The organism is Thermanaerosceptrum fracticalcis (assembly GCF_000746025.2).
Classification (GTDB): Bacteria; Bacillota; Peptococcia; order DRI-13; family DRI-13; genus Thermanaerosceptrum; species Thermanaerosceptrum fracticalcis.
The window spans coordinates 3,358,634-3,416,122 of record NZ_CP045798.1 but is presented as its reverse complement, the minus strand read 5'-3'; the positions used below and the strand labels follow the sequence as shown (position 1 = coordinate 3,416,122).

Here is a 57,489-nt window from a genome sequence, read left to right as displayed (position 1 = left end):
ATGTCAAACACATCTTTATCTTTTCTTATTACGTAATCCTTGGTAAGAACCTCGATAAATGCTATATAATGCTTACCATGGGGTGTTCAATGCTTCCCACTTTTATTACAATGCCTCCGTCCAAACTCTCAACCACCGGAACATGTTTTTTTTCCCAAATCTTCGGTATTAGCAATCAGCTTTTTCACTAGTTTATTGCAGCAAACCAGTGCTGGAGCACCAACATAAACTGCTTCCAAAATATTGCCACAAACATCACAACAGAATAGCTCCTTCAATCCAATCACAAAATCGCCTCTAAACGCTATAAACGCATGTATATTCTGCATAATTTTCTAAAATCCTTCTTTTTCTATATTTTTTAAAATTCATCTCACTACCATACTCAAATTTATAACATTTCTCCTATCTCTACCCCCGCCTTCAAGACAAACACCACCTCTACCAGTGACTTGACCCTAATACACTCCACCAGTTCCATAAACACTGAAAACAAAGTTATCTGGGACAGTTCAGCATCTCCGGCCATGACACGTATATCTTCAAATATCCATTCTAACGCGACACGGGGACGGTTCTCCTGTCGCATTTTATGCCGCTATAAATTACATCCTTACTTGACTGTGCATTTCTGTTAATTCTCTTTCCAGAGCATTTATAGTGTTTTTTTAACTCCCCAATATCCTATTTCTATCTATTTCGCTACTTTCCTTGAATCTACACAACTTAATTGGCAGTGTTTCCAGAATAAATTCTTCTGATATTTTTTCTATCACTGTCGTATTTATTGCTTGTCTGCGGCAAAATTTGCATCTCTGGCACTTACCTGATACACCAAAAGTGCGACAGAAAGAAGAACAAAAAAACAAAAATTTAAACGCGAAATGGGTGTCGTCTACATAAAGGACAACGCCCATTTCGCGTTCTCTTTTCAGCAAAGTATTATGCCCAGACACTTTTCTAGAGAAAATCCCCTGCTGTCACTCCCGGATGACCATAACCGGAATCTTGGAATAGCTTACAACTTTTTGCGCTACACTGCCCATAAGCAGCTTTTTGAATCCCCCTAAGCCGCGGGTCCCGATGACTATTAGATCCACCTGGTTATCCTCAGCATATTGGAGCAACCGTTCTGTCGGATGGCCCTTCAGGATCACCGTAGTAATGTCACACCCGAGCGTTGAACCATAAGCCTGTACCTCCTGCAGCAAAGGCTGATAGTATTTCTCTGCCTGCTCAAGTTCCTTCACTTCGCCTCCGCCTGGGCTGAAATCCGGCAAATGCACAACCGTCAACGTTGTGACCTTGGCATTGAGTTTCCGGCTTAAATCCACGGCAGCTTGCAAGGCTTTTCTGCTGCTTTTTGAACCGTCAAGACCAACAAGAATGCTGCGAATATCCATTAAGAAAAACCCCCTTTTATTTTCATGTTACAGTATCTAAAGCCACGTCGATTCTGTCAAAAACACCTACCCGTGTCAGCGCTGAACTAAGTAAGCACATTTCTCTTTCACACCTGCGGGATGAGCGACGAACATTTATGAGTATCCAACCTGCCATGGACGGCAATGGATTCCACAGGAGAAACAAACGCGGCAAAAAGAACTTTTTTAGCAGGCGCTACGTACAGGTTACTGTTCAGAACTGCAAAATAAAGTAAGAAACGACGGACACCACGAGCGAAGCGGCAAACATAGCCGTTAAGGGACGCAAGGCCCGCGTTCTCAGGTTAGCAAGATGTACATTCAATCCTAAACCGACCATAGCTGCAGCCAGGAAAAAGGAGGCCACGGTGGAAATGGTATTCAAAACGGCTTGCGGGATCGGCAAGTATGTTCCCATGAGGCTGGTCAGCATGAACCCGACAAGAAACCAAGGGAACGGTGTGCTTTGTTTTACTTCTGCATTTCCTTTCCGGCGCATCCAGGAAGCCAGAATAAAGCTCAAGGGAAGCATGAGGAAGACACGCCCCAACTTTGCAAGCAGTCCTTCTGCCAAAGCCTCCGTGCCGGCAGGTGCCGCCGCAGCGGCGACATGAGCAATCTCATGCAGACTGACACCGCTCCATACTCCGTATTCCACAGGACTCAAGGGAAGGTAGCCGCGCAAGAAAGTGTAAGTGAGGGTAAAAACGGTGCCCATGAGTGCAACGATGCCCACCCCGATGGCGGTCTCTTCATCATCCGTATTCAGAATCGGAGCAACCGCGGCAATGGCTGCCGCTCCGCAGACCCCTGTTCCGATCCCCAAAAGAAGGGACAGCTGTTTTTCGGCCCCTATCAACCTGGCAACCAGCATCGTTACTCCAATGGCCAAAACAATGCTCAGCGCATCATAGAGCAGTAGAGTCATCCCCTTATGCAAAACAACATCAATATTTAATTTAAAGCCGTAAAGGATGATGGCAAAACGCAGTATTTTGTGCCCCGAAAAGCGGATTCCTTCCCTCAAGGACTCGGGATATCCCTTGATATTTCGGTAAACGACAGCAAGCAGGATCGAAGTTAACATCGCCCCGACACGATTTAGCCCTGGAAGATAAGCCAAGGCAGTCCCTGCTGCGGCAATGGTCAGGGTAAACAGAATGCCTAACGTAAACGGACCCCAGTTTGTTTGTTCCGCTGCAGGTGCTGAAAAAGACACTCCTTTCCTCACTTGTCGCAACACATCCTGTTTGCGAAGTGAACTCTCTCTTTCTTGTTGTAACATTCAACGTCCTCCTTCATTGTCTTATACTCCCTGCAGGTTTGACATGAATCACTATAAATGACCCAGGACTAAGCAGTCAATATCGATATCCTATACAGACAATAAGGAAGACTTATGATACAGAAAGCGGGTTGGCTCATGATGCTTCGATGTTGGACGAAGCTTATCACGTTAGAGCCGCAAAAGGATGAATGTTGTATGCAGAGTGGTAAAGAGGGGCGAATACAAGCAAAGCCGGGGAGATTCATCCGGTTTTTCTAAAGGGGCCAAATATGGGATTGTACCGGATGCTAGAGCGCCTGGCGGCGGGCCTGCAGGCGCGCTTTGACGCTTGGGTAGCGATCGATGTCTGTGTGGGGTAGAAATTTGCTGCTTTTGAATTTGTCCATAAAGTGGTGTTAAGCTCGAAATAAGTGATCCTGGCGGCAAGTGCTTCCGCTTCCCTGCGCTTGGGCTGGGACAAAAGCACCTGCCGGGCTCCTTCGCCGGAGCTGTTGCCCAGACGGACAGGTGCCAGGGGGTTGATATGGAGCCCGATGTCCTGGGCGGTGAGGATGCCAGGGTTGTTGACGACCGGGATATACGGGGAACGGCTGAGGGACATAGGGTCAAGGCCAAGAAGAAGATGCACCATGGTCGTGTCGGCTCGTTCAGGGTTTGACATAACCGTAACCCTCAGCCTGTTTCTTGACGATCTCCGTAATACCTGCCGGGATGACGGTCACGAAGGGGTGGAGAGACTTCTCTTCCAAGGCATTCATCTTCAAGGCATTAGCGCAGGCAAGAAAAGGAATGCCCAGCTCCCGAAGCTCCTGCATGTCCCGCAGGAGCTGTTGACGGAATTCATTGTTCCAGGTTGGCGGCAGTTTTTCCCCGATCTCCGGGGAAGTAGCATAGAGAAGAACCGCAGGGCCGTTGGCGACGACCTCAGCTTGGATGTTTTCTGATCCGGTGTCTTTAATTAAGTTGCGCAGGTTAAGCAAAGCGACAGGCCAACGATTAAGCTCATTAACGTGAAACAGAATCTTGTAGGGCAACATCTAAAAACCTCCTTCCAGTAGTTTTTTCAACATTGTAACTTGAATGGGGAGACGGATACAATAAAGCAAAAATCTTCTAATTTATAAGGACTTTTCGTTCTATAGGGCGATTATTCGAGGAATTTCCCATAATTCCTGGGAATCACGTTATCATGCGACACTTGACAAACTGACTTTTAGTTCATGCAATACTAGTGTCTCCTCCTCAATATCTAATAAACCGTTCTTCATAGTTAAAACTATAAATTGTAGTGATTTGTCGAGCAATCGAAAGACCTTATTCGTAGTATTAAGAAATCGAATCTTTTCGTCGGCGTATTCTGTGCTATCCACTTAAATTTTGATTTATAATCTAAGGTAATGGTCCTTTTAAGGAAGGAGGACACCTAATGATTGTTGACACACTCAAAGTATTCGTTACCGTCATCGAACAAAAAAGTTTTTCACGTGCAGCCGACATCCTATATATATCTCAACCCAGTGTAAGCTTACACATCCGGAACCTCGAAAATGAACTGGGAACAAAACTCCTTCATCGATCATCGAAACATGTAGAGCCAACCCAGTCTGGCGATATCCTCTATCAGCACGCCAAAAAGATTCTCTTGCTTTATGAAGAAGCCAAACAGAAGATCAACCTGTTGAAAAATGAGGTCACAGGTTCTTTAAAAATTGGTGCCAGTTTTACCATCGGGGAATACATCCTTCCAGCACTCCTGGCGGAGTTGGCCGTCCAGTATCCCAAAGTTGATATAGAGGTTGCTATTGACAACACGGAGGAGATTGCCCAGAAAATCCACTCCAATCACCTTGACATTGGACTGGTGGAAGGGAACGTTAGTCATGTGGATTTGAATATCCAAACGTTCGCCAAAGATGAAATGATTTTAGTGGTGTCAAACAATCATCCCTTGGCCCGTCTGCCCGTTGTCACAACTGAAGATTTGCAAGATCAGGTATGGATTCTCAGGGAAAGCGGATCCGGTACCCGTGCTTTTTCCGATCTTCTGATTGAGGATTTGGGACTACGAGTTAAGCGGTCTTTTGTTTTTGGAAGCAATGAAGGAGTGAAACAGGCGGTTATTGCAGGCCTGGGCATCGCCCTAGTTTCCTGTTTAATCATACGCAAAGAGTTAGATGCAGAGGAACTAACCGCTCTACACATCAAAGAAAAACACCTCTTCCGCTCCCTGTCTATCTTAAGGCCAAAAGAGCCAACAACCTCCAAAGCGGTAGAGATATTCATGGAAAAACTCCTATCCTCAGAAAAATAACCGACCGGGATTTATTATCTGAGATGCCGGTCGGGCGATAAAGACGGGAAATTCCTTTTCAGTTTTCCGAATAGGTTTGCACCAGCAATTGGACAGGATGTTATTTTATGTAGATTATCGCCTTTAACTGCGTATAGCCCGTGTGATATGTTTACTCATACTATATCCTAATGGCTATACATATCTCACTCCAACCGCAGGTGATGTCCAGTTCGTCGCGGACAAATAAATTGAAGGGTAACATTAATTCCAACAGCTGTTATAATAGTCGGTTTCAGACAACGTCAGTCATCTGCTATTACAAAGCCTTTCTGTAAGCTTGGTATTGCGTCTTATACTATTGTTATTGCTTACAGCCATTCCCACTGCTTTTTTTGTTCCTACAAGAATCATCAGTTTTTTAGCCCTTGTAATGCAGGTATAAAGCAGATTTCTCTAAGCATCATGTAATTGCTGTATTGTGAATTGGGCAACCACAATCTTGATGCCTTCTTCCCGCTCCACTGCCTCTATTACGTCCTGAACATCTAATGTTTGATAAGGGCTTTTAACCACAAGGATTTCTTTAATTCTTTTGGCTGCACCCATTCACTATGATAAAAGGGGGGAAGAAAAATAGCGTTATCTTCATCGGCTATGGCTGTCTTTTCTGCAATCATTCTTTCAAGGGTCTCACCAATCAAAGGTTTTTCAAGCTCCAGCATCTTCTCTGCCTCATCTAAAAGCTGCTCCCTTGTTGCGTAGCAATGGCCTTCGTTGGCCAACTCATTTAATACATAAATAATCCCTGAGCGGCAGCGCTCAAAGGAATTCCTTTCAAATCCCATCTGCCCTGCGATTTTATCGGCAGTTTTGAAGCCAATGCCCCAAATATCATCTGCCAGCCTGTAAGGATTAGCTTTCACGATATCGATACTCTCATTGCCATAGGTTTTATATATTTTTACTGCATAAGCTGTAGAAACCCCATTACTTTGGAACAATGGACCCGACATTTACAGCAGCAAGATTCCCCACCACCGTAACAAGGTCAGAAAAACCCTTGGATTTTATTTTTATTACGCTGAAACCGTTTTCTTCGTTTTCATAGGTGATTCGTTCAACAACACCGCTTAAATATTCCATACCAAGTCCTGCCAATCTTCATAAGAATTGTTGAGTTCGATAAAGCACAGCATTTTACTCCTTCCAATCATATAGCTTTATCGGTGGAGAAACGAATCCCTAATTGTTCTCTAACCGCTTCTACTGCTTTATATCCTATGGCCAGATCCGGGCACTCATGACCATGAAACTGCACACATCTTTCCCACAAGTTCTTATCCAATACATCACGCCTCTTTATAAATATATTTCTCCAACTTTTCTTAAGTCTACCCTGCCCGCGGAGAGATCTATTAATCGCTCCTGCAAGGCTTGGCCTGTTACGTTTTAACATTTTCATATAAGCTCCCAAAATTAGTCTTCTAACCTAATTCGTCTTATTACAAGAATAAACCTTCTAAAAAAAGAAAGTCATCCTCTAAGTAGACGATGAAAGCATACCTAATGCATTCCATAGACTTTTGCCCTTCTCTCTAATGGGCCAAAGCCTTATCAAAGGAAAGAATGTTAACTCTCTTTTCCAAAACAATCAGGGTTGTATTCATTAAAAACACATTAAGGATGAAAGAGATGAGTCGGGGTAGAAAGATTACCTTATAGGGAATACCAAAAAGTATATTCAAAAAATATGGCACCAAAATCATACTGGTTATTAGGAATGTGAGACCCACAGAAAAGATAATCCGCCCAGAGTTAATGTTTTCTTTCTTCCCTATTAATAATGGGGGTAGTATGCCGTTTAAGGCGCTAGTTAAGGTGAAATGAGGCATGTAGGCGCCGCCAGGGCTTAGAGCATAACCAATAATATCAGCCAAGGCGCCGACTTTAGCTCCCTCAAATGCCCCATTTCTCAAACCAGCAATAATGATAGGCATAACACCAAGACCGATTCTTACCCCATCCACACCCAATACAGATATTTTAATACTCATATATCGTGTAAGAATGACACTGATAGCTATTAAAAGGGCACCTTCCACCAGCTTACGGTTTTTTTGCATTTTTACTCATTCCTTTACTGTCAATTGAGGTTTCATAAAACCAGGTACAGTCTCCTTAACCACGGAGGAAGCTTCGTTACAGTAGATAAACCAGTAGAAACCGCCTACTACTACGGCACCGCCCACGATGTTACCAAGGGTAACGGGTATAAGATTCTTTACAATAAAAGCTGGCCAGGTCAACCCCAAACTGGCTGCGTTACTACCGGCGGTAATCATACCTGCAGGAATGTAATACATGTTAGCGATACAGTGCTCATAACCACCTATGATAAAAACCATCACCGGAAACCAGATGGCAAAAATCTTATCAACTATTCCCGTTGCAGCATAACTCATCCAAACTGCTAAGGCTACCAGAACATTACAAAGAATACCTCGGATAAAGGCCTGAGAAAAAGTTAAGTTTAATTTTTCCTGGGCAATTTTGATATGTAATTCACCCAAAAGCCCCTGACTTGTATTAAAGATGCCACTGTTAAACAAAAGCCACGCTAACAGGAAAGCCCCAATAAAGTTTCCTAAGTACACAATAATCCAATTATTCAAGAGCGCTTTCCACGACACTTTTTTCTGTAGGGCAGCCACTGTTATCAGGTTATTTCCGGTAAAAAGCTCTCCCCCAGCAATAATAATCATCATCAAGCCCACAGGAAAGATGGTGCCGGCAATGAGCTTTTTGATACCTACTGCTGAGGCTGGCAAATTATGAATTGCCATGTTGGCGCTAGAGGCTCCGAAGGCAATGTACATCCCTCCCAGAATGGCCAGAACGAAAAGCTTTTTATTACATATGCTACATTTTTTTATACCTATATTTGTGCAAGTGTCACTAATTTCCTGAGGTGTAAGATATCTTTTATCCTGCATGGTAATACCTCCTAAAGCCCACTACCTTGTTTGCTTCTTGCAGGCTATTAATACATGTTTTAACAGGATGGTGGTGGTGACTGTACCTACACCGCCAGGTACGGGTGTTATTGCTGCTACCTTGTTAATTACTCCCTCATAGTCCACATCACCGCATATTTTGCCGTCTCCGGCATCATTAATACCTACATCAATAACCACAGACTTCTCTGTGAAATATTTCTCATCTATAGCCTTTGCTTTCCCAATAGCAGCCACTACGATATCCGCCTGCTTAGTAATGTCGGGCATGTTTTTGGTTCTGGAATGACAGATGGTTACCGTGGAGTTTTCCTTCAGGAACATCATAGCCAGGGGTTTTCCTACCACCAGGCTTCGACCGATTACGGCCACATTGGCACCCTGTAAGGGATATCCATAATATTTTAAGGTCTCAATCACAGCAGCGGGAGTACATGGTACCAGTCCTTCTGTTTCACCCTCAAATACTTTTTCTAAATTAACAGGATTCATACAGTCGATATCTTTTTCAGGATCAATTAAGTGTTTTACAATATCCTCGTCCAAATGGGCAGGAAAGGGTCTAAAGATGAGAATACCGTGGATATCCGAATCCCTGTTTGCCTGATTTATCAGGCGTACGAATTCTTCCATACTGATGGTTTCAGGCACAGCATAAACCTTTGCCTCAATGCCCACTGACTGGCAGTTCTTGATGATGCTGTTCTCGTAGTATACATCATCAGGTCGCTGACCAACCCGAATAATTCCCATGGTAGGGGTTATGCCTTTGTCTTTCAGGCCTTTTACTTCTTCCTGGATTTTTTCTTTCAGGGCCTGCACAACAGGTTTGGCCTGGAGAATAGCAGTCATTAGTTGCCCCCTCCTGTAATCATGTTTTCGACTTTCGCGAATATGACTTGGGCCTTTTTGATATATTCATCCTCTATTTGTTTCAATTCACTTTCTATTTTTTCTTTAAGTGCTAGATTTTTCATTATCTTTGTATTGATTAATACATTGAGTTTAGCTCCCTTAAGAGCCGCCTCGCAGAAGGCCACACCAACCCCTACATCACTAATGGCTATACGAGTACCCTTTTCACAAAACTCAGCCTGTAGGTCTATTGCTCTAGTACACAAGCGGGCAATATCTAAAGGCACTAAACTTGCTCCTTCTAAAGCCGTCTGCAGCTTTTCTTCTTTATATTTCTTTTCCTCATCGGTATTGCCGGGCAAACCATAAGCCCGTGAAAGTGGATAAAAGGCCTCAATATCTTTCTGAACAAGTTCTGTCAGATCAGAAATTATTGCATATCCCTTTTCTAAAAGGGCTTTAATATCTTCTTCTACGTGGACGTATTTCTTCTTACCAACGGTGAGGTTACCTACCATACAGCCTAAAGCCATGCCTAAGGCGCCGACATAAGCACAGGCCGAACCGCCGCCTGGTACAGGTTCCTTTGATGCAAGGAGTTCTAAGAATTCACGGGCGCTTTTTTCAAGCATCTTGTCTCCTCCTTTTTATCCTTCTTTTTCGAAAAAGGTTTGATAGTATGGCAACCTCCCGGCTGCCATACTATCTTATAATGGAGAGGTATTGTGATGATGTATTTTTTCATATCTTTAAAACAGCCCGGAAATCTTTCCGGTATTATCCACATCAATTTTCTCTGCGGCAGGCACTTTGGGTAAACCAGGTAAAGTCATAATATCTCCAGTTAGGGCTACGATAAAGCCCGCACCTGCTGAAACCTTAGCAGCGCGAATAGATATTCTGAATCCTTCCGGTCTCCCTAATTTCTTAGGATCATCGGATAAGGAATACTGGGTTTTGGCCATACAGATAGGGAGATTGCCATAACCGATTTTTTCAATGTTCTCTATATCTTGAGTACTTGAACCGACAAAGTCCACACCCTCGGCTCCGTAAATTTTGGTGGCAATGGCTTTGATTTTTTCCTTTACTGGCAGGTTTACATCATAGACAAACTTAAAGTTGTTGTCACCTTTGTCAATAAGCTTTAATACTTCCTCGGCAAGTTTAACACCGCCGGCTCCGCCTTTGCCCCATACTTCCGATAGAGCTACATTTACTCCTAGCTTCTTGCACTCTTCCTCTATGAACATAAGCTCGGCTTCCGTGTCGGTGGGGAATCGGTTAATGGCTACCACTGCTGGTAGACCATAGTTTTGGGTTACGTTTTCTACGTGCTTTAAGAGGTTGGGCACGCCTTTTTTCAGTGCTTCCAGATTTTCCTGGTTTAGATCAGCTTTAGCGACGCCCCCATGGGATTTTAGTGCTCTCACTGTGGCTACTATTACTACAGCATTTGGTTTGAGGCCACTTAAGCGGCACTTGATATCTACGAATTTCTCTGCACCTAAGTCTGCACCGAATCCGGCTTCTGTTACCACATAGTCACCCAGCTTCATAGCCATCTTGGTGGCCATAACACTGTTACAACCGTGAGCGATGTTGGCAAAGGGACCGCCATGAATGAAGGCGGGGGTATGCTCTAAGGTCTGAACCAAGTTAGGCTTTAAGGCATCCTTCAGAAGGGCGGCTACAGCACCCTGAGCCTTGATGTCACCGGCGGTGACTGGCTCACCCTTACGGTTGTAGCCGATTATTATTTTTTCCACTCGCTTTTTAAGATCTTCTAAGTCATTGGAGAGACAGAGTATGGCCATTATTTCTGATGCCACGGTTATATCGAAGCCATCTTCTCTGGGTACTCCGTTAGCCTTACCGCCTAGACCGTTTACAAGGAATCTTAACTGGCGATCATTCATATCCAGGCAGCGCTTCCAGGTTATTCTTCTTACATCAATATCCAGTTCATTTCCTTGGTAAATATGGTTATCAAGCATAGCGGCAATGAGGTTGTTTGCAGCCCCGATAGCATGCAGGTCACCGGTAAAATGGAGGTTTATGTCTTCCATAGGTATTACCTGGGCATAGCCACCACCTGCGGCTCCTCCCTTTACACCAAATACTGGGCCCAGGGATGGCTCCCTTAAAGCAATAACGGTCTTCTTACCTATGTAAGAAAGGGCATCACCAAGACCCACTGTTGTTGTTGTTTTGCCTTCACCTGCAGGGGTAGGGTTAATAGCAGTAACTAAGATAAGCTTGGCATCGGGTTTATCCTTCATTTGACTCAAAATATTGTAGTCTATTTTTGCTTTGTATTTGCCGTAGTTTTCAACATACTCCGGGTTAATGTTCAATTTTTCTGCAATCTCATTGATAACCTGGGGTTTTGCTTCCTGAGCAATTTCGATGTCACTTTTAAAAGTCATTAAAACTCACTCCTCTTTGTTCTTTATTACCGCACATCGTTCTGTCTTTTATCCATTATTTTGGGCCATCGCTCATTGCGGGCGATGGCCTATATAGATGGGGTGGGAAAGTCTTAAAAAGTTATTTCTGACTCTCAAGCAGTGTTAAAAATTCTTTTACTTCCTCTTCCTTCATCTTGTAGGTGTGTTCACCATCGATGGGAAACTGGCCTTGACGGACCTCATCGGCATAGGCCTTAAAGGCGTTTGTTAATATCTCGCCTACATTGGCATACTTCTTAACAAACTTGGGGGTGAAGTTATCATAAAAGCCTACCATGTCCGCATAGATCAGGAGCTGGCCGTGGGTGTAAGGTCCTGCACCAATACCAAGGATAGGTATGCCTGCCCTTTCAGTTATAGCTTTACCTACAGCGGAGGGTACGCCTTCCACCAGAATACTGAAAGCTCCCGCTTCTTCTACCAGTTTAGCTTGATTAACAAGCTTTAAAGCATCTCCAGCACTGCGGCCCTGGGCTTTATAGCCGCCAATCTGACCCATAAATTGGGGTGTTAAACCGATATGACCCATTACGAGAATACCTGCCTGCTGGATGGCCTTAATGCGGCTGGCGATCATGGGCCCGCCGCCTTCCAGCTTGATAGCATCAACCAGGGCTTCCTTTACGAAACGGCCTGCATTGGCAATGGCTTGCTCATCTGAAGCCTGGTATGACATGTAGGGCATATCCCCTACGATAAAGGTATTGGGAGCACCGCGGCGTACTGCCTGACAGTGGCGGATCATATCATCCATGGTTACAGGGAAAGTTGTGTCATAACCCAGACTTACCATACCTAAGGAGTCGCCCACTAGAATCATATCCACACCGGCTTTTTCCTGCATCTTGGCAGTTAAATAGTCGTATGCTGTTAGATATACAATTTTTTCACCATTAGCTACCATTTGATTGAAATCATGAATTGTCTTCTTTGCCATAATAGACACCCCTTTTAATTTTTCTATTTTTATAAAGCAACTGCTTTATAAGAAATTCGTTCATTATTGTCGCACGATGTTCTTGATATTTCCTAAAGAAAAATCAGCCACCCTCGGCTCTGCAAAATGTTTTCAAAATTTTCATTGTTGTTAATATTTTAATATATTTTTTAGGTCAAACAGAAGTAATATTTTGTTTTTACTCCATACTTCCTTGTCTTTTATAAACCGAAACCGCTGCTGTATCCCTGTCTACGTGCAAGATAATTAGTTTTTACTTCAATCTTTTTGATATTAATGTCATACATAGTAACGTCCATGTAATTACACATTCCCCCTTAAATCATCTAAATCTATGAAAAAATAAATGCAAGATTTATGCCAAGAGACCTAATAACATTACACAGCCGAAATACAAGGACAAATCAAGTCTTCCTGACGATTTAACTAAATATTTTGTTAGTATTTCTAACGCTTATTGTTAGAATGGTCTCGAATGTTAGAGTGTTTTAGTCTTCTCTTATAGCACCAAATATGGTATAAAAAATTTCATTCTTTTGTGCGAGATCTTGTGAGGGAGTATTAAATGCCGTAGGACTCCGCCAAAACCTCAACCATGTGTTTAACTTGCCCAGGAATACCGTAGGTTTTCAGGCCATATTTTAGTTGCATCATGCAAGCAGGACAGGAAGTGACAAGGACAGATGCCCCAGTTCCCTGGTAATTGTTCATTTTGCGCTGCAATATCTTCCTGGAGATGTCCGGATGGAAGATACCGTAAGAACCAGCACCGCCACAACACATATCCGCTTCTTTCATTTCCACGAAAGAGATTCCTGGAATATTTTTTAGGATTTCCCGGGGTGCGTCACTTACTTTTAAACCTCTTACGCTGTGACAAGGATCATGATAAGTGACTGTACAGGCAATTTCTTTCTCTCCATGGCTATAACCAAGCTGTAAAAGGTATGAACTTATGTCTGCAAGCAGGTTTTTTATCTTAATTGCCTTTTCCCTATATTCAGTTTCTTCTTCAAATAGTTCCACATATTCCTTAAGGATGGCCCCACAAGTGGCACAATCAACAATAATTGCTTCCACATCTAGCTCCGATAACTTATCCAGGTTATAACGGGCCAATTTTTTGTACTCCTCAAGATCGCCAGCACTCTGGTGAGGAGCCCCACAACAGTGCAATTCCGGTACAATTACAGAACAGTCATTGGCCTGAAGGACTTTTATTGTAGCGATTCCCACATTACTAAAAAACTGATTTATTGAACAGCCGAGAAAATAAGCCACCTTATGCTTTGCTTCAGGCATTTCCTTTAATACAAAGGGTAAATTATCCCTTACGCTAAAATTAGGCATCTCTGGCATTAAGTTATTAGATTCCTTCATAATTCCTGCCTGTTTAATTAACCACTGGGCGCCACTCTTTTGATATAACCGCGCCAACTTGCGGGCAAGGTTTAATCTTCTGGGATTAGAGAAAAATCCTCTGTATAAAAATCTCTTTGGCAGAGGTAGTCCTTTTTTAGCAGTATGACGAGCCCTAATATCACTTATTATTTGTGTTGTAGGAACGTTAGAAGGACAATTAACCTCACATGCCTTACAGAGAAGACATTCGTTTACAAACCTCTCCAGTTCTGGTTCCCCGTCCAGATTTATTTGGTTCTCCAAACCCATGCGGAGCAACCGCAGCCGCCCACGTGCTACTGAGAATTCATCACCGGAAATTTTATATGTGGGGCAAACATCGTGACAGGCCGCACAACGATTACATTTCATTATTGTTTCTACAAGTTCCATATGCTTCATAAATATCTACTCCTTCAAAAACAAGCTCTCAGGAACTAATATACCGTTAGGATCAACCTGTCTTTTAATATCAGCAAGAAGTCTTTTGTACGTAACATCATTGGCTATACCAGCAATAACATTTCCCTTATATACAAGCCTTCCCTGGAGCTCTTGTATATCCGCGGTTAACTCATTCAGCATATTTGAATTAAAGAGTAGCTCATCAAATTCTAATTCAAATACGCCGTTAGTAATAATACCATGCATATTAACTTTAATACCGTGCCTTTTTTCCCAACTATCAAGTCTCTTGATAATATCCAGAGATTTGTCGGGCATTACCATTAGATGTACTTGAGAGTTATAAGCTTTCTCAACCAATTCTGGTGATTTATCAAATCCATATTTAGCCTTTAGTTCTTTTTCCTGCATTTCTAATGCATCTTTAAAGCCTTCCAATTCCAGCTGTAATACTATTTCTGCCTCTCTTTTCTTTACAAGAAGGGACGCCAGACTTATCCGCTCATTATGCAAAGATTCCGTAATATCTTGAATTTCATGCAAATTCTGGCAGGTAAGCGACAACTTAATATTCTTCTCTGGTAGGGGTTTTAGCCTGAGTGTTACCTTTGTAATAATACCAAATAAGCCCCATGAACCCGCCAAAAGCTGACTAACATCATAACCACTAACGTTCTTAACTGTTCTTCCTCCCACTCTAACGATTTCACCTTGAGGAGAGACAAACTCCATGCCCATTACATAAAAGCGACTGCTCTTATAAAGGTATCTCTTCCTGCCATAACCGTTAGTAGCTATTAGTCCCCCAATTGTGTCCAGTCCATGATCCGACTCGGCAGGAAAAAAAATGTTGTCCTTAACTAGAAAATCTCGAAGTTCACTGATAGTTAAACCTGACTCTACCTCAACACTCATGTTGTCAGGACGATATTCCACTACCCCCTTGAGCCTATTAGTAGATAGCAGTATCCCCTCTAGGAAGCCCCTTGTTCCCTCTAAAAACCTGGTACCATTGCCGACAGGATAGACAGGTATTTTATATATATTAGCCTGTTTTACAATAGTCGAAACTTCTTCCACAGTATTGGGGTAAAGGATCAATTCGGGTCTATTTTTTTCTAATACTCTTTCGTATCTATTGCTGCCGCCTGATCCAGTATCACCAATCAGCTTTTGCAAGGCAGCAATAATTTCTAATCGTGTCATTTTTTTCCTCCTTCGCCCTAGGGAAGCAGCTTGCCTGGGTTAAAGTGAGACTCAGGGTCAAACGCATGCTTCAATTGTTTCATATAAGAAATACTTTCCTGGCTGAAAGCCAGCGGCATATACTTGACCTTTTCTAATCCGATGCCATGTTCACCTGACAAGGTCCCGCCCTGGGCAAGAGCTTCTTTGAATATTTCATCACATACGTGCTCTATTACCTCTGCCTCCTGGGGAACCCTGTGGTCATAAAGAAGATGGGGATGTAAATTACCATCTCCCGCATGGGCTAACTGGGCAATTATTATGCCGTATCTTTTTGCTAGGGCCGAAACATTTCTTAACATTGCGGCAAGCCGGTCTCTAGGAACCACTACATCTTGCACAACCATAGATGGTTTTAGTTTCCCTAAAGCTCCATTGGCTGATCTCCTTGCCTTCCACAGTGCCTGACGCTCCTGTTCATTACCGGCAATACTATAATTCTTTGCTCTGTTCTTCCGAAATGCTTCAATAATACTGGGAACTTGGCTTTCTAGCTCGGAACTGAACCCGTCTACCTCCAAAAGCAGCAGGGCTTCCGCATCTTTAGGCAAGCCCAGTTTAGCATAATCCTCAACAGCTTTGATGAGGGTATTATCCATGATTTCCATTGTTGTAGGGGTTACACCCCTGGCTATAATCTCAGCCACGCAGTCTCCTGCATCCCCCAGGTCATTAAAAACCGCCGTCATCGTCACAACTTCAGGATTGATGGGAGTCAATGCTAATAAGGCCTTAGTAACAATACCAAGAGTACCTTCAGAACCGCACAGAAAATAACTCAAATCTATCTGACTTTCTGAAATCGAGAGGAGTTGGCCCGTTTTCACAACTTCACCAGAAGGAATTACCACCTCCAAACCCAGCACATGATCCTTGGTACAACCATATTTGACCCCGCGTATTCCTCCAGCATTTTCGGCAATATTCCCACCAATTGTTGATACATTGAGACTAGCAGGGTCTGGGGCAAACATTAGGCCAAAGGGTTCCGCGGCCGCCTGGATGCTCTTGTTAATTACTCCTGCTTCAACCAGGACAGTTCTGTTTACTTGATTTATGTCTATAATACGGTTCATCTTATTCATTGATATTACAATACCACCCTCGGAGGCCACAGCTCCGCCGCTTAAACAGGTTCCTGCTCCCCGAGGTGTGACGTTTAATCCCTGTTCCGCCGCAAAGTGAAACAATGCACAAACCATCTCAGTTGTGGTGGGGAAAACCACAACATCTGGCCTGCCAGGAAACTGAGAGGCATCATACGAATACGTAAACAGCGGTATTCTGCCAGTAACTACATTTTCACTACCAACAATTTGCTTCAAACTATTCACTAGGGATTTGTTTAGCATGGGTGTCACCTACTTTTCTATTCACTTATATCCCCTCTATTTCATAAGGATAGTTGGTAAAAACATAGAAATTGCAGGAATATAGCTGATGAGCAGAACAGCAATAACCATGGCCACAATGAATGGGATCAGGGCTTTTGATAGTCGCTCAATTCTTATGTTAGTTAAACCGCATGTTACAAAGAGATTAACTCCTAATGGCGGTGTAAACATACCGATGGCTGTATTAACGACCATAATGAGACCAAAGTGTATAGGATCTACACCCATTTTTACAACTAGGGGAATAAATATTGGGGCTAATATAATGATAGCCGCATTGGTTTCCATAAAGCATCCCACAATGAGTAACATGATATTAATAAGAAGCAGGATTACTATTTTACTGTTGGTAAAGCTGACAAAAGCCTCAGCAACTGCGTCAGGAATTCTTTCGCTTGTCATTATCCAGCCAAAGACAGATGCTGTAGCAATTATCAGCATGACTACAGAAGTACTAACAGCAGAGTTTGCAAGAAGCCTTCCCATATCACTAATCTTTAACTCTTTATACACGAATACCCCTACAATAAAGCCATAGATAACGGCTACCGCAGCTGCTTCTGTGGGTGTAAACACTCCTCCGTATATTCCGCCCAGGATAATCACCGGCATCAGCAATGCCCATACTGCCTCTTTAGCGGCAATAATTACTTCCTTTAGATTAAAACTTCCTGTTCCTGTGTAACCCCTTTTCTTCGCTATAAAATAAGTGGGAATTATTAGTGATAAACCTACTAACAACCCGGAACCGAATCCTCCCAGGAACAATGCACCTATGGATACACCCCCAACCACACCATAGGTAACCATAGGTATGCTCGGCGGAATAATTACGCCAATTGAACCAGCAGCAGCCATTACAGCAGATGCGAATGCAATATCATAACCAGCACTGACCATGGCAGGAATCATAATAGACCCAATGGCTGCTACAGTTGCCGGGCTGGAGCCGGAAATAGCGGCAAAAAACATACAGGTAACTATTGCTACTAGTGCTAAACCACCAGTAATAGAACCTACCATTTTATTTGCCAGATTAATTAACCGCCGGGATATACCTCCTCCCTCCATTAAGGAACCTGCTATCATAAAGAAGGGTATAGCCATTAAGGGGAAGGATGATACGGCTGTAAACATCCGCTGGGCTACGACCAAAAGAGGTATATCACTCATTGTTGCAAGGGTAATTACTGAGGCTAAGCCTAATACGACAGCTATCGGTAATCCGCAAGCTGCTAATACAGCAAAACTCCCAAAAAGAATACCACCCATTGGTTAATTCCCCCCTACATGAAGTTCATTAGCGTTTTCCCTATTTCGCACTTTCAATTCATTGATGATTTTTTCAAAAAACCTCAGGGACATTAGGGCACTCCCTACTGGTATTGATAAATACGCATAATAAATTGGAATCCGCATGGCAGGAGATACTTGCCCTGTTGCTATCTGCTTTTGAACAATCAGAGACCCAAAGTAAATCAGCATTAGGAAAAAGATGGCTGATGCAACATACGATAATAAGGTAAAATACTTTTGAATCTTCCTTGGGAGAAAGGTGATCATCGCCTCAACACCTATGTGAGCACCACGTTTTACACCCACACTAGCTCCTAAAAAAGTAACCCAAGCCATAATATATATTGATAATTCCTCTGACCACGGGAGCGCGGCTTTTAAAATGAACCTGCAGACAACCTGCCAAAACACAACGACTGACATTATTGCAAGTAGAGCAATACAAATATACTCTTCAAAATTTGCGTATATCTTTTTGATAATCAAATATCTTCCCCCCCTTATGTAAACCGAGGCAGGCATAAAGCCTGCCTCATTTAAATAATTTACTGTGCACTTATAACCTTTTCAATCAATTCCTTGCCAATTTCTGCTTCATACTTAGCATATACAGGCTTCACTGCTTCTTTGAATGGAGTTTTATCAACTTCAAGAATATTCATTCCTTTTTCCTTTAGCTTGCCTACAAAATCCTTGTTCTGTTGTGCCAACAAATCTCTTTCAAAATCTCTTGCTTCTACAGCCGCTTCCTTTAAAGCCTTCTGTATTTCAGGGGATAATCCATCAAAGAATTTCTTTGAAACTAACAGAGGAGCCGCAGCATAGAAATGGCCTGTCAAGCTCATATGCTTCTGAACTTCATAGAATTTAGAGGTCCAGATAATGGGTACAGGGTTTTCCTGTCCATCTACAGTACCTTGCTGTAGTGCCGTGAATAGTTCACCAAATGCCATAGGGGTAGGGTCAGCTCCCATTGTTCTAAAGGTATCCATGTGAATGGGGTTCTCCATGAGACGAATCTTAAGTCCTTTTAGGTCCTCAGGTTTATTAATGGGACGTTTGCTGTTAGTAACATGTCTGAAACCATTCTCCCAGTAAGTAAGACCAACAATACCCACAGAATCAAGGGTCTTTAAAATACCTTGTCCTATCTCTCCATCAAGAACCTTATATGCTGATTGGTAATCTTTAAAAATGAAGGGCAGGTCGAAAACCAGGAATTTTTTGGTAAATCCAGCAAGAGGAGCTGTTGATACGAGAGCCATTTGTTGTGTTCCTAACTGAAGTGCCTCAATCATATCCCTCTCATTACCCAATTGGGAACTATGGAATACTTCTACTTTAACTTTACCTTGAGTTTTCTGATCAACTAATTCAGCAAACTTCTTCAAGCCAATAGTATAGGGATGGTCAGGAGCTAAAACGTGTCCTACCTTAATAGTAGTAACCTTGGGTTGTTCAGCAGCAGGTTTGTCCTTCGGTTTATCACCCCCGCCACCACAACCAGCAACAACAACAGAAACGAAAACCAACAAAAGCATCCAGGCAATTCCTTTTTTTCTGAACAAATTAACAACCTCCCTCAATTTTTTTGACACCACTTTTATTATGCAAAATTCATGCCAACAAAGAATAATGCAAAATATGCTGAATTTAATTGATTTTTAAAAATATATCCCCGTTATGCATCTAACACAGTGTTATAATTCTATAACACCGTGTTGTACTTTGTTAGAATTTATTGTTATTTTCTGCCACATCCAGCCCAATCCGGAAAAAGAATATCCTGGTTGGCTTCCACCATACCAGGATAATATGAGTTAACTATTCTTTATTAGCCCTAAGGGTAAAACTGTTTAATTTATAGTTCTTAAGCCTATACGCTATTTGATAATATTCTAGCTTTATACCTCTTCTTTTTAATTCATTGGAAATTTTCCTTGGGCCTAACCCCTCTTCATGTAGCTGCTGAATTAATCCCTCAAGTGATTCTGCAGGTTCTGACACTATTAAGTCTTTATCAGTACTATCCGTAAACATTCCAAAGGGTAAATTGGACTCATCTACAATAATTCTCAATTCCTGCTTATTCTTTTCCACGCTGCTTATTAACGGTGCAGCTGAATCAATTGAGGCATTAATCACATCCCGAAACTGTCTAATATTCCTTTCGTAAGCAGCGTTTAACAAAATCTCCCTTGCTTTGTCTGTAAAAGTTATTTCCAGGGTAATATTGTAACGATTTTTAGCCGCCATCTGGTATAGAGCAATGAAGTAATTCATTAGTCTATCTTTCTCAGTGACGCTTCTTTTTCTCAATGGAGGCAATTCAATCTGATACTGGGCCAGCCGCTGATAAAGCTCTGGAATGAATTCCTTTTTTAAATCTTTACTTGAGGCTGTAATAATGATTACATTTACCTCCCGTTCTGATCTTCCACCAATTCTTCTCACCGTGCCAGACTCAATAACCTTTAACAGCATAGTTTGATGAGCTCCCAAAGCCTGAGCCTCATCCAAAAATAATATTCCACCATTAGCAATTTCAATTAAGCCAGGTTTATCATATGCTCCGGTAAATGAACCTTTTTCTGTTCCGAAAACCTCCATTGCAGCTATATCCGAGTTGGTGAATTGGGCACAGTTTATCTCAACAAAAGGAGCTCCATGCTTTATTACTCCCATTCTCTCTGCGAAACTGTACATTGCTTTGGCTAACATGGTTTTGCCAGTCCCTGTTTCCCCCACAATTACACTATGTCGTGGCCCACCTAAGGAGGCAATGCTTCGTTGGGCTTTATCTATGGCACTTTTCAAACTGCCATCGCTACCGATAATGGCTTCAAATACATCATTCATTCTACTAAGAGCCAATTCCATCTCCAGGCTTTCCAATCGTTTGGACAGCCTCTCGATTTCTGTTATATCCCTAAAAGTAGCCACACCTCCGGCGAATTCACCTTTGATATAAAGGGGAATGGCATTTACTATAAATATTCTGTTCGTTTCATGAATAATTTTCCTGTCAAATACCGCATTCCGTGTTTCTAGTACCTCGAGAAGTGCAGCTTTAGGATAATAAACAGTTATGTGTTTGCCTATCATTTCCTCTATATGAGCTTTAGCATAATTAGCCGAACTCTGGTTAGCGTAAAGTATAATACCGTCTTTATCTACGACATTGACACCTTCGCGCAAGGCTCCTAAGATAGTATGAAAAATCTCATTGTTTTGCTTAAAAGAACTAAGATCCATTGTAAACACCTCATCAATTTTTGTTATTTTACGAGATACAAAAAAAGGTCGATATTTCTTTTTCGAAATATTCTATGTTTGCTCCTCAATTCCTTTATATTTTTTTTTCACAACCTAAATGCAAAAGCTGGCGACATCTCTGTCACCAGCTCAACTCTGATAGGCTATTGACCAGAGAACACTGGTATGAAAAGAACCTTGGAATGGATAAGCATTTTTTATTTACGAACGGCCTCATAGAACCTCTTTAGCCCTTCTTCCAAAACTGACTGGGGACAGGCAAGGTTAATGCGCACAAAACCTTCACCCTCTGGGCCAAACACCGAACCCTCGCTAAAGGCCACCCTGGCTTTATGATACATGAGCTCTTTCATTCCCTGAGCATCTAGACCCAATTTACGGCAGTCAACCCAGAGGAGGTAAGTTCCTTCTGGCACGATTGCCTCCAGTTGAGGCAAATTCTTGGCTATAAATCCTAATGCAAAATCTAGATTACCCTTCACATATTGTAGGAGCTCTTCTAACCATTCTTCCCCCTGCTCATAGCAGGCCTTCACTGCCACGGGAACAAAAAAGTTTGGTGTGGTCAAAGACAGAGTCTTAAGTTTATAGTCAAATATCCGCTTATATTCCTCGTTGGGTATCACAATAAAGGATGCCTGGATACCAGGAAGGTTGAAGGTCTTAGTGGGGGCTACACAGGTAATAGAATTCTCTGCAAATTGACTGGAAACTGAGGCAAATGGAGTATATTTGTGGTCGCGGAAAACCAGATCACAGTGGATTTCATCAGAGATTACCATAACCTTATACTTATGACAAAGCTCCCCTAGTCGCTCCAGTTCCTCCCTTGACCATACCCTGCCGCCCGGATTATGGGGGTTCGATAGGATAAGCATGGTTGCTCCGTCCTGCATTAATGTCTCGAGGTGAGTGTAATCCATAGTATAAAAATTATCTCTTAGAACCAGGGAATTAGTCACCACACTTCGTCCATTCATTTTTACAACATTAAAAAAAGGATAATACACAGGTGGCTGAATGATAATCCTGTCTCCTGGTTTAGTGAAACAGTCAACAGCAATACTTAAAGCCGTAACTACTCCCGGGCACTCTGTAATCCATTGTGGTGATATCTTCCAGCCATGTCTGCGGCTAAACCAGTTCATAAAAGCATTTATACAGGCCTTATCCATAAAGGTATATCCGTAAATACCTTCCGCCGCACGACGTTTTATAGCTTCAACCACTGCAGGAGGGCTCTGAAAATCCATATCGGCAACCCACATAGGAAGTATGTCCTTAGACCCAAAGAGTTCCTCCAGGTGATCCCATTTTTCCGAATAGGTGTTATGCCTGTTAATTATCCTGTCAAAATCGTATTTCATTACTCTCCCCCTCTTACTATATAAATTAGCGGACTTATTCATACTTGTTGTAGCTATAGATTCCTGGCAGTTCAATACGATTCTTTTTACGGATAGCCTCTGCAGAAGGGTAACCAATGGTAATCAAGAGTTCAATCCTTTTTCGTTCTGGAATACCAAGGAGTTTTTTAAGAGGAGACTCATTAAACCAGCCGACCATGCAGGTACCCAGCCCCTCCTCAACGGCCTGAAGGCAGATGTGTTCTGCTGCTATTCCTACGTCTATAAGGTGATAGGGTTTATCTTTTATTGCTCCTCCTATTTGAGGAAGCAACTTACGGTTCTCTGAAACTATTATGATTATTGCCGGTGCTTTCAAGGTAAACCTGTTAAAGGAAATAACACTGCTAAAGGTTTCCCTGGCCACTGCCTCTTTCAGGTTGGGGTCGTCCACAACTATGAATTTCCATGGTTGGGAGTTGCAGGCAGAAGGCGCTAGCCTTGCCGCTTCCAGGCATCTCTCTATCTTCTCCCTTTCAACGGGTTTCTCCAGATAATCCCGCACGCTCTGTCTCTTGCTAACAAGTTCAAGGAAAGCCATTTTTCTATCTCCCATCTGTCACTGATATACCAGCTTTATAGTTTAGTCGTGTCTTTAGGTGAACCTAAATGTTTGTATTAATTATCTAAACAATAGCTATCTAAAGCTTTTAGGATTATATTCAACATCCTTAATCCGCAGTTTTGCATAGCAATAATCGCCCTCTGGAAATTGCCAGATTGCTTCCCCATATGTGGGGAGCCTTAGCCCGTTTATTACTTTATAATCACCTACAGGGGTAGACCATCTCGCCTTACGATAAGTATCGCCTGTTGGCGAATAGTACCTATCGTCGGAAATAAAATTGATTAATTCACCTTTCTCATTGAAATATAATAATGCGGATATTTTATTGTCTTTATTCTTGAAGGTGGCTTTTACGGTCAAGGAATCTAGTTCTTCCCACTCAATTCTCTTATCAATTAATGTGGCAGGGGCCAGTATGCACATATCATTAAACACAGTTACCGTTTCAGCCGAGTTCATGATCGGCCCTTTTCCATCTGCTACCGTAAACAAACCCGCTAGTTTTATAAGCATAGTCGCCTTAGCATCCTTGTAAGAATGTAATCCCACTACAGGAACACCTGACATTTTTAAGCCTATATAATAAATCCGTGTAGGCTCAGTAAAGAAATTATATTGTTCCGTCTCCACCTTTGCCCAGTTTTTTTGGGGGGCAGGTCTAAATTCACCATCACATACTACTCTAACACTTTCTATTTTTTCCTTGCCGATGACGCCCACATATCTTAGATACTTATGTACGGGTTGGGGTAAGTGCCTGATATCATCTTCAGTAATCACTGATTGCTGTGACTTCTTTATATTTTCTAAGCCCTGTAACACTTGTGCCTTGTAAGTTCTTTTTAGTTCTTGGGATTTATAGATTGCTATGGAAATTGTAATGGCCATCAAGAGTAATAAAATTGTAAGAAAATACTTTTTCTCCATATAAAAACTCCTCCATTCCAGGTCAAAACGGTAACAAACTAAATTGAATGGGAATTAGAGACTCCACTATGCGCCTTCTCATTTAGGTTTTTTATAAGAACGCATACGGCATATATTGCTACAACATTAAAAGTAGGGAATATCTTTTATGAATTTTTCGAATTTTATTATGTTCTGTGTCTGACATCATATTTATTTGATATGATTAATCTATTTATAATTCAAAACATTTATTAGATTAACCGTACTGTCATAGCAATTGATAAATTCATGAGGAAGTTCTCCTTTAAAACGTATTGAATCACCTTCATGTAAGACAAACTCTTCACTGTCCAAAATAAGTTTTACGTTACCTTTTACTACAAATATATACTCATCGACACCATTCATATGTCGACTATTAGAAAGCTTGGAGTGTGGTGCAATTTCAAGCTTCAAAATTTCGGATTTGTGCAAATCGTAATATGGGAAAACACTGTAAATACAGTATTCTGCTTCTTTATCTATTACTTTTAATTCATAATTTCTGACTATTGAATAATCCAATTCTTCTTTGATTAGCCTTGTAAGTGGAATTTTTAAGCCAGCTGCAATTTTCCATAACACTAATATTGTGGGATTGGTACTACTTCTTTCTATTTCACCAAGCATACTTTTGCTAACACCGGAAATCGCCGATAAGTCTTCTAGGGTTAGCCCGATATCGCCGACCCATTTCTGGTTAGGCCTCTCAGCTTTAAAGTCTTTCTCTAAAAGGTTAGGGGCTACGGGGTAGCCATGGTTTGAGTTGGTAGTAGCCTTGTATTTTTTTAGGCGGCTGATTAACCCGTTTTCTTTCATCAGTCGTGCTATACGCCGGTTACTACATTTTATCCCTTTTCTTTTAAGCACTTTTTTATTCTTCGATGACCATAGGTCTGTCTGGATTCTTCGAATATCTGTTTAATGATTTCTGTCAGATCTTGGTCTTCCTGCCTCCGCATGGTTATAGGCCGGTTGAGCCAGTCATAGTAAGCGCTCCTGTGCATTTTCCTCCTCAAGATCCTTGATCTTTCTTTCTAAAGCCTTTCGTTCAGCATCATCACTCTTGAGATTACCTTTACCGGGAAAGGCCTGGTCGCCATGAGCGTTGTATTGTTGTACCCAACGCCGGATTGTTGTAGCACTGACGCCAATATCTTCTGCTACACTAACGGGTTTCTTGCCAAGGTCTGTAATAAGCTTAACGCTTTCTTTTTTGTAATCAGCGCTAAATTTGTTCTTTTCAGTCATTTGCTTAACACGCCCTTTCTTTAGGTTCTAGTTTATCAGGTGATAGCACAATAATACCTCCCTCTATTTTACTATTCAATCTTGATTTGCATAAAATATCTTTTTTATACACTCAAGGGTTACTCAAAATCAGCAAAGTACCAAAAGTGCCGCAAACCCTTTATCCATCAGCCCTTCACCCTCTCCAGGAGTACAACCGTTTCTGTATGCTTCGAGTGTATAAAAAAGATAATTTTAACTCAAAACTTTTTTACTATATTTGAGTAAACTGGAATAAGGGTAATTTCTATATTTATTTAAAATTTATTTAAACCTGTCCTTGAAGACTCTTAAGAAATTCTGACCCAAGATTTGGTGAATCTGACTTTCTTTTAAACCTGTTGCTAGGAGTGCTTCAATAAATTTATTCAAGTCCTTATGTCCCTTTAACACATCAAAGGGAGTGGGGGACATAGTTTTTATTGTTAAGGGAGAAAGATATGCCATAAGTGATTCACAAAAGTCAAAGCCTAGACCAACATGTTCCGCTCCCACCAGTTTTACCATGTGGCTTACATGTTTTACCAGATATTCTAAAGTGGCATCCTCAGGTTTATCGGCTACGATTAAATTTACGGCATTTATGCCAATAACGCCGTTTTTCTCAGCTATAGACCAGATTTGCTGGTCAGTAAGATTTCGCATGGTGCTTGCCAGTGCTCTACAGTTAGAATGGGAGGCGATAATAGCAGATTTTGAGAATTTAATGACATCCCAAAAACCCTCATCATTTAAATGGCTTACATCAACCAACATGCCGAGCTGATCTGCTTTTTCAATCAGTCTTAGCCCAAAATCAGTAAGACCCCCTTGGGTACAGGTTTTTACTGCGCTAAAATGGCACCCGTCTGCCGCAAAGTTTCTCCGACTCCAAACCAGGCCAAGGATTCTCACTCCCAGTTCATAGAAAATCTTCAACAAACTTAAATCATTATATAAAGGTTCAACTCCTTCAAAAGAAAGAAGGATTCCTAATTTATTATTCTTGATCGCCTGTTCAATATCATGAAAACTCTTGCATAATACGAACTTTCCGGAAGATTCGTCTATTTCTTCGTACAAAGCACTAATTTGTTGGAGTGCTCGTCTTAATGCCATTTCAGGTAAAAACTCATCATCAATATATAATGAGGCGACAATAATGTTGACGCCACCCTCGATCAAACTTGGCAAATAATCTGTTTCAATTACTTTTCTTTGCCCATACTGTCTTTTCCTAACAACATCAAATAGGAGATCAAAATGGGCGTCAATAATCACACAGTCTTTTTGTATTTTGCTTACTAACTCCGGCAGTTTATTTTCTGATAAAAGCATGTTTTTTCCTCCATTCCCAAAACTTATATACGGGGATATATTCATTGTCAGTTACTATTATCCTTTTTTTACTTTAAACCTTCGAAAAGTAAAAAAGGGCGCCGTTTATATAGGCACCCTTTAGTCTTTTTATTCCCCCCACCATTTTCGGTCTTTCATTCGAACTGGCATGTAGGTGAGTTTACTGGGCCTTAGACCTAAGGAAACAACTGCTTCGGTCATTCGGAGAGCGGCAGCAAAAGCGTCAACTACCGGAATATCATAACCTGCTTCTTTCAGTCTATCCATAACTTCGTTGGCAACTCCCATCATACCGGTACAACCAAGTACAATAACCTGAGCGCCGTTTTGCTTAATTGCCTCTACACTTTGTTCAAATAGAGCGTCCTTTAATTTTTGAATATCAGTAAGTTCTAGCACTGGAATATCTACGTGGCGCACGGCGACAACCCGATCCTTTAAACCTGCCTTAGCAATCAAGCCATCAATCATGGGAATAACTTCTGGCAACACGGTAACAATTGCAATTTTGTCTCCCAGACCAGATGCGATCAGCATAGGAGGTTCAAAACCCCCAAATACTACTATATTGGTGATTTCCCGGGCAGCTCGAACACCGGGATCGCCAAAACAATCTAGTATTGCACCGTCAAAACCTTCTTCCTCGGCCTTCCTTACCTTGTTTAAAATATCAGGAACTGCAATTGCTTCATCATACTCGGACTCGATTGAGGCAGGACCATAGTCCAGACTCTCTACATCATATTCTACCCCTGGGGTAGCCAAAGATGCTACTTCCCGACGCACTTCGTCGTTGAATGAGGTTCCGATTATCGGAACAATTACTTTGATTTTCATAATAAATGCCCCCTTATTTTTTTAGTTACTGGCAAGATCGCCAGCCGCTTTAGCTCGAATTCTGGTAGCGTTGCCCGGTAGGTATGCCAGTGGAACATCTTCTACTTCAACAATTTTTATGGTAGACGGATCTGCGCCAGCCTTAATCGCTTCGTTTATTGCCGCTTTTTTGGTTTCTTCTAAAGCTGCTTCCCGACTGATAGTATCCAACTTATACACTAGTTCCACTTGCCCGCTTACTTGGGCGATGGCTGAGCCCAGAGCGTTCGCAACCGCAAAGTTCTCAGGACGGATGATTTCAGAAACCCCGTCTAATTTATCGCCAATAAGAATGCTTCCTCCTCCTACCAAGATGACCGTAGCATCTTCGTTAGAAAGTTTCATTTTATCAATGTTATCACTAACTAGCAGCATCATTTTATCAAAGGCTCTTTTGGCAAAGCCTTTATCAATATGTGATACTTTTCGGGGATCCCCAACCTGGGCTATTCCTAAACGCACTGCGATATCTGTAGCAGTTAAGGTTTTCCCACCAAAAACAAGGGCTTCTTCGGTAATTCTGTATCCAACACTTTGAGGGCCAACTTGGATTTGCCCATCTTTTTCCTGAATAATAGTGCCTCCGCCTAAACCGATGGAAATCAGGTCAGGCATCCGGAAATTAGTACGGGCACCGCCGATTGTTACTGCCAGTGAAGATTCTCTGGGGAAACCATTTACGATTACCCCGATATCGCTAGTGGTACCCCCAACATCTAATACAATTGCATCGCTTTTTTTACTTAAAAAGGATGCGCCGCGAATACTATTTGTTGGGCCACAGGCAATGGTTAGGATTGGGTATTTCACGGCATAATCAACAGACATCAAAGTCCCGTCATTTTGGCACAAATAGACTTTTGCATTGTTTACGCCTTCTCGACTTAGCCCCTCTTTAAAGGACAACGCCGTGGTTTTGGCCACATCTGTTAAAGCGGAATTTAAGATAGTTGCATTTTCTCTTTCCAATAATCCCAATGAGCCAATTTCGTGGGAAAGAGATATGGGAATATCGCCTAATTCTTCTCGTAAAATTTGGGCTACCCGTTTTTCGTGGTCTGAAGAAACAAAGGAAAAAACGGAGGTAACAGCAATAGTATCAACCTTGCCCTTAAGACTTTTAGCCACGGTGCGGATTTCATCTTCATCCAGAGGGGAAATTTCCCGACCATCAAATTCATGCCCGCCAGAAACCAAGAAGTAATTATCGCTCATAGCCTCTTTTAAATCAACTGGCCAGTCAGACATAGCACTGATCGCTGCCGAGGCAGGTTTGCCGATTCGGATAATTCCCACTTTGCAAAGCCTTTTTCGCTCTACGATTGCATTGGTGCAATGGGTGGTACCCAACATAGCATAGGTTATCTTGTCTTTATCAATTCCCGACTTTTCCATAACACCACTGAGAGCGTTGAAAATTCCAGTTGTAACATCAGTTGTAGTTGGTGTTTTTATGCTTTCAACAAGATTTAAATTATCATCAACTATTACGGCGTCGGTATTTGTACCGCCTACATCAATTCCTATACGGTAGCCCATTATTTGCCATCTCCTTTCACCAGCTCTTCGATTGGTACATAGTCTACATCATATTTAAAATAACGGGGTCCGACCGTTTCTATTCCTTTGGGAGTTCTAAATTTAGGATCGCAGGGGATTCCTAATACCAAAACCCGTTGGCCATATTTAAGTGCTTCAGTTGTAAACGGAATACAAGTTTCCAGGTTTACCATACAAATCAGATCGGGAGTAGTGGCTAGAATTTTTCCTCCCTTGCGGGCAATCAAATTTTCATTTTGAAACTCGACAACTAGTGTTTCATCTTTATAACTTTCCACACCCTCAATTACCGCTTCACCCCGGTTAAAACCTCCCTCGGTTTTTCGAAGGACATCAACAACTTTTCCTCTAAATAATTCAAAACCACCCGTTAATTGTTGAAGCACCTCTATGGGATTTTGGCCATTCTTACGCGACTCTTTTATTCCCTTACCAATTTTTTCGGCAAAGGATACAATCCCGGTGACACCATGTTCTTTTACATCTTTCCCGGTCATGGGGTAGATACTAAGCGTTGCCGATCCCCCCATTAATACTACTGCGCTTCTAGCAGCATTCTCGGTAAAATAATTATTAATGGTATTAAAGATAATATCATTGCCTTTTTCGTCAGACAGAACCATAGGAGTGGCATTTAGTCCGGCTAAATGGAAGGTTAACATCTGAAGTTCCGGAAAAGCACGACCCATACCGTCTGCATCAATTACTGGGATTCCCATGCGAGCAGCAACCACAAATGGGATCATGGAGTTAACTCCCCCTGCCTCAATTGGAAAAGTGGCATATATTTTTTTGCCTAGATAATTTTCTAATCCTTTAAATGAACGAATTAGCTCTTCCCCGTTCATTAGTTTTTCCACCAAGACCGTCGGTGCCCCCATCATTGCTGAGGGTACCACTAAAGCATCTTCCGGCACCTCATCAGGACTTAATAAAGTTACCGGGCCATACTCAGCAATGGCCTGTTTGGCCATTAACTTTCCAATATAAGGGTCTCCTCCACCACCAGTACCCAAAAGGGCGGCCCCTAGGGCAATATCTTCAACCGCTTGTTCATCAATTTTTCGCATTACAATGCCTCCTTTGCTTTTTATAAATGTTGGTTATTATTTGAAGTAAAGAGTTTTTTAAGATTTATTGGATTGTTCTTCTTTGGCGACAAAGGAATGAAGTATTATATAGGCAACTAGGGAATGAAGTATTATATAGGCGACCAGGGAAACCACGATTCCGCTTAAAGGACCAACGCCAACTTTAATAACATTGCCAGCAACAACCCCTAATAGCCAAGAAATGATACCAACCCAGTTAACCCCGGGAACTTTATTCCACTTAGAAGCATCTCCTTTTTTAACAATCCAATAATCAGCAATCATTACCCCGGCTACAGCAGGAATTGCGGATGTTAGTACTAACAGATAATTAATGAAATAATCAATGATGCCGGCAATAGCTAAAAGGGTGCCTAGAGCACCGGCAATACCAGTAGCCAAAGCTCTATTGGAATCACCCAGATTGAACATATTTGTAATAGCCAAACCACCTGAATAAGCGTTAACTGTATTGGTTGTCCATGTTGCCAAAATCAAAACAATTAAACCGATTAGGGGAACACCTAGGTTAGCAAGAATGACAGTAATATCGTATGTTCCTGCTACAACTGCCATAACGCCACCCATAACCAGCATACCAACGCCAGCGGGGAGTACGCCAAGTACGGATGATAAAATAGCATCCTTTCGACCGACCGCATATCGGGAGTAATCGCCTGCAATAACGCCACCAACTGCAAAAGTACCAACTGCCAAAGCTACGCCTTGGATAAAGGGAAACGGCTGCGGTGGTTGATAACTAAATAAGATGTCAGAACCATAAGTAGAAAGAGAAATAAAAGTACCATATAACGATAAAATAATGAGAGAGGGAACCGCGATATAATTCAAATACTTCAGGGCATTAAATCCGTAAATGGCGGTTGTTAACATAATTACGCCCCAAATTAGAGATGAAATCCATACCGGCAAGTTAATTCCCAGCCAAGAAGCTAAGATATTGCTAAATGCTACCCCGCAAAGATTTGTCTGAACACCGAACCAACCCAACGTGGCAATTCCTAGAACAAATGAAATAACTACTCTGGATCCTGTTTCGCCAAAAGACGAACTAGCCAAACTTACCGTTGGCCGACCTAAGTCGGCAGCTTGCATTCCTTGAAAACTCATGTAAAACACCACGATACTGTAACCAATTACTCCGGCCCAAAACGCCTGCATAACCGTCAAACCTGTTATTAAGGCTCCTCCGATCATCAAGCCTGGAACACAAATCATGGTTCCAATCCAAATAAGCGCTATGGTAAACCACGGCTGCCGATCACTTTGGGGTACCGCTTCCAGCGCGTACCGTTCAATTGCATCAGAATTGTTTTTGCTCATAACATCAAATAACCTCCTATGTATTTTCCATCACCTAATATGCAATATTCATGCCAACCTATAAACCCCAAAACAAGTATTTGCTACTAAAAACCCTAAGACCCAGAAATTTATCAACAAAATTTTTTGAAGGGGAGAAAAATCTACTAGATTTTGCATTATCAAAAATAGTTATTCGCAAATATTTCTTATCATCCTTGAGAATTTTCACAAAGATTTCTCATCTGAATTTGACTAATAAACAATAAGATCTATTTATTTCGCATAAATTCACATAAATTCGCATATATTCTCAAACAACTTATAATTTTCGCATTTTTCTTGTTGTCGTGTTATTACCATGCTATACTGAGATTAATAAATTGATAATATCTGCGCGAATTGGAGTGACTGTCGTTGGAAAATAGGATTACCCCAAGTTCTTTTCTCAGTAATCTTGCCCAATTCTACAATTGCCAGATTACTTGGTGGGGTGAAGAAAAAATATATGGGACAGTTGTTTCAGACGATTATTCGGAAGTAAAAGGTTTGGTTCCGGATCAGATTCATTTGAAACGATTGCTTTATTACCGGCATCCCCTCGTCATAAATAAAGGACGTCACCACTTGTGCTCCGATTGCATCGAGGCTGAAGGATGTCGTTGTACTCAAGAAATTTTTATTCCTGTTGAAATTTCTCAGAAGTCAGCGGGGGTATTATGGCGATTCCTTGGTTCATCGCCGGTAGACACCGCATCATGGTTGAAATCGGCCATAGATTTTTCGCAAATAGCGGCCTTCTTGGAGTCAGAACAAAAGGAACATCTTCAGGGTGAATTTTTCCGGCAGGTTGCGGAGTTTTTTGGCGAACTTCACGGAGAAGGGGTTATATTGTTTGATGATCAAGACAAAATAATATATCAAAACGAAAAGGCTAAGGAACTCAACCTGTACCAACGTTTTTTGGAATACAAAGAAACTCCTTTGGAGCAAAATTACGGGAAAGCAACAAAGTTGAATTTGGTGCTGGATAAAAACAATCCATTGCCCGCCTATTTGCGGCACTATTATTATTCCGATAGATACTTAGGGAAAACCTTGATGACCCATCAATCGGGACTAAAAACAAAAAACGTTGATTTTTTGACACCAAGGAAATCAATAAATTTTCAAAACATCATTAGCACTAATCCACAAATGTTAAAAGCAATTTCTACCGCGCATATAGTTGCAATGACGGACTCTACGGTATTGTTAAGAGGGGAGAGCGGAACGGGGAAAGAAATGTTTGCCCGGGCCATTCACAAAGAAAGCCTGCGAAAAGATGGACCTTTTATTGCTATTAACTGTGCGGCTATTCCAGAAAATCTTTTGGAAAGTGAACTGTTTGGATATGAAGAAGGATCTTTTACTGGAGCAAAAAAAGGTGGAAAACTGGGGAAATTGGAACTTGCTAACAATGGAACCATCTTCCTAGATGAGATAGGAGATATGCCCTTGGCTTTACAGGCTAAATTATTGAGGGTACTCCAAAATAAGAACATTGAAAGAGTAGGGGGCACCAAACAAATTCCAATAAATGCCCGGATAATTACGGCTACACACCGAAATCTAGAAGAAATGATTAAAGAAAATAAGTTTCGGGAAGATTTGTTTTATCGGATTAATGTTATTCCTATAAAGATACCGCCATTAAAGGAGAGGCCGGAAGATATCGAGTTGTTGTTGAATTATTTTATTAGAAAGTACTGTATTCTTCTAAACAAAAATTTTATGACATTTACCTATGAAGCGATGGAAATGCTAAAGTCGTATTCTTGGCCTGGGAACGTGCGGGAATTGGAAAACGCGGTGGAATATAGTGTTGCTATTACAAAAACCGATGAAATAGGAATCGAAAATTTATCGAATCAGTTTCAGTCCACTATGGCTGAAAGACAATCACTACAAATTATGCCTAAACAAACGGCTCATGAAATAGATAGGGAACAATTGCGAAGTTTATTAGAACAATTTGGTCAAACAACTGATGGCAAACGGGAAATTGCCAGAAATTTAGGTATTAGTTTAGCTACTTTGTATCGGTGGATCAAAAAATATAAACTTTAGCAGATTACTGATTATTCAGATGTTACAGACTTGTTTCGTAAGAAATATTGGGATACTTAGCTTGGGGGGAATAAAGTGCAGGTTATTAATAAAGAGTGGATTCAACCCTTGATGTGGGGCAGTATGTTTTTAAGTTCTGGCGGAGGTGGCGGGGAAAGAAATATCGCCAAATTACTAGAAAAAACCTTTCGTCAGAGCCTTGAGGTAAACTTGATTGAATTAAACGAAATTGATCCTTCCGGCCAATATTTGGCGGTTGGCATTATGGGTTCTCCCGAGTTGTTAGGAGAACATTATATTACCGGTTTTGAGGGAGTAGATTTATTTGACCAACTGAATAATCTGCGAAATAATAGCATACAAGGTTTGTTTCCCTTAGAAGCAGCATCGGTGAATATACTATATCCGCTGCTCGTGGCCGGGCTATCCAAACGACCTCTCATAAACGGTGATGCCATGGGGAGGGCTTTTCCGGAATTTCAAATGACAACGTTTCATCTTAACAATCTGCCAAGTACCCCTTTCGTATTAAAAGATTGCCTTGGAAATAACTATCATTTTCATGATGAAGACACTTTTTTATTGGAATTGAATACTCGGCAAGTTGTCGATAAGGGTGGAGGGGTCGGCTTTTTTGTGGGGTATCCCACAGCAGGAAATATCTTAAAACGCATTCTAATTCCCAAAACGATTTCTTTTGCCGCAAATATAGGTAGAACGTTTCTTGAATCCAAATCATATGCAGAATTGTTAAACGATCTAATCGTTGCTTCTAAGAATTCCTTATATGCCAGTGTTATTGAATTGTTTGTTGGAACGGTGGAAAACAGCAACCATATCAGAACCAAAACTTTAGAATGGGATACCATCGCCATCAAAGGTAAGGGCTATTATGAAAAGGAAGAATTTAAGATTCTTGTAAAAAACGAAAACCTGATAGCTTATCGAAATAATCAGGTTGCCGCGATGGTGCCGGATTTAATTTCTATCATTGATTTAGAAACGCTAAAACCTGTTAGCAACAGCAATCTAACAGCTGGTGCAGAGGTAGCGGTTATTGGGATGCCAGCACCCTTGGTGCTGAAAACAAAAAAATCCCTTGAATTTATAGGACCCCAAAATTTTGGGTACAAATCAAAATATAAATCCCTAGAGGAACTATACTTTTCTTATTATTTCGGTGATTAAATAACGCTAATTAAAACTTGGTTCGTTGGGTTGAAGAGGTGGGAAAATGGGCGGAAATATCGTATTAATATGGCAACAAAAACAAGTGGATATTAACTATGGAGTAAACGAAGTTGTGGTAGCTTCCGAGAGAATTTCTTCGTTGTCAATTAGTAGTTTGGAACAATTCTTAAACCGAAATGGTATAGATCCTCGACAAATAGAAAATGTAATATTGGTTCGTGATTTAACGGAAATAATCCCGCAAGAACTGAAAAGCAACAAGAGCTTTGGGTATTTAAGAGTTACACCTACTCCACTAGAGTTTATGCCGGTTGCTAGTTTAATGCAAAAGAGTAATGTAAAAATCCATACTTTTCACTTGCCACTGCCGATTAAGTCTGACTTTGATGTGCGACTAAGAAAAACTTTAGAAACTTTGACTACGCTTTCTATAAAAGAAGTTGCCGTTAACAGTACGTTTTCTTTAATTGATAACTCTTCGGCGCCTAGGGTAATCGAAAAAATAGAGCAATTTTGCCCGGGCCAATTCTCTTGTTATTTTTCTGACATTTTTAACACTGCTAATTTTTTGTTGAGAGAAAATAACTTGTTGATTAATTTGCTGTTACGTCAAACTGTGAAAGCTTTGTTAGAAAAAATTGATAGATCGTTGAATGAAGTTGGTATTTTTGCCCCGATTTATCTGTTAAAAGGAGACGGAACCCTTGCTAGTAGCAAGATGGCTGAAATAAATCCTTTGGCCACATGGCGAGCCAAAGAAGCGATTTATTTAATTTCGGGTAGTCACTGGCAAAAAAATAAGGATACTATAGTTATTTTTGAGCAGGATCAGAGCATCAAGATGGGAGTTACCGAAGACTACCTCCCCAGAATTCCGGAAGGCGTCAATAAATTTCAGGACATAGAACTTCCAGGGCGATATCCTTTGACCATAACAATTGAAAACACCAGCAATCGAAAAAAATGGGAGGAAGCGATAGAGTTGCTAAATCCGTTTCCTGGCCCTGTTACATTAGTAAACTTTTCCAAAACATTAGATGCTTCGCCTGTTTTCAGCTATCCAATTGCCAATGCTCCCAATGAACCCCATGTTTTAGCAAGTGGAGTACTAACCGCTCCGTTTCGTTGGGAGACTCAAAAAATGATTGTGGCTAATTCTGTAGAAGAGATAGACTCTGTAAAACAAACTCTATTAGACGCAGCTTTGAATACATTAGATAAGCAGGGTGTTCGATTGAGGAAAATAAATTATAGTTTTGAAAATAATCCTTTAAAATATTTGCCCAAGAACAGGGTATTATTGAAACTTATTATTTGGGGTAATCCGATCTTAACGGATCAGAATACAGAACCCTATTGCATTTATTATATAAAATAAAAGGTTGCGATGCAGTCCACCGGTGGCTAACTCCCAAACCGTGGCTTCCTGTACATGGGGCAGATGGTTTAATTTAAACTCATCCAGACTCTTGTTGAGCGGAAAATGACCGGCTCGAATCCTTCGTTTTAATTGATTTTCTTGCCGTTGACTGATTTCGTTCGCTAGGATCTCGCAGAGAAACTGTTCATAACCCCAGCCTTGGAGTTAGGGCTCCTTTTTCGATGGCAGAGGCTTCCCGTACCGGCAGTTCCCGGCCCCGGATCTGATGCTGATCCCGATATCGCTCACAGCGCTCCTGTAGCAATTGGTTCAGTTCGTCCCAACTGTGTACTTCCGGGATCGGCACTGACACATTTCGCCGTATGTACCCGACCAGGTTTTCTACCGTCCCCTTCTTATGTAAAGCTTTAAATAAGAAGGGGACGGTGGAGAATCTGGTCAAGTATGTCTGGCAAAATGCCCTAGTACCAGTACCCGAAGTCAACTCATTAGATGAACTCAACAGTATGCTCCTGAACTGGTGCGAAAAACAACGGCAATTGCGTATTAAAGACTGGGAGCAGGAACGTCAAGAACTAAGGCCCTTACCATCAGCCCCGTTTAAATGTTCCAGCACTCATATGATTTCGGTAAGTAAGCTGCTCCTCTTCCAATTCAGCCGTAATTACTATTCTGTCCCCATAGAATATGCCCATAGAAAGTTACGTGTTGAGGCCTTCGTTGACCGATTAGAGATTTACATACGTCAACTGCTAACAGCAAAACCAATGGAAACTAAAACCAATAACTCAGGTGTAACTCCTAAGACGCTAGAAAGACTGGACATTCCCATCGATCACCCCGTCAAGTACAATTGGCTCTTAAGTGGGGTGACAGCATGACAGAATTATTAGATCCCAGAGAAGCTATGGTAGATATCTACTGTAAACAGCTTAAGCTGCCGGGGCTCAAACAATCTTTCCGGGAATTAGCCAGGGATGCCATGATGCAAAACCAGACACCGGTTTCTTTTCTGGCTGCTTGCTTGGCTAAAGAAGTAGATTTACGTCACCAAAAAAGACTAAACAGCCGCCTCAAGAAGGCCAAATTCCATGAGGTGAAAACCCTGGAATCCTTGATTTCACCAGTGCTCCTAAGCTACCAAAAACAAAGATTATCTCTTTGGCAGAATGTAAGTTCATAAAGGACCGACAAAACATCATCTGTGTAGGCCAATCGGGCGCTGGTAAAACCCACATTGCTACTGCCATTGGTGTTTCTGCCATCCAGCAAGGTTTTAATGTTAGATTTATTAAAGTTTACGATTTGATCCAGGAACTATTAAAGGCGGAAAGTGAGTACCGTTTACCCCGATTCATAAAAACGTGGCACAAATATGATCTCGTTATTTTAGATGAGTTGGGGTATGTTAACCTGGGAGCAGGTAGCCCCTTGTTATTCCAGTTTTGCTCCGAACGTTATGAACGGGGAAGTCTCATCATTACAACCAACCTTAATTTTGATCGTTGGGGGGAGGTGTTCGGAGATAATGCTATTACCATAGCTCTACTAGACCGGTTGACCCATCATGCCCATGTTATAACCTTCATTGGTGAGTCTTACCGGTTTAAAAAGAGCCGTAAAACACAAGAGTTAGTACCCTAAACAACCAATTTTACCGCCTCGGAAGGTGGTCAATTTTTAGGTTGTCACGGTGGTAAACTTTTTGGTTGACACCAACATCCGTAATAAACCCTTCTGCCAGCAGCTTCTTTAATAGGTACCTACTGATAAGATACTCGATATTGTTACCGTTCTTCTCCACAAAATCCCTCCAAACTTCAAATATGAAAATATAAAAACCACAGCTTTTTCGCTGTGGTCAGACAAACTTCATGGACCTCTAAGTCCGCTGATATTAAGTATCAGCAAGTGGATTTCCGTGGAATTGAAAACAGAAAAACCTTCCTAAGTATGACTCAAGAAGGTTTAACCGGAAACCAGTTAATTCCTGCCGCGGGGTTGATAACAATTTCTGCAATATACAGGCTTATCACCACTGGGTCTAAAAGGAACAGTTGCAGTTTTACCACAAGAAGCACATGTTGCAGTAAACATTTCGCGTTCTGAACGCACATAACCACTGTTGTTTCTAGTTTGGGCTTTTCTCGCGGAACGACACTCAGGGCATCGACCCGGTTCATTTGTAAAACCCTTTTCGTGGTAGAACTCCTGCTCAGATGTTGTGAAGGTAAACTCTACACCACAATCCCTGCAATTTAAAACCTTGTCACTATACATAAAAACCTCCAAAAATATATTTACCCGTTGCCAAATGAATTCAAATGCTTCCTAGGCCACGGGCAATAAAGAAGGTTTGTATTCGATGACAATTTCCGAGCAAGTTAATTATAACAGCATTTAAAATATTTAGCAAGAAAAATAATTTATTTGATAGTGTCAAGTCACTGTAGGATTTTTTTAGAAATAAGTTCACCTTTACGCACTAGCCGCCAGGGCCCTGAAAGCTTACCCAAATTCTATTCCCACCGCCCATCTTCCCGGGCGGTTTTTGTAATATAAAAAATAATCAAATAACCACAGGGTCTTATAATGCTTTTTTAACGAAAATGTTGTGGCGTTTTTAATATAGCCTGTAAACTGATAGTTTCATAACTGTTTCATTTGAAATAAATTAGAACAATAAATTTTTTTTACTTATGAAGGATATTTGACTCTATTTGAAGAAAATTTAGAACAAATATCTTTTTTTAACAAAATAATAAAAAAGGAGGAATTATAAACATGCTTGTGGGAAAAAAAGCTCCTGATTTTACTGCCAAGGCCTTTCATAAGGGCAAGATAACTGATGTTTCACTGGAAAAGCTTAAGGGCCAGTGGGTTGTGCTTTGTTTTTACCCCGGCGACTTTACTTTTGTCTGACCCACTGAGATCTCGCACATAGCTGTATGCTATGAAGAACTAAAAAAATTGAATGTAGAAGTACTCTCAATCAGTGTTGACAGTGTTTTCTCTCACAAAATCTGGAATGACACCGAATTGTCAAAGATGGTTGAAGGCGGTGTCCCCTTCCCGATGCTGTCCGACCAAAACGGCAGTATTGGTAAGCTCTATGATGTATACGATGAAAATGCCGGTGTAAATATCAGAGGAAGATTCCTTATCGATCAAGAAGGCATTGTTCAGGCTGCGGAAATTCTTGCCCCGCCGGTTGGAAGAAACCCACAAGAATTGGTACGCCAGATTAAGGCATTCCAGCATCACCAGAAAACAGGCGAAGTAATGCCTTCCGGATGGCAAGAAGGAGGTAAAACCCTCAAGCCTTCTATTGCACTCGCCGGTAACGTCTGGAAAGAATGGCAGCCAAAATAAGTATGTTTCTTTTCGCTTAATGAAATCTGAATTGATGCTCATCGCGAGGTGATTAAAATGCTTCTTTTCTACTGCATCACCACATGACAGACCTGTCGCAAAACGAAAGCGTGGCTTTCGCAACATAACGTCAATTTTACTTTCCGGAATATTTCTAAAGAACCTCTTACAGAAGAAGAATTACAAAAATTAGCCCAAATTGGAAACCTTACTACCCTCAAGCAGCTTGTAAATATCAAAGGACAGACTTACAAAAAGCTTAAACCAGATTTGAAATCATTAAGTGAACAAGATGTCATCCTCCTCATTCAGGATAATCCTTCGATTATGGTTCGCCCTATCTTGACTGATGGCCATAACCTAATTATTGGTTTTAAGGAAACTGACTACCAGGCTTTTCTTGATAAATATAGTAATGTATCAACCTAAATTCCAGTTTCAATTTTCACCTATCCATGTCGCTATTCTTTGCACATGCTTATTAATTCAGCTGGCAGTAAAATACTTCCGGCCTCCTGGGCAGTCTATCCCTGTCACAACTTTGCCGCTAATACCTACTTTTTTCAGGATATCTTTGGCAAGAGGCACAAAAGTAGATTTAGGCATGGCATATTTTTAATCTGTTCCTACCACTCAATCTCTTCAGGAAAATCCAAATCCAATCTCAAATCGTCTACACTGCAGTTATATTTCTTTGCCTCTTCCATTAATTCCATTTATAATTCGCGGTATTCACGTCCACGCTCTGCAATTCGCTTGGCGATATTTGATAAATTTTTCACGCGATTTTCCTTTTTCATCTTTAAAAATTGGTTGTTGAGGATATCTAAATACTGGGCAATGTATCCGTTTACATATACATACCTTCCATTCATTATGTTTAGCATTCTTGCATAAACGTTTTCTGATACAGTTTGTTTCAGACATCCTGCTACAGCGGCTTGTAGCATACGAACTTGCGCTATGGAACTATTGTAAAGTTCCAAAAATTCATTTAGCGCTATAGTAATAAACAGCATCTCCGACCATAAAACATATATCTTCAAGTATACGTTCTTATCCGGAGCAAGAATCGACAAACGCCTCTTTTTTTCTTCATCCATACCATTGTCTATAAATTCGATCTCCCTATCTCCCATCAAGGCGTGGCGGATATTGTAGCAAAGGGCTAACACCCTTTTGCGGGCGGCTTCACATTCAACAAATTCATCTTCGTTTCCCATATACGCTCTTTGTACAATTCTTTCCATTTCTTACTACCACGGGCGGGGCAGTATATATACATGGTATGCAGACAAGGCACATCAAAACCTGTCAGCCACATATCACGCACAATCACAATCTTTAACGGTCATTTTCATCTTTCATGCGGTCCGCCAGCATTTTCCTTTGAGCCGTCTGCCTTGCTTCAAAATGCTCAACTATATCCCTGGCTAAGTTGGAAATACGCTTAGGATGATCGACAATGGCCTCCAGTTTTGCCCACTTGGCCTTGCCTTCTGGGCTTCGGTCAATTCGTCGGTTTCCTCCAATTCGGCGTCTAATTCCTCGATCAGGCGCCTCCCTTCTTCGTCCAGGTTGACTTTGGCTAGCCTGCTTTCGTAGTATATACGCACGGTTGCCCCATCTTCCACCGCCTGGGCAATATCATAAACAGGTAGAAACTTTTGGATGATAGTAAAGATAATCCCGCCTGAGGCTACCCGCAGGAGTTCCTTTAAGTGCTCCCTGCTCTCCGCCTGGACCAGGGGCTGTTTTAGTATTTGCGCTGAGGCGGCAAAGGTATCAAAGAGCTGGTCGTCCAGATCGTTTCTATCGGTAATCACTACTACTGTCGGGTTATTTAGCAATTGCACCAGTTTTCCTGTATTCATTTTATAACAATAAGCTGTTTTCTCTCCCCGCCCACGGAAACATATCCAATTCCCCCCAAAAGCCCATAAAGCCTTGCGGCGCAAGGCTTTATAAACTGTGTTTTCTTTTGAGCGATACTACACACTCCACGTGCCTTGATTGTACAAAAATAATGCCGCTCGAAGCTGGTACCCCCTTGGCGGCAGGGTATTATTTGATAGATCTCAACGTGCCGTGAAATATCTGTTTCTTATATTCCTGCAATCTCCATGATCCTTTTTCTTATTTTATAACTATATTGCCTCTTGCCAAGCAATTCCAAAAGCAACTCCCGTACTATCTCCACAGGACACATGCTTAAACGCTTTAGTACTAAAGAATACAATTGCCTGGTCGTGTTATTGGATGGAGTCCTGGCAAGCTCGTTCACATACGCTTCTATTGTATTTCTTTCTAATTCCTTTGTAGAAAGAATATCAACTATTTTTATTCTCATGCAAACATCCTCAAGGCTTTCTGCCGGACCTAAGCCCATATAATAGTTGATCAAACCTTCATATGCACCTCTATTTCCAATAAATACATATGTTGAAATCGACGATATCGCTTTATTGACAATTTCTTTATCGGAGTTGTTAAAGTATTTGATAATTTCATCAACATTTTGATGCTTCAGTTTTTCATGAAGGATATAGGCATTAATATCCTCATCATCTGGGATTTCAATAATTTCAGGTTCTTCATATTGATCGCAGGCTTCCTTTTCGCCATCAAACCGCTTTTTCAGGTATATATCATAGCAGTTTGAAAAATCAGCATTTTCCATAATTTCATCCAGAAAAGGTTCAAATACCTCATCATTCAAGCATATTCCCAAATCTGTATCTCTGCTGTCCTGAAAAAAGCTGCTGCAATTCTGGCAAATCCTATCTAGTTCCATATTAATTATCCTCCTATCAATCAAGCATATTTTTAAATTGCTCCACTACATTCCTTCCCAATTTTTTATCTGGAGGAATTGGTATAACATTCCCATCACATTCATCATCAAATCCATATTTTCGCCATACGGCGAACAATACCCTGTAATCCCTGTCAATGATCTGCTGACGCATCCGTATAAGCAGGTTTTACACCCCATTGTTTATATGCAGTCCATGAGGACTTCAGATGATTCTGCCTCGCATATGTCCTAAGCTCCCTCATTATAAAGGACAGCTTGCTCAAGTTGCATTTACATACCTTTTCTAGATACGGTACATGTCCAAACCGCCAGCTTTCATAATCCTTGACTGATAATATGCCTACGCCCATTAACACATCTACAGGAGATATATAAATCTTTTCTTTCAATATGTTGTTCACGACTGAGTATACCTTCCGCTTCAATTCAACATTATTCATAGGCTGTTTTTCCTTCCGATACTTTTCAATATGCTGCTTACTTGCATTATAAATTCAATATTTCATCAAGCGTACCTATTAATTCATTTGCAATATTCAGGCTATCCAACCTCATGATACTCTCCTCAGAATTTCCGAAGCTCAAAAGATTTATGCTGCCATACCAAACAATCCTTTGATCAATTACTGCAAACTTTTGATGTATATTTGATTTAAAAATAATACTGGCTCCTGTATTCTTTATGGAACTAATCATCTCCTCAAACGTAAGCCTGTCCCTTTCTTTATAATCTGTTTCAGGCCGGGTAATGACGGTAAGCTTTGCACCATTGTTAATCCCGGTCATAAGAATACTTAACATCTGGCTTAAACGCTTTTTAGTGACATAAGGACTGACAATGATAATGTCTGATTTAGCAAACGAAATATCATTACTGAAAACTGTCAGGAAGTTGCTATTGTCAAAAATCGTATTAATAGATTCAAAAGGCCTGCTGTCACCCCTGGCCGAATATCCGATAGAGGCATATCCCTTCAATCTTTTTTGATACATTCTTTCAAGTACACCTACATGAACATCCACATAATCATAAATCTGAACTTCACTCTTATTCTGATATAATCTGTGGAGCCTGCCCGCATACTGTTGAACTGTACCCTTCCAAGCTACAGGCATTGCAAGAAACAAAGTATCAAGTCTTGGTTCATCAAAACCCTCGCCAACAAATTTGCCGGTTGCAACTATGGCAATATTACTCTCTGCCGGTATACTTGAAAGTCTTTCAAGTGCAGCTTTTCTTTCCTTTGCAGACATACCTCCGGTTAATGTAATAACATTCGGAAGTACTTCCTTTAAAGCGTTTGCAATCACTTCAACATGTGCAGTTCTTTCAGTTAGAACAATGGGATTACGGCCCTCATTTACGCTTTTAATAACATCATCTATGATTAATTTGTTGCGGATTTGACTGGTGCTGATTTCAGCATAAATTTGTCCAATAGACCATTCCTTTTCATCCTGGCTGACAGGCTTTCTGAAAGGAGTAAAGCGTGGAATGACATAATGCTCAAAAGGTCTTTTTTCAGCTTGCTTTCTTGCATCCACTTTATACCTGACCGGACCGCAATGCATGAATATGATGGGGTGGTGTCCGTCCTGCCTTACCGGGGTTGCCGTTAGACCATAAACATATTTGCCGGCTACATTTTTCAATATCTGTTCGAAGCTAAATGCCGGAACATGATGGCATTCATCTACTATCACCATGCCGTAGTTGCGGATAAACTCCTTAACCTCATCCCCCTTTACCAATGACTGCATAATAGCAACATCAATAATGCCACTTAGATTGTTTTTTCCTCCCCCTAGCTGGCCTATAATACTTCTGCTCTTTTTCCTGCCTCTTTTCTTAATCTCATCAGAAGGAAGCTCTTCGTTGATTACAAGAAACTGGTTCAAGCGCTCCTTCCACTGTTCTAATAATTGCTGAGTATGAACAAGTATAAGAGTATTTACCTTTTTTACTGATATAATTTTCGCTCCGATAACGGTTTTACCAAATGCAGTTGTTGCTGATAATACACCATTGTCATGTTGTAGCATTGAACCAACAGCATCTTCTTGCTCATCACGAAGCTGTCCGTTGAATTCAACGTCAATCTGTTTTCCTGAATAGCTTTTATCAACCCATTTAACATCCACCTTGTGAGCACTAAACAGGTTTATCAGATCAAGCTCACATCCCCTTGGAAGACACAAGTATTCAGGCGTTTCGTAAGATAAGGAAATAATTCTGGGCTTATCAAAAGTCGGCAATCTCATAGCTTGAGCCTTATAAAAGTCAGGGTTTCTAAAGGCTGCCAGACGTTTAATAATATTCAATGCTTTATGTGAAAAGCCATTTTTACTAACATACAGCATATTTACTTTGGTTACATAAACAGTGTCCGGGAAATCAGACTTGCTTAATTTATAATTCGTATTGCTTCTCTCCCATGGCTTGCACTCTTCATCTTCATTCTGTCTTAAATCACCTAATTCACTACCACTGCATAGTTGCGAAATGTATAAGTCAATTTCACTTTCACTGAGCTTTCGAATACTGCTCAAAAAACTCCACTGGTCATCATAGGGCTGGAATTTTTCATCTATAAAAACACTGTTGTTGTTTCTGCGTGCATTTAATTGTAAAGGTAAGGCGATAAGATTCCCAAGACCACCTTTAGGAAGTGTATCCTGGTTTGGAAACAAGCGGTCGTATGAAGTAAATTTTATTTCATGTCTTTTGGCCATTGCGTGCGTAAGAAGTGCTGTACCAAATTTTCTAGCCGATACAGCACTTACCTTGTCATCAAAAAAGAACCATACATGTGCTCCATTCCCTGAACGAGAACGTTCAACTGCAAATGGAATATTTTTTCCTGCACAGATATCTCTCAAAACTGATATATCTTTTTCCCAGCCTTCATCATCGAAATCAATAGCTAGGAAATAACAGGTTTCATCAGGCAGCATAGGATATACACCAAAAACGTCTTTGCCCCTGAGATGCTTATCTATTGCTGCAAAGTCCAAAACTGCATAATTTCTATTACCGCATTCGGAGCATTTAATCTTTGGCTTATTGCAAATTCCTCTTGCCCACTCATTCAAACATACAGGAGAATACCCCGATTTACCCTCTTTTGTTTTGCCACCTTTTTGCATAGACATCATCCCTGCCTCTAAACAATGACATAAACAGGTTAATTTTATCCTCCGGGGAGCTACTATTGGTTACGTGTCCTGGTTTGATTACCTCAACTAGCTGAATGTCATTTACCTCTATTGAGGCTTGAACATCATTTTTTATATAGGGTGATGGCAATGGCAATCCAAGTCTTTTCCTAAAGTCCTCGTTTTCATTTTTTAATCTTTGATTTTCCTCCAGCAGCTTCCGGTATTTTTCAAAAAGCTCATTATATTCCATCTTTCCTTACTTCCCAATACCCATTTCTTAGACCTATCCGCTCAACAATCCCTTTCTTTTTTAAGTCTGATATGTTTGCCCCAATATTTCTCTTTGATATTCCGATAATTTCAGAAATTCTTGTATTGTTATACTACTGTTATGCCTCATAAGTTCAATAATCTTCATGGCGCAATTTCCGTATGCTTTGAACCATGAAAAAATGCCAGCTTCAAGCTGACTGACGATGCACTTAAAATTTTATATTCTATATTTCTTCATCCTCCAGCAAATCACCGAATAGGATACGCGTATAATTCCGTCTACCGTATAAGATTCTTGACACGAAAACAATTCCATCTTCGTACCTGTAAAATATCAAGTAATTGTCACAAACAAGGAAACGGTAATCTGTTTGTATATCTAGGACGGAAGATAGTGGCGCACCTATTCCGGGATACTCTGTCAACCCACGTATCTTTTTGGTGATTTTAGAAACAAGATTTATAGCTGCCTGTGGATTGCAAAGTTCTTTAGAAATATAGTCTTTAATTTCTGCTAAATCATCTTTAGCTTCAGGTGAAATTTTCAGCTTATACATCCTCAATCCCCAGTTCTGCTTCCACTTCCTCTATTGTCATCCATCCTTTCTTTCTCCCGGCCAGTTCTCCTTGGGCAAGCTGTGACATCAGCTTTAGTGAAGCCTTTAATTTCTCATATTCAGTAATATCAACAATAGCAAATTTTCCTCTGCCATTTTTGGTTAAAAACACTGGCTCACCTACGGCAATGTCCCGCAGGATTTCGTTGTAATTTCTTAAATCTGATATGGGTTTAATGTTTGGCATTTATAACCGCCTCCTTCTTTGCTATTATTATACACCTTTCATTCGTAAAATACTACATCAAATTTATCACAATATTAAATGCAGCCCTATTACCTTGACGATATATCTTTTTTATACACTCAAGGGTTACCCAAAAATAGCAAAATATTAAAGTCCACCAAACCCTCTATTCATCAGCCTTTCACCCGCTCAATCCTCACACAGCATTCTGTATGCTTCGAGTGTATAAAAAAGATAATTTTAACTCAAAACTTTTTTACTATATTTGAGTAATGTGAACGGTCAATAAAAATACATCATTTTCGGCCATATAAAATGCAGCACTTAGCCACCTGTTTTACTGGAAATTTTTCTTCCTAATCCTTGAGTATCCTTTCGCGGTGTGTAAGCCGGTAACTGTCACCCTCCATGTTGATATCTCACATTTATGCATCAGCCTGTCCAGCATGGCGGCAGTAATAACAGGGTCTCCCATGAATTCTCCCCATTCTACCAAACCCTTGTTGGAGGTCAAAATAATGGAGGTCTGTTGGTAAAGTTGATTGATTACGCCAAACAACAGGTTGGTTTCATTCCGGTTCACCAGTTGGAAGCCGACTTCATCAATTATGACTAGATCAGCCTGATATAATTTTTTCAATTTGTGCTTGCTCTTTGGAGATATTTCCTGAGTTTTCAGTACATGTATTAATTGGTCCATATGGATAAATATTACCTTGTAGCCTGCGTTGACGGCGGCGATCCCTAGGGATACCGCCAGATGTGTTTTCCCCACACTTGGCGGACCTAAAAACATAATGTTAAAGGCGCTTTCCAACCAAGTAAGCTCCAGCAGCTGGTGCATCTGCTTTTTTGATATACTGGTTTGGAACCCGAAGTAAAACTCTTCTATCGTTGCCATATATGGGAAGCCGGCATTTTTAAGCCTTTTTTCTCTGGCTTTGTCCATTCGGGCGTTCCTTTCTTCCGAAAGCAGGGTGTTTAATGTCTTAAGGATCGTCCAATCTTCTGCTTGTGCTTTTTCCAGGGTTTTTTCCAGACTGCGGGCCGCATGACAGAGGGATAATGCCATCAGTTGTTCTTGCACTTCCTTAAGGAGGGTCATTAGAAATCACCCCCCTTCACAACCCGTTCATACTCGGAAAGTGGCCTTTTCTTTGTGGTTACAGTTGTTTTTAAGACGACAGTTTTCGGATTATTGCTCATTTCCTCCAGTTCTTTTTCCAGACAGGCCTCGAAATGCTCTACTGCATTCCTAAACTCTACGGCGCTGAATAGACTGTTTAAGATACAGTAATTCAAGGCTTTATCAATAACTATACCGGTATGTTCGTTTAACGTCTTTTCGATGAGGCTGAAATGGTCCCGGGCATAGCGGGTTTTCAAACGGCGGACCTGGGTAAGAAAAACATGAGCATTCTCACTAGCACCCAGAGCCTTAAGAAGACTGTCTTGAATGCTGTCCAGCTTCTGTGAGATATCCCGCTTGTGGTGGTTGTTTTGTACTAATTCCCCTTTGTTCTTGGAGATTTTATGCTCGGCGATGATATATCCATCGAATTCATCCCGTATTTTAAGGATTTCCCCTTCAACATCCAGACTTACCTTCCTGCCCGGCCTGTAAGTTCCCAGGGGAAGGGTGTACCGGTTACCCTTGTAAAATATTGTATTGTTCTTATGAATATCTCTTGTTACAATATTTTCAATAGTTCTTTTGGTTGAGGGTACCGGTTTGAGAAAAAGTCTTTCTTGCTCAAAGACTTCGGCCGGTACCTTTTTTGTGATCCCATGCACTTTAGCATTGCCGGTCCTTATGAGCTAATCCCCGAAGCTTTCATTCCAGATGTCGAGATTAATAAACTGCCGGTTCTTGGCAAAGTTGTTTTTAAAGTATTTGACGGTAGCTTCCACCTGGGCTATCTTTGAATGCATCGGTCCTATGCCCTATGCAATTCAGGAGCTTCAATAACGTATTGTTACTGAATGGCTGCCCACTTCCGGTTATGAATACGCCGATGCACCCGACATAGAAGTTTATACAGATGGAGATCAGCAATCTCCGACATACAGGTCCGAGGTATGGCTTCCTATAGTAAAGAAAAAGTAATAGGCAATGGTTATTTTTTTGTTATAGCTATAAAGTCAACAGCGAGTCTATTGTAGCTCGCTGTTATCTTTTTTGCATACCATTTATGCCGCTGTCATTTTCTTCGTCTATAACAAACAAGCAGGATATTCCCGCAAGGCCCACACGCATCGGTAGGTATTGCCGCAGATTAAGTGGTTGGTGTTGATATGATCCTGCGCTAATTTACGATATAGTTTTATGCTTGTTACAACAGCCAGCCGTAATCCTGCCTGCAGTCCACCACATAATCCACATAAACGGTATCGCCTTTTATCTGATAAATGAGCAGATAACGTTTGCCCATAAGGAGCTTTCTATATTTACCAGCACGGATGAAAGGATCGGATAGCCAAGGATTTCGCTCTGGAAATTCCTCCAGAGTTTTTGCTTTCGCGCTGAACTCGGCTATGAGATCTAATGCGGCTTTTTCACTGACCTGGGCCAGAAAGCGGGAGTGAGATACCAGCATCTGCGCCGCCTCATCGGAGATAATCACTTTGTATATTTTACCCTCGCTGTCCATCCAGTACCTCCTTGACAGCTGCTTTCATCATAGAGGATACCTCGTCAATGGAATAACCGCTTTTGCCGCTTAACCGGCTTTCCTCGGCAGCAACTAGATTTTCTCTGAGGCGCAGCATGCTTTCGCGTCTTGCAAAGGCTTCAATATCCATCACCACCAAATCTCCCTCACCGTTTTTGGTCAGGTACACAGGCTGTCCGGACTTTTTGCACAGCTCGGAAATCTCGTTGTAATTTTTTCGAATTGCAGCCGATGGCTTTATATTAATCATCTTGACCACCCCTTTTTGTGTAGCATTATTTTATCCTTATTGTATTCTTATTATACTACATTAAAACGGTCTTGTAAATTAATGATGCCTTGCTACCTCCTGTACTCAATGAGCTCAGTCAGCTTAATGACAAAGGCGGCGGAAATAAAAATTGCCGCAGCACAGCACAGATGGTGAGGACAAGCTGCCCTCCGGGTATTCGCAGCCTCCCTCATATCGCTGTGCGAGGTTATTGATACGGGTGGCGGCTTCGATGTGGTAACCCTTGTATAGATTTTGGTCCAGCACAGCAGAGAATATCTCTGCATCCCTGTCGGACATTTTCTCAAGTTTTACCCCAGGATGTTAAGCTGTTCGAGGGAGTCATGCTCATGGATGTACCGCTTGAGAGGTAATCCCTGTCACTAAACCAACATTACACTCTTTCTAAACCGTTTACTAAACCATCAATAACAAAATTTAAGATAATCAGAAAAAGTTACTGCCAGCAATAGCCTTTGTTTTGATAGCATATTAGCCCATATTTGGTTACCTATATTTTCATCTATCAACCCTTTGTTCATGGCTTCTGCCTGGATACAACATTGTTTATCCTCAGGTGTGGGTAAATATAACTTGGCATCAAAGCCATGCCTTTGGGCGGATAAAATTATTCTTGTTTTACATACACAAAACATAATTCCAAAGAAAGCTGTCTTGTCTGGCTTCCTGTTCATTCGGTGGAGATTTTAGCTGCGATCCGTTCTTCTAATTTTGCTATATCCATCCGTTTAGCCCGATATCTTTTTTGTGCACTCAAGGGTTACCTAAAATCAGCAAATTCACAAATTGCCCCAAACCCTTTATCCATCAACCTTTCACCCGCTCAATCCTCGCGACGGTCTCTGTATGCCTTGATCGCATGAAAAAAATAATTTCAAGTGCCCCTGTACATTTTGATCAACCTGTTAATGCCCGAATTATCTGTCGGCAACACCTGGGATTTTGACCAAATTATATGTCGGTAATGAAGGATATTTCCGCCAATTAATCGAATCAGAACTTGACTTTACCTTTCTGGTTTACGGAGAGCAAAATAAAATGAGCTTTCGGCCAACGTCCCGACAGACAACCCGAAAGCTCATCTCCTGTAAACAGAACCCATGGGAGTCCTGTTTCTATGATTATGATAACTTTCCTAGGAGCTTCTGTCAAAGAATATTTAGCCCTTTACAGCGAAAAATCTCCGGTTTTTCCTTCTGAATTGTCCAATTTGTGGCTCTTGTAAACCTCACCGGCACGGACATTTTGACAGGTGGGCGGTAGATGCCGATTCTGAGTCTCTGATACCAATTTACAGATATTTATGTCAGGATAAAAACAAGTCCAAAGATCAGGACAAGACCATATCTTTATTACCGAGTTTCCTGTGGCCTTTTCGTAGCATGTTAAGTGAATTTGTTGAAAAGGCAGTCTGTCTTAGAGTTGATGACCGCCTTTCCTGGAATGAATTGGTTTATATTCTTAACTCTCGTCCCGGCCTTTTTCTGGGAAAACGGTAAGGCGTTGGGTAAAGGCCTTAGCCAAAACTTTTGAAGAGGTTAACACTAAGCTGTTGTCCCTGTTGTTAAAATACTTCCCCGGCTTAACATTACCCCCGTCAGTTTTAACCGGTGACCGGAGGGTTAATTTATCGGTTGGCATGTCATTGGGCCGTTTTCTTAGACAGGCTCTGGCCTCAGCGTTGCCTAGCCGGTCATACATTGCTAACCTTCCGGTATTTTCCGTACTACATAGCCTCTTTGGGGTCAAATTCGCCTACGAAATCCCACAGAGTTTGTCTCTACCCGGTATCGGTACTCATCCCTAATAATTAGAATGAGACTATTTCGGGAGGAGAGATTACTGTGGATGAAGAAAAACGACTGGAAATCGCCAATTTCCGCTATGGCCTGATTGCGCCGGTGGTCTGCCGTAGGCTGGAAAAAGGCGAACAGACCCGGCTGTTGGCCGAAATCGCTGCCAGGGAATACAATGACCCGGATGGGAAGCCCTTCCGACCGGGCTTACGCACCCTTGAACGTTATCTGGCGGCCTATCGCAAAAAAGGCTTGGAAGGGCTTAAACCCCAGGTTCGGGAAGATAAATGTACACCAAGAGCTATCCCTGAAAATATTCTGGCCAAGGCAGTGGAGTTAAAAAAGGAATTACCGACAAGAAGTGTGGACCAGATCATCAGGATCCTGGAATTATCCCAACTGGTGGAACCTGGTATCTTAAAACGCACCACACTGGGCCGTTATCTTAAAGAAGTGGCCCGGGAGATAAAAGCTGAACCCAGCGCCCACCGGCGGTTCTCATACAGCAAGCGTAACCAGTGCTGGCAAGGCGATACCCATGCCACCCTGTACCTGCCTCATCCCACAGAACCCGGCAGGAAAAAGTCGGTACGCCTAGTAGCCTTTATTGACTATAGCCGCTACATTACCCACGCTGAGTACTATTTCGATGAGAAATTGCCACGTCTTGAGGACTGCCTGAAAAAGGCTATTCTCCGTTGCGGGGTGCCGGAAAAATTATACGTGGATAACGGTTCTGTTTACCGGTCCCAGCATCTGGCCAGAATTTGCGGGGAGTTGAGCATTCACCTAATTCACTCACGCCCTTACAAGCCCCAAGGCCGAGGCAAGGTTGAGGTGTTTTTCCGTTACTTAGACAAGAGCTTCCGGCCTGAAGCCCAAGCCCTTATCGAACAGGGGAAACTCACTACTCTCAAAGACTTGAACAATTTCTTCTGGTCCTGGCTGGAGATGGCTTATCAGCAAAAGAAACACTCCTCCACAGCCGTTAAACCGGTCAACCGGTTTAACAACTGTACCCATCCCCTGCGCCGGGTTGATATCGCTGTACTTAACCAAATTTTTCTCTGGCAGGAAGAACGGAGTGTGGATAAAACCTGCTGTTTTTCCCTGGAAGGCAATATTTATGAGGTAGACCCTGTCCTGGCCGGCAAAAAAGTTATCGTTAAGTACGACCCCTTTGACCTTACACGGATTCAGGTTTGGTTTGGCGGGAAACAGTATGCTGACGCTAAACTTTTGGATTTATCCAAACCACATCATCCGAAAGTGCCTAAAGAAGATTGTTTGGTAAATTCCCCACCAACCAGCGGACTCAATTACCTTGAACTCTTGAAAAAGGCTTACGATGAAAACTTGGCCAAGACTCTGGGAGACCTGGCGTATACCTGTCTGGGCACACCGGCTCAAGAAAAAGCCCGGGAAGGTGACGGCAGGTGATCCAGGAATACTTTGGTTTGACAGGCGAACCTTTTGGCAAGAATATCTCGCCGGAAAATCTCTATCTGTCCTTGCGGTTTAAGGAATTATTGGCCCGTTTGGACTACGGTGTGAAAAAGCGCTGTTTTTGCCTGGTGACCGGGGATATTGGAGCAGGAAAATCAACTGCTATTCGTCTTCTGGCCCGGAACCTGGACGAAAACCGGCACAAACTGCTTTATATATCCGACTCCAACCTGAAGCCCGGGATTTTTACCGCGAGTTATTGTTCCAATTAGGCTCCAGTCCCGGTTATTTGCGGATAGATGCTAAGCGGCAGTTTAACCAGCTAATTCTGGATTATTTTGAGAAACGGCGGATTACACCCGTGGTCGTTATCGACGAGGCTCATCTGCTATCGCACCAAATGCTGCAGGAAATCAGATTTTTAACTAATTTCAAAATGGATTCCCTTTCTCCAATGGCCTTAATACTGGTAGGCCAACCTGAACTTAAGGGCACCCTGGCCATGCAGATTTTCCAGGCTATAACCCAAAGGATTCAGGTCCGCTATCATTTGGGTGGCCTGACGTTAGAAGAAACCGGCGCCTACATAGCCCATCATTTGGAGGTAGTAAAAGCACGCAGTCAGATTTTCAGCGTTGATGCCGTTAAAGAGATATTTGCTTTTTCCAAAGGGATTCCTAGAGTAATTAACAATTTATGTATACAAGCTATGCTTGATGCCCGGATTCAGTCCAGCTATGTGGTTGACCGGGAAGGGGTGCTTAGGGTAATTGAGGACTTTCGCAAGTTTTAGTATGTTTAGCCCACCGCCAACAGAGGTGTGCTTTCCGGTACCTTTAAAAAACGACCACCGCCATTGGCGAAAATGTCTAACCTACTGGCAACCTTACTTGGCGTTCCATGACAACCGCCACTGACGGTTATCAAGTGGCCGCCAAATAATGTGGGCATCAACATCAACCTTCCTTGGCCTACCTTACTGAAGGAAAGAGCAAACCTTTCTAAAATACTAATCATTTTTCAACCTTACACTATACAATCGCATGGCTTCCATACTACCCTCTACTTCGAAAACTCCTTTTTCAATCAGCTTCTTTAACCGATATTCCAAGAACTCATCCCCTACATACTGTTCTAAATGCCCCAGCACTTCACCGATTAATCTCGCTGATTTCATAAATTCCTGCGTCTTTAGTTTTTTATGTAGCTGTTTAGCTCTGTTTATAATATATTGGTCATAATAATCTTCAGGAACACTCTGTATTCTTCCATTCTGCCAAATCCTTAACACTTCGCGATTATCAGCAAGGTTGAGCCATTCTTGTTCAAATTGCTCTCTTTCAAGATGTGATAAAGGGTGCTTCTCCTTAGTTTCCTCATAAATTATTTGAAGTTTCTCTGGTGATATTTCACCTGTATGCAGTACAACGCACTTTATATTAGGTTGGCTAAAAAGTTCAGCATACAGCTTTGTAGTGTTAATAACTTTAACTTCATTAGTTCTACCTTTCAATAAATACAAAACATATCGTAATCCTGTCTGCTCGTGTGAGTTTTCAGCAATCCATATGGTAATGGGTTCGCCTTCTGGAATGCATGCTATTTGATTGATAGCTTTTAGGAAACCGCTTTTATATTCATCAAACTCATCATATTCATTATTTAAAATATTTTTCATCCAATCAAATCTGGCTTCTTTCCCAATCTCTTCTTGTAAATGCCAAATGGGCCCTATAGAAAACATTTCCCAAAATGAAATGACATGTTCTTCTTTAGTTACACCTATTTTTTTCAGAACTATTTTTAAACAACCAGATGGTGATTGTCCAAATAGAATATGTATCATTTTTAGAACCTCCTTTCAAAATTCATTCTTTTTAAGACCACCCGCTATTTCCACGCGTTTGGCTCGATATCTTTTTTACACACTCAAGGGTTACCCTTAGTCACAAATATAGTAAGGTGTCTCAAACCTTTTATCTATCAGCCTTTCACCCTCTCGACCCTCGCGACGCTTTCTGTATGCCTTGAGTGCATGAAAAAGATAAAAAATACCAAATTCCCGGTGTTATTATTTTAGAAAATGCAAATCAAATTTAATACATGCACCACTGTCCCTTGCATTAAAGGCAACAATACTTCCACCATGCATTTCTACCAGTCTTTTTGCAATATGGAGTCCTAGTCCGGCATGACCATCTTTAGAAGAACGGGATTCATCTCCCCTATAAAATTTATTAAAAAGATTCGATAGATCTTTACTACTAAATCCCTTTCCTGTATCACATACTTTAAAACGAATATTATCACAGGCAATATCCGCATTAATTGTTATTGTCCCATGTTCCGGCACATAACGGATGCTGTTCGAAACGATATTGTCAAGAATGCGCTCAAGCTTTGCAGCATCAATAGGACATATTATTTCAGCCTGATTTCCATATGTTACATCAACCTTAAAATTTATCTTTTTATTTTTTGCCATCATCTCATAACTTTCTTTTTTCTGCTTTAAAAAAGAGTATATATCCACTGGGACGATATTAAGCTCTACGCCGGACGTTTCAAGTTCTGCGGCGTAAAGCATTTCCTTGATGAGCTCGGCCCCCTTATTTGCATTATCTTTTATTACTTGTAAATATTTTTTTGTCTTTTGAGTATCAATATGACTGCTTTCCAGAAGTGATTCAACATAGCCTTGTATTACAGAAAGTGGTGTTTTTAGGTCATGGGCAAGGGCTTGAACCATCTCATGTCTTTCCTGCTCTGCTTTCCACTGTGAGATTAGTGACTCCTTAAGTTCGTTTTTCATTTCATTAAATGCTTCGCAAAGTCTTCCAAGCTCATTATCGGCAAAATAATCTATATTAAAATCAGTAAGCATAAAAAACCTCTCCTGGTAAGGGAGAGGAAAATATCACCTTTAATATTTTACTACATTAATAATTTGGTAAAAAAACCGGTTCACTTTTTTGACAATCTTTTAAAACTTTATTATAGTTACGTAAATCTGATATTGGTTTTATATTTGGCATGCATAACATTTCCAATAAATATAATTTCCTAAAATAGTCTTAAGCAACAAATAATTTTCTGCATAAGAAAAAGAATCCTGATAAAATCAAGCTTCTAACTGTTTTTCCTTTGCAGCCTTACCACGCACTCCACGTGCTTCGTCTGACCTAAATAGAACAAATCACAACCTAAAAAAAGATGGAGGTGCATGAATATGTTTGGTTTAGTACCTTATCGCAGAAATATCCAACAAGTACAACCGTTGTTCGATTTTGAAAATATTTTCGAGAATTTTTTCAATGATTCGTTCTTCCCGGCTCTCATGCCCAATGCTGGAGTTATGAATGTGGACATTAAAGATACAGATAACGCCTACATTCTTGAAGCTGACATTCCTGGTGTAAATAAAGAGAATATACGCGTTGAATTTAAAAATGATCAGCTCACCATTGGTGTTGAGCACAATGAGCAACATGAAGAAAAGAAAGAAAATTATATACGCAAAGAACGCTCGTTAAACATCATCTCTCGAACGTTTGTCTTTGAAAATATTGACAGTGAAAAAATTACTGCCAGGTATGAAAACGGTGTGTTAACCGTTACTTTACCGAAAAAAGAAGCTCATTCAAACGGATATCGGATTCCAATCTCCTAATAAAAATATCCTTGAGTTTCAATAAAAGGCTAAGGACTTCTGATGATGACGATGTCCTTAGCCTTTTGTCTTTTATAGCATTATCTATTTTCTCAACTTGGGAAAAGGCAAATATTCCACAGAAGCTCTGTGACGGACCGGTTGAGGATACAAACTCATGAGCTGGTGGAATTCTTTGTCCATATCGTCTCTGACCCGCAACCCCAGCTCCTGCGCCATTTCAAAAGTGATCGGATAATCATGAGTCCATTTACCTTCAGTAAGCAAAGTCGCTAAATTCTCTGCCAATTCTTCAGGATAATTATCGCTTAATAATTCCTTAACTGCATCTTTAGTCTGTTTAATCGCTTTTTCAGCGACATCTGCAAGGATTAACGTCTTGTCATCAATTTCATCACGTGATTTTTCTCTGACAACTTTTACAACGGAAACCGCCGGGTACTCCCCAAGCTGTGGGTCAACAGGGCCCAACACAGCATCTCTGGCCATGACGATCTCATCAGCCGCAAGTGCAATCAAAGTACCTCCAGACATGGCATGATGCGGAACATATACTGTTACCTTTCCCTTGTGGCGCTTAATTGCCCTGGCAATCTGCAAGGAAGCCAGTACCAACCCTCCCGGAGTATGCAGAATTATATCCAGGGGAACAGAAGGATCTGTCATATGAATAGCTCTGATAACCTCTTCAGAATCATTAATGTCAATATAACGATAGACCGGAAAACCAAGAATGCTCATCGTTTCCTGTCTGTGTACCATCAGAATCACTCTGGAATTTCT

General features: G+C 41.3%; 61 protein-coding genes and 5 pseudogenes (1 of these 66 running past the window's edge). 13 read left to right on the top strand and 53 right to left on the bottom strand.

Going from position 1 to position 57,489, the window contains the following annotated elements:
- Positions 1-128: 128 nt before the first annotated feature.
- The 6 genes and pseudogenes from BR63_RS17370 to BR63_RS17345 form a co-directional block, all read right to left on the bottom strand.
- Positions 129-329, bottom strand: coding sequence for a hypothetical protein (locus BR63_RS17370; protein ID WP_051965553.1), 201 nt, complete (start codon positions 327-329; stop codon positions 129-131).
- A gap of 62 nt (positions 330-391) precedes the next feature.
- Positions 392-589, bottom strand: a complete 198-nt coding sequence (locus tag BR63_RS17365; protein ID WP_034421138.1) for a hypothetical protein — start codon at positions 587-589, stop codon at positions 392-394.
- A gap of 391 nt (positions 590-980) precedes the next feature.
- On the bottom strand, positions 981-1,403 hold the full coding sequence (locus BR63_RS17360) for a universal stress protein (protein WP_034421136.1): 423 nt from the start codon (positions 1,401-1,403) through the stop codon (positions 981-983).
- A 235-nt stretch (positions 1,404-1,638) separates the two neighbouring features.
- Positions 1,639-2,709: a YeiH family protein gene (locus tag BR63_RS17355; protein WP_051965551.1), complete on the bottom strand. Its 1,071-nt coding sequence runs from the start codon at positions 2,707-2,709 to the stop codon at positions 1,639-1,641.
- A 290-nt stretch (positions 2,710-2,999) separates the two neighbouring features.
- Positions 3,000-3,352 (bottom strand): annotated as a pseudogene (locus BR63_RS17350) (ASKHA domain-containing protein); the annotation flags it as partial.
- Between the two features lie 7 nt (positions 3,353-3,359).
- Positions 3,360-3,749, bottom strand: coding sequence for a DsrE family protein (locus tag BR63_RS17345; RefSeq protein WP_034421134.1), 390 nt, complete (start codon positions 3,747-3,749; stop codon positions 3,360-3,362).
- 389 nt (positions 3,750-4,138) lie between these two features.
- Here BR63_RS17345 and BR63_RS17340 point away from each other — a divergent pair, with 389 nt between their 5' ends.
- Positions 4,139-5,023 (top strand): LysR substrate-binding domain-containing protein, encoded by an 885-nt coding sequence (locus tag BR63_RS17340; RefSeq protein ID WP_034421133.1) that lies wholly within the window; start codon positions 4,139-4,141, stop codon positions 5,021-5,023.
- Between the two features lie 527 nt (positions 5,024-5,550).
- Here the strand turns inward: BR63_RS17340 and BR63_RS17335 are convergent.
- The 27 genes from BR63_RS17335 to BR63_RS17210 form a co-directional block, all read right to left on the bottom strand.
- The gene (locus BR63_RS17335; protein ID WP_051965549.1) at positions 5,551-6,006 is read right to left on the bottom strand and encodes a helix-hairpin-helix domain-containing protein; all 456 of its coding nucleotides are present in this window, start codon (positions 6,004-6,006) and stop codon (positions 5,551-5,553) included.
- Positions 5,993-6,148, bottom strand: a complete 156-nt coding sequence (locus BR63_RS19885; protein ID WP_338055995.1) for a YrrC family ATP-dependent DNA helicase — start codon at positions 6,146-6,148, stop codon at positions 5,993-5,995. Before BR63_RS19885 ends, BR63_RS17335 begins: the two co-directional genes overlap by 14 nt.
- Positions 6,149-6,215: 67 nt before the next feature.
- Positions 6,216-6,350 (bottom strand): FmdE family protein, encoded by a 135-nt coding sequence (locus BR63_RS17330; RefSeq protein WP_081908080.1) that lies wholly within the window; start codon positions 6,348-6,350, stop codon positions 6,216-6,218.
- A 250-nt stretch (positions 6,351-6,600) separates the two neighbouring features.
- The gene (locus BR63_RS17325; protein WP_034421129.1) at positions 6,601-7,128 is read right to left on the bottom strand and encodes a folate family ECF transporter S component; all 528 of its coding nucleotides are present in this window, start codon (positions 7,126-7,128) and stop codon (positions 6,601-6,603) included.
- A gap of 6 nt (positions 7,129-7,134) precedes the next feature.
- Positions 7,135-7,998, bottom strand: coding sequence for a formate/nitrite transporter family protein (locus tag BR63_RS17320; RefSeq protein WP_034421127.1), 864 nt, complete (start codon positions 7,996-7,998; stop codon positions 7,135-7,137).
- Positions 7,999-8,019: 21 nt separating this feature from the next.
- A complete protein-coding gene (locus BR63_RS17315) occupies positions 8,020-8,871 on the bottom strand; it encodes a bifunctional 5,10-methylenetetrahydrofolate dehydrogenase/5,10-methenyltetrahydrofolate cyclohydrolase (protein ID WP_034421126.1) in 852 nt (283 codons plus the stop codon).
- Complete coding sequence (locus BR63_RS17310) at positions 8,871-9,506, bottom strand: cyclodeaminase/cyclohydrolase family protein (protein ID WP_034421124.1); 636 nt, start codon at positions 9,504-9,506, stop codon at positions 8,871-8,873. Before BR63_RS17310 ends, BR63_RS17315 begins: the two co-directional genes overlap by 1 nt.
- A 117-nt stretch (positions 9,507-9,623) precedes the next feature.
- Positions 9,624-11,303, bottom strand: coding sequence for a formate--tetrahydrofolate ligase (locus BR63_RS17305; RefSeq protein WP_034421122.1), 1,680 nt, complete (start codon positions 11,301-11,303; stop codon positions 9,624-9,626).
- A gap of 121 nt (positions 11,304-11,424) precedes the next feature.
- A complete protein-coding gene (gene panB, locus BR63_RS17300) occupies positions 11,425-12,282 on the bottom strand; it encodes a 3-methyl-2-oxobutanoate hydroxymethyltransferase (protein WP_034421120.1) in 858 nt (285 codons plus the stop codon).
- Positions 12,283-12,864: 582 nt separating this feature from the next.
- Entirely contained in the window at positions 12,865-14,106 is a 1,242-nt protein-coding gene (locus tag BR63_RS17295) for a (Fe-S)-binding protein (protein WP_034421119.1), read from the bottom strand.
- A 6-nt stretch (positions 14,107-14,112) separates the two neighbouring features.
- The gene (locus tag BR63_RS17290; protein WP_034421118.1) at positions 14,113-15,315 is read right to left on the bottom strand and encodes an FAD-binding oxidoreductase; all 1,203 of its coding nucleotides are present in this window, start codon (positions 15,313-15,315) and stop codon (positions 14,113-14,115) included.
- A 17-nt stretch (positions 15,316-15,332) separates the two neighbouring features.
- Positions 15,333-16,709: an FAD-binding oxidoreductase gene (locus BR63_RS17285; RefSeq protein ID WP_034421115.1), complete on the bottom strand. Its 1,377-nt coding sequence runs from the start codon at positions 16,707-16,709 to the stop codon at positions 15,333-15,335.
- A 36-nt stretch (positions 16,710-16,745) separates the two neighbouring features.
- Positions 16,746-18,023, bottom strand: a complete 1,278-nt coding sequence (locus BR63_RS17280) for a TRAP transporter large permease (RefSeq protein ID WP_034421113.1) — start codon at positions 18,021-18,023, stop codon at positions 16,746-16,748.
- Positions 18,024-18,026: 3 nt separating this feature from the next.
- On the bottom strand, positions 18,027-18,569 hold the full coding sequence (locus BR63_RS17275; protein ID WP_034421112.1) for a TRAP transporter small permease: 543 nt from the start codon (positions 18,567-18,569) through the stop codon (positions 18,027-18,029).
- A 23-nt stretch (positions 18,570-18,592) separates the two neighbouring features.
- Positions 18,593-19,615 carry a TRAP transporter substrate-binding protein gene (locus BR63_RS17270; RefSeq protein WP_034421110.1) on the bottom strand — a complete coding sequence of 341 codons (1,023 nt, stop codon included), beginning with the start codon at positions 19,613-19,615 and terminating at the stop codon, positions 18,593-18,595.
- Between the two features lie 256 nt (positions 19,616-19,871).
- On the bottom strand, positions 19,872-21,302 hold the full coding sequence (locus BR63_RS17265; protein ID WP_034421109.1) for a sigma 54-interacting transcriptional regulator: 1,431 nt from the start codon (positions 21,300-21,302) through the stop codon (positions 19,872-19,874).
- A 218-nt stretch (positions 21,303-21,520) separates the two neighbouring features.
- Complete coding sequence (locus BR63_RS17260) at positions 21,521-22,690, bottom strand: MalY/PatB family protein (RefSeq protein ID WP_034421107.1); 1,170 nt, start codon at positions 22,688-22,690, stop codon at positions 21,521-21,523.
- 34 nt (positions 22,691-22,724) lie between these two features.
- Positions 22,725-23,270: a nitroreductase family protein gene (locus BR63_RS17255; RefSeq protein ID WP_034421106.1), complete on the bottom strand. Its 546-nt coding sequence runs from the start codon at positions 23,268-23,270 to the stop codon at positions 22,725-22,727.
- A 96-nt stretch (positions 23,271-23,366) separates the two neighbouring features.
- A complete protein-coding gene (locus BR63_RS17250) occupies positions 23,367-24,224 on the bottom strand; it encodes a DUF6544 family protein (protein WP_034421105.1) in 858 nt (285 codons plus the stop codon).
- Positions 24,225-24,434: 210 nt separating this feature from the next.
- Positions 24,435-25,064 (bottom strand): helix-turn-helix domain-containing protein, encoded by a 630-nt coding sequence (locus BR63_RS17245; protein ID WP_051965547.1) that lies wholly within the window; start codon positions 25,062-25,064, stop codon positions 24,435-24,437.
- Between the two features lie 29 nt (positions 25,065-25,093).
- Complete coding sequence (locus BR63_RS20070) at positions 25,094-25,207, bottom strand: IS3 family transposase (protein WP_420825512.1); 114 nt, start codon at positions 25,205-25,207, stop codon at positions 25,094-25,096.
- A gap of 22 nt (positions 25,208-25,229) precedes the next feature.
- Positions 25,230-25,496, bottom strand: coding sequence for a transposase (locus BR63_RS17235; RefSeq protein ID WP_034421104.1), 267 nt, complete (start codon positions 25,494-25,496; stop codon positions 25,230-25,232).
- Between the two features lie 303 nt (positions 25,497-25,799).
- Positions 25,800-26,852: a dipeptidase gene (locus BR63_RS17230; protein ID WP_051965546.1), complete on the bottom strand. Its 1,053-nt coding sequence runs from the start codon at positions 26,850-26,852 to the stop codon at positions 25,800-25,802.
- Between the two features lie 129 nt (positions 26,853-26,981).
- A complete protein-coding gene (locus BR63_RS17225; protein ID WP_034421102.1) occupies positions 26,982-27,710 on the bottom strand; it encodes an aspartate/glutamate racemase family protein in 729 nt (242 codons plus the stop codon).
- A 21-nt stretch (positions 27,711-27,731) separates the two neighbouring features.
- On the bottom strand, positions 27,732-29,288 hold the full coding sequence (locus BR63_RS17220; RefSeq protein WP_034421101.1) for a hydantoinase/oxoprolinase N-terminal domain-containing protein: 1,557 nt from the start codon (positions 29,286-29,288) through the stop codon (positions 27,732-27,734).
- Positions 29,288-30,379, bottom strand: coding sequence for a DUF917 domain-containing protein (locus tag BR63_RS17215; RefSeq protein ID WP_034421100.1), 1,092 nt, complete (start codon positions 30,377-30,379; stop codon positions 29,288-29,290). The genes BR63_RS17220 and BR63_RS17215 overlap by 1 nt, the downstream gene beginning before the upstream one ends.
- A gap of 57 nt (positions 30,380-30,436) precedes the next feature.
- Positions 30,437-31,744, bottom strand: a complete 1,308-nt coding sequence (locus BR63_RS17210; RefSeq protein WP_153802041.1) for a cytosine permease — start codon at positions 31,742-31,744, stop codon at positions 30,437-30,439.
- Positions 31,745-32,140: 396 nt separating this feature from the next.
- On the opposite strand from BR63_RS17210, the gene BR63_RS17205 reads away from it, so the two are divergent.
- The 3 genes from BR63_RS17205 to BR63_RS17195 all read left to right on the top strand — a co-directional run bounded on the left by BR63_RS17205 (position 32,141) and on the right by BR63_RS17195 (position 36,401).
- Positions 32,141-33,832 (top strand): sigma-54 interaction domain-containing protein, encoded by a 1,692-nt coding sequence (locus BR63_RS17205; protein WP_081908073.1) that lies wholly within the window; start codon positions 32,141-32,143, stop codon positions 33,830-33,832.
- Positions 33,833-33,907: 75 nt separating this feature from the next.
- Positions 33,908-35,020: a DUF917 domain-containing protein gene (locus BR63_RS17200; protein ID WP_034421098.1), complete on the top strand. Its 1,113-nt coding sequence runs from the start codon at positions 33,908-33,910 to the stop codon at positions 35,018-35,020.
- Between the two features lie 46 nt (positions 35,021-35,066).
- Positions 35,067-36,401 (top strand): hypothetical protein, encoded by a 1,335-nt coding sequence (locus BR63_RS17195; protein ID WP_034421096.1) that lies wholly within the window; start codon positions 35,067-35,069, stop codon positions 36,399-36,401.
- Positions 36,402-36,588: 187 nt separating this feature from the next.
- On the opposite strand, the gene BR63_RS17190 is transcribed toward BR63_RS17195, so the two are convergent.
- Entirely contained in the window at positions 36,589-36,750 is a 162-nt protein-coding gene (locus tag BR63_RS17190; protein WP_153802040.1) for a hypothetical protein, read from the bottom strand.
- A gap of 79 nt (positions 36,751-36,829) precedes the next feature.
- Here BR63_RS17190 and BR63_RS17185 point away from each other — a divergent pair, with 79 nt between their 5' ends.
- Together BR63_RS17185 and istB (BR63_RS17180) are read left to right on the top strand one after the other, a co-directional pair.
- The gene (locus BR63_RS17185; RefSeq protein ID WP_243270024.1) at positions 36,830-37,285 is read left to right on the top strand and encodes a Mu transposase domain-containing protein; all 456 of its coding nucleotides are present in this window, start codon (positions 36,830-36,832) and stop codon (positions 37,283-37,285) included.
- Positions 37,282-38,048, top strand: a pseudogene (gene istB, locus BR63_RS17180) (IS21-like element helper ATPase IstB). Before BR63_RS17185 ends, istB (BR63_RS17180) begins: the two are co-directional and overlap by 4 nt.
- A gap of 10 nt (positions 38,049-38,058) precedes the next feature.
- Here the strand turns inward: istB (BR63_RS17180) and BR63_RS17175 are convergent.
- Both BR63_RS17175 and BR63_RS17170 read right to left on the bottom strand, forming a co-directional pair.
- A complete protein-coding gene (locus BR63_RS17175) occupies positions 38,059-38,208 on the bottom strand; it encodes a hypothetical protein (RefSeq protein WP_153802175.1) in 150 nt (49 codons plus the stop codon).
- Between the two features lie 179 nt (positions 38,209-38,387).
- Positions 38,388-38,684, bottom strand: a complete 297-nt coding sequence (locus BR63_RS17170) for a zinc-ribbon domain containing protein (protein WP_081908289.1) — start codon at positions 38,682-38,684, stop codon at positions 38,388-38,390.
- A 504-nt stretch (positions 38,685-39,188) separates the two neighbouring features.
- On the opposite strand from BR63_RS17170, the gene prxU reads away from it, so the two are divergent.
- On the top strand, positions 39,189-39,776 hold the full coding sequence (prxU, locus tag BR63_RS17165) for a thioredoxin-dependent peroxiredoxin (RefSeq protein ID WP_081908290.1): 588 nt from the start codon (positions 39,189-39,191) through the stop codon (positions 39,774-39,776).
- 99 nt (positions 39,777-39,875) lie between these two features.
- Positions 39,876-40,205 (top strand): annotated as a pseudogene (locus BR63_RS20060) (arsenate reductase family protein); the annotation flags it as partial.
- Between the two features lie 287 nt (positions 40,206-40,492).
- On the opposite strand, the gene BR63_RS17155 reads toward BR63_RS20060, so the two are convergent.
- From BR63_RS17155 to BR63_RS17120, 9 genes and pseudogenes are all read right to left on the bottom strand, one after another.
- Positions 40,493-41,026, bottom strand: a complete 534-nt coding sequence (locus tag BR63_RS17155; protein WP_051966170.1) for a DUF6904 family protein — start codon at positions 41,024-41,026, stop codon at positions 40,493-40,495.
- An 8-nt stretch (positions 41,027-41,034) separates the two neighbouring features.
- Positions 41,035-41,641 (bottom strand): annotated as a pseudogene (locus BR63_RS19665) (type I restriction enzyme subunit R domain-containing protein); the annotation flags it as partial.
- Positions 41,642-41,880: 239 nt separating this feature from the next.
- Positions 41,881-42,570, bottom strand: a complete 690-nt coding sequence (locus BR63_RS17145; protein WP_034425063.1) for a hypothetical protein — start codon at positions 42,568-42,570, stop codon at positions 41,881-41,883.
- Positions 42,571-43,080: 510 nt separating this feature from the next.
- A complete protein-coding gene (locus tag BR63_RS17140; protein ID WP_338055994.1) occupies positions 43,081-45,741 on the bottom strand; it encodes a TOTE conflict system archaeo-eukaryotic primase domain-containing protein in 2,661 nt (886 codons plus the stop codon).
- Positions 45,710-46,003 carry a TOTE conflict system archaeo-eukaryotic primase domain-containing protein gene (locus BR63_RS19880; protein ID WP_338055993.1) on the bottom strand — a complete coding sequence of 98 codons (294 nt, stop codon included), beginning with the start codon at positions 46,001-46,003 and terminating at the stop codon, positions 45,710-45,712. Before BR63_RS19880 ends, BR63_RS17140 begins: the two co-directional genes overlap by 32 nt.
- Positions 46,004-46,250: 247 nt before the next feature.
- Complete coding sequence (locus tag BR63_RS17135; protein ID WP_034425065.1) at positions 46,251-46,583, bottom strand: type II toxin-antitoxin system RelE/ParE family toxin; 333 nt, start codon at positions 46,581-46,583, stop codon at positions 46,251-46,253.
- A complete protein-coding gene (locus tag BR63_RS17130; RefSeq protein ID WP_034425067.1) occupies positions 46,576-46,830 on the bottom strand; it encodes a type II toxin-antitoxin system prevent-host-death family antitoxin in 255 nt (84 codons plus the stop codon). Before BR63_RS17130 ends, BR63_RS17135 begins: the two co-directional genes overlap by 8 nt.
- Before the next feature lie 337 nt (positions 46,831-47,167).
- Positions 47,168-47,935, bottom strand: coding sequence for an IS21-like element helper ATPase IstB (gene istB / locus BR63_RS17125; protein WP_051966173.1), 768 nt, complete (start codon positions 47,933-47,935; stop codon positions 47,168-47,170).
- Positions 47,935-48,624 carry a hypothetical protein gene (locus BR63_RS17120; protein ID WP_051966174.1) on the bottom strand — a complete coding sequence of 230 codons (690 nt, stop codon included), beginning with the start codon at positions 48,622-48,624 and terminating at the stop codon, positions 47,935-47,937. The genes istB (BR63_RS17125) and BR63_RS17120 overlap by 1 nt, the downstream gene beginning before the upstream one ends.
- Positions 48,625-48,802: 178 nt before the next feature.
- Here BR63_RS17120 and BR63_RS17115 point away from each other — a divergent pair, with 178 nt between their 5' ends.
- The gene (locus tag BR63_RS17115; protein WP_338056064.1) at positions 48,803-48,937 is read left to right on the top strand and encodes a GyrI-like domain-containing protein; all 135 of its coding nucleotides are present in this window, start codon (positions 48,803-48,805) and stop codon (positions 48,935-48,937) included.
- Positions 48,938-49,163: 226 nt separating this feature from the next.
- On the opposite strand, the gene BR63_RS17110 is transcribed toward BR63_RS17115, so the two are convergent.
- From BR63_RS17110 to BR63_RS17100, 3 genes are all read right to left on the bottom strand, one after another.
- Positions 49,164-49,481, bottom strand: coding sequence for a type II toxin-antitoxin system RelE/ParE family toxin (locus tag BR63_RS17110; RefSeq protein WP_034425069.1), 318 nt, complete (start codon positions 49,479-49,481; stop codon positions 49,164-49,166).
- Positions 49,465-49,752, bottom strand: coding sequence for a type II toxin-antitoxin system prevent-host-death family antitoxin (locus BR63_RS17105; RefSeq protein WP_034425071.1), 288 nt, complete (start codon positions 49,750-49,752; stop codon positions 49,465-49,467). Before BR63_RS17105 ends, BR63_RS17110 begins: the two co-directional genes overlap by 17 nt.
- 1,503 nt (positions 49,753-51,255) lie before the next feature.
- Positions 51,256-51,495, bottom strand: coding sequence for a hypothetical protein (locus BR63_RS17100; protein ID WP_034425073.1), 240 nt, complete (start codon positions 51,493-51,495; stop codon positions 51,256-51,258).
- Positions 51,496-51,638: 143 nt separating this feature from the next.
- Between BR63_RS17100 and BR63_RS17095 the strand changes: the two genes are divergently transcribed.
- Genes BR63_RS17095 through BR63_RS17090 form a run of 3 tightly spaced genes read left to right on the top strand, consistent with a single transcriptional unit; the run spans position 51,639 to position 53,829 of the window.
- Complete coding sequence (locus BR63_RS17095; protein ID WP_034425074.1) at positions 51,639-53,030, top strand: Mu transposase C-terminal domain-containing protein; 1,392 nt, start codon at positions 51,639-51,641, stop codon at positions 53,028-53,030.
- Positions 53,027-53,308, top strand: a complete 282-nt coding sequence (locus BR63_RS19655; protein WP_243270022.1) for a hypothetical protein — start codon at positions 53,027-53,029, stop codon at positions 53,306-53,308. The genes BR63_RS17095 and BR63_RS19655 overlap by 4 nt, the downstream gene beginning before the upstream one ends.
- Complete coding sequence (locus tag BR63_RS17090; protein WP_243270021.1) at positions 53,296-53,829, top strand: ExeA family protein; 534 nt, start codon at positions 53,296-53,298, stop codon at positions 53,827-53,829. Before BR63_RS19655 ends, BR63_RS17090 begins: the two co-directional genes overlap by 13 nt.
- Before the next feature lie 5 nt (positions 53,830-53,834).
- Here the strand turns inward: BR63_RS17090 and BR63_RS17085 are convergent, their stop codons facing one another.
- The 4 genes and pseudogenes from BR63_RS17085 to BR63_RS19650 all read right to left on the bottom strand — a co-directional run.
- Entirely contained in the window at positions 53,835-54,053 is a 219-nt protein-coding gene (locus tag BR63_RS17085) for a hypothetical protein (protein WP_034425076.1), read from the bottom strand.
- Entirely contained in the window at positions 54,046-54,882 is an 837-nt protein-coding gene (locus BR63_RS17080) for a DUF1835 domain-containing protein (RefSeq protein WP_034425078.1), read from the bottom strand. The genes BR63_RS17085 and BR63_RS17080 overlap by 8 nt, the downstream gene beginning before the upstream one ends.
- A 225-nt stretch (positions 54,883-55,107) precedes the next feature.
- Positions 55,108-55,920, bottom strand: coding sequence for a sensor histidine kinase (locus tag BR63_RS17075; protein ID WP_051966176.1), 813 nt, complete (start codon positions 55,918-55,920; stop codon positions 55,108-55,110).
- Positions 55,921-55,987: 67 nt separating this feature from the next.
- Positions 55,988-56,071 (bottom strand): annotated as a pseudogene (locus tag BR63_RS19650) (prevent-host-death protein); the annotation flags it as partial.
- A 194-nt stretch (positions 56,072-56,265) separates the two neighbouring features.
- Between BR63_RS19650 and BR63_RS17070 the strand changes: the two are divergent.
- Positions 56,266-56,706 carry an Hsp20/alpha crystallin family protein gene (locus tag BR63_RS17070; protein ID WP_034425080.1) on the top strand — a complete coding sequence of 147 codons (441 nt, stop codon included), beginning with the start codon at positions 56,266-56,268 and terminating at the stop codon, positions 56,704-56,706.
- Positions 56,707-56,790: 84 nt separating this feature from the next.
- Here BR63_RS17070 and BR63_RS17065 read toward each other — a convergent pair whose 3' ends face one another.
- A protein-coding gene (locus BR63_RS17065; protein WP_034425082.1) for an SDH family Clp fold serine proteinase crosses the window boundary here: on the bottom strand, positions 56,791-57,489 show its 3' portion. It continues 117 nt past the right edge of the window; the window shows 699 of its 816 coding nt (coding positions 118-816); the start codon falls outside the window, past its right edge; the stop codon is at positions 56,791-56,793.

Bases quoted from the DNA above. Each gene is read 5' to 3' on its own strand.
- BR63_RS19885 (WP_338055995.1), bottom strand. From the start codon at position 6,148: ATGGAATATTTAAGCGGTGTTGTTGAACGAATCACCTATGAAAACGAA.
- panB (WP_034421120.1), bottom strand. From the start codon at position 12,282: ATGGCAAAGAAGACAATTCATGATTTCAATCAAATGGTAGCTAATGGT.
- BR63_RS17230 (WP_051965546.1), bottom strand. From the start codon at position 26,852: ATGCTTTTATCAGAAAATAAACTGCCGGAGTTAGTAAGCAAAATACAA.
- BR63_RS17315 (WP_034421126.1), bottom strand. From the start codon at position 8,871: ATGACTGCTATTCTCCAGGCCAAACCTGTTGTGCAGGCCCTGAAAGAA.
- BR63_RS19880 (WP_338055993.1), bottom strand. From the start codon at position 46,003: ATGGAATATAATGAGCTTTTTGAAAAATACCGGAAGCTGCTGGAGGAA.
- BR63_RS17225 (WP_034421102.1), bottom strand. From the start codon at position 27,710: ATGAAAATCAAAGTAATTGTTCCGATAATCGGAACCTCATTCAACGAC.
- BR63_RS17210 (WP_153802041.1), bottom strand. From the start codon at position 31,744: ATGAGCAAAAACAATTCTGATGCAATTGAACGGTACGCGCTGGAAGCG.
- BR63_RS17110 (WP_034425069.1), bottom strand. From the start codon at position 49,481: ATGGACAGCGAGGGTAAAATATACAAAGTGATTATCTCCGATGAGGCG.
- BR63_RS17265 (WP_034421109.1), bottom strand. From the start codon at position 21,302: ATGGATCTTAGTTCTTTTAAGCAAAACAATGAGATTTTTCATACTATC.
- BR63_RS17075 (WP_051966176.1), bottom strand. From the start codon at position 55,920: ATGCTTACTGATTTTAATATAGATTATTTTGCCGATAATGAGCTTGGA.
- BR63_RS17325 (WP_034421129.1), bottom strand. From the start codon at position 7,128: ATGCAAAAAAACCGTAAGCTGGTGGAAGGTGCCCTTTTAATAGCTATC.
- BR63_RS17140 (WP_338055994.1), bottom strand. From the start codon at position 45,741: ATGCAAAAAGGTGGCAAAACAAAAGAGGGTAAATCGGGGTATTCTCCT.
- BR63_RS17195 (WP_034421096.1), top strand. From the start codon at position 35,067: ATGGGCGGAAATATCGTATTAATATGGCAACAAAAACAAGTGGATATT.
- istB (WP_051966173.1), bottom strand. From the start codon at position 47,935: ATGACCCTCCTTAAGGAAGTGCAAGAACAACTGATGGCATTATCCCTC.
- BR63_RS17370 (WP_051965553.1), bottom strand. From the start codon at position 329: ATGCAGAATATACATGCGTTTATAGCGTTTAGAGGCGATTTTGTGATT.
- BR63_RS17080 (WP_034425078.1), bottom strand. From the start codon at position 54,882: ATGATACATATTCTATTTGGACAATCACCATCTGGTTGTTTAAAAATA.
- BR63_RS17070 (WP_034425080.1), top strand. From the start codon at position 56,266: ATGTTTGGTTTAGTACCTTATCGCAGAAATATCCAACAAGTACAACCG.
- BR63_RS17260 (WP_034421107.1), bottom strand. From the start codon at position 22,690: ATGAAATACGATTTTGACAGGATAATTAACAGGCATAACACCTATTCG.
- BR63_RS17250 (WP_034421105.1), bottom strand. From the start codon at position 24,224: ATGGAGAAAAAGTATTTTCTTACAATTTTATTACTCTTGATGGCCATT.
- BR63_RS17305 (WP_034421122.1), bottom strand. From the start codon at position 11,303: ATGACTTTTAAAAGTGACATCGAAATTGCTCAGGAAGCAAAACCCCAG.
- BR63_RS17290 (WP_034421118.1), bottom strand. From the start codon at position 15,315: ATGACACGATTAGAAATTATTGCTGCCTTGCAAAAGCTGATTGGTGAT.
- BR63_RS17245 (WP_051965547.1), bottom strand. From the start codon at position 25,064: ATGAAAGAAAACGGGTTAATCAGCCGCCTAAAAAAATACAAGGCTACT.
- BR63_RS17295 (WP_034421119.1), bottom strand. From the start codon at position 14,106: ATGAAGCATATGGAACTTGTAGAAACAATAATGAAATGTAATCGTTGT.
- BR63_RS17355 (WP_051965551.1), bottom strand. From the start codon at position 2,709: ATGTTACAACAAGAAAGAGAGAGTTCACTTCGCAAACAGGATGTGTTG.
- BR63_RS17280 (WP_034421113.1), bottom strand. From the start codon at position 18,023: ATGGGTGGTATTCTTTTTGGGAGTTTTGCTGTATTAGCAGCTTGCGGA.
- BR63_RS17365 (WP_034421138.1), bottom strand. From the start codon at position 589: ATGCGACAGGAGAACCGTCCCCGTGTCGCGTTAGAATGGATATTTGAA.
- BR63_RS17285 (WP_034421115.1), bottom strand. From the start codon at position 16,709: ATGCTAAACAAATCCCTAGTGAATAGTTTGAAGCAAATTGTTGGTAGT.
- BR63_RS17155 (WP_051966170.1), bottom strand. From the start codon at position 41,026: ATGGAAAGAATTGTACAAAGAGCGTATATGGGAAACGAAGATGAATTT.
- BR63_RS17105 (WP_034425071.1), bottom strand. From the start codon at position 49,752: ATGATTAATATAAAGCCATCGGCTGCAATTCGAAAAAATTACAACGAG.
- BR63_RS17310 (WP_034421124.1), bottom strand. From the start codon at position 9,506: ATGCTTGAAAAAAGCGCCCGTGAATTCTTAGAACTCCTTGCATCAAAG.
- BR63_RS17255 (WP_034421106.1), bottom strand. From the start codon at position 23,270: ATGGCTTTCCTTGAACTTGTTAGCAAGAGACAGAGCGTGCGGGATTAT.
- BR63_RS17360 (WP_034421136.1), bottom strand. From the start codon at position 1,403: ATGGATATTCGCAGCATTCTTGTTGGTCTTGACGGTTCAAAAAGCAGC.
- BR63_RS17215 (WP_034421100.1), bottom strand. From the start codon at position 30,379: ATGCGAAAAATTGATGAACAAGCGGTTGAAGATATTGCCCTAGGGGCC.
- BR63_RS17135 (WP_034425065.1), bottom strand. From the start codon at position 46,583: ATGTATAAGCTGAAAATTTCACCTGAAGCTAAAGATGATTTAGCAGAA.
- BR63_RS20070 (WP_420825512.1), bottom strand. From the start codon at position 25,207: ATGCGGAGGCAGGAAGACCAAGATCTGACAGAAATCATTAAACAGATA.
- BR63_RS17345 (WP_034421134.1), bottom strand. From the start codon at position 3,749: ATGTTGCCCTACAAGATTCTGTTTCACGTTAATGAGCTTAATCGTTGG.
- BR63_RS17085 (WP_034425076.1), bottom strand. From the start codon at position 54,053: ATGATTAGTATTTTAGAAAGGTTTGCTCTTTCCTTCAGTAAGGTAGGC.
- BR63_RS17130 (WP_034425067.1), bottom strand. From the start codon at position 46,830: ATGCCAAACATTAAACCCATATCAGATTTAAGAAATTACAACGAAATC.
- BR63_RS17320 (WP_034421127.1), bottom strand. From the start codon at position 7,998: ATGCAGGATAAAAGATATCTTACACCTCAGGAAATTAGTGACACTTGC.
- BR63_RS17100 (WP_034425073.1), bottom strand. From the start codon at position 51,495: ATGTATGACCGGCTAGGCAACGCTGAGGCCAGAGCCTGTCTAAGAAAA.
- BR63_RS17145 (WP_034425063.1), bottom strand. From the start codon at position 42,570: ATGGAACTAGATAGGATTTGCCAGAATTGCAGCAGCTTTTTTCAGGAC.
- BR63_RS17275 (WP_034421112.1), bottom strand. From the start codon at position 18,569: ATGCCTGCCTCGGTTTACATAAGGGGGGGAAGATATTTGATTATCAAA.
- BR63_RS17220 (WP_034421101.1), bottom strand. From the start codon at position 29,288: ATGGGCTACCGTATAGGAATTGATGTAGGCGGTACAAATACCGACGCC.
- BR63_RS17340 (WP_034421133.1), top strand. From the start codon at position 4,139: ATGATTGTTGACACACTCAAAGTATTCGTTACCGTCATCGAACAAAAA.
- BR63_RS17235 (WP_034421104.1), bottom strand. From the start codon at position 25,496: ATGACTGAAAAGAACAAATTTAGCGCTGATTACAAAAAAGAAAGCGTT.
- BR63_RS17170 (WP_081908289.1), bottom strand. From the start codon at position 38,684: ATGTATAGTGACAAGGTTTTAAATTGCAGGGATTGTGGTGTAGAGTTT.